We start from the raw sequence: 57671 nt of genomic DNA on the forward strand, positions 1-57671 counted from the left end.
GGCGCGTGCGGCCGCGCTCGGCGTCGGCTGGATCGACGCGCCGGTGTCGGGCGGCGTGCCCGGCGCGCAGGCCGGCACCCTCGCGGTAATGGCGGGCGGCGGCGCGGCCGACCTCGACGCGGTGCGGCCGCTGATCGATACCTACGCGTCGCGCATCACGCACATGGGCGACGCGGGCGCGGGCCAGACCGCGAAACTCTGCAACCAGGCGATCGTCACCGCGACGGTGACCGCGATCGCGGAAGCGGTCGGCCTCGCCCAGGCGAGCGGCATCGACGCTGCGCGTCTGGCCGACGCGCTGGCGGGCGGGTGGGCCGATTCGGTGCTGCTGCAGACCTTCGTGCCGCGCATGACGTCAGGCGGTCATCCGCCGATCGGCGCGCTGAGCACGTTCCAGAAGGACGTCGACGCGATCGCCGACGCCGCGCGCGACACCGGCGCGGTGATGCCCGTGTCGGCCACGGTGCAGCAGGTGCTCCGGCTGGGCGCCGCGCAGGGGCTCGCCGGTGCCGATTTCGCCGCGTTCATCGACATCGTCCGGCCCGGCAACGGGCGCGCGACGGCGCGGTGATCGCGCGGCGACGGTGAAGCGGGAAGTCTGAATGGCCGATGGGCCGCCCGGAGGCGGCCCATCGTGTCGGTGTCGGTTCAGCCGAGGGAGCGCGGTGTCGTATCGCCGGCGTTCTGGCGTCCGAGGCCGCCGCGCAGGCTCGCCTTCGTGCCTGCACCAAATTCGGGCAGGATGCGCGCCCGGGCGCGGCTCGCGAACACGAGGAAGCCGAAGCCGTTCGCCTCGTACCAGTACCCGCCGTTCTCGAGGCCGTCGAGCGGTTGCTCGAGTGCGTTGGCGATCGATTCGATGCAGCGCTTGCGCAGTTCGGCGATGGCCGGATAGGGCGGCTGAGCGCCGCGCACGCTGCACAGGAGCACGTCGAGGCCTGGCAGCACATGCGCATAGAGGACGGGCTCGTCCTGCGCACGGGCGCGGGCAATCTTGGTGTCGAGCTGCGCGAACGGTTTCGAGTGGCGCAATACCGCGAGGAACGACTCCTGGCCGTCCTGTTGCGCACGTCGACGTTTTTTCGGGAAGGACATAAACACTCGCCTCAAAAACAATTGCAAGAAATGCGGCACTTTCATGCGACCCACTCCCGGCTATGTACGCCGCATGTCGATCCTTTATAGCACACGAAAATGCTGCACTCGTGCGGTACGACGATCAATGTCTCCCGTCGACCCGCTTGCCACGATGATCGACACAGCCAGCGTCTTGGCGCCCGTACTGTCGTTTAGTCTCCATCATAGACCTGCTTTTCCCGCGCGTGCATTCGCGCGTCACAAAAAAGTGAGACAGGCCGCGCACGGCGCGCGCCCATGAAAAAGGCCCGCACTTGGCGGGCCCGGCGGATGCTGCGTTGCGCGGTGCTCAGCGTTGCTTGAGCGAATCGCGGATCTCGCGCAGCAGCACGGTGTCTTCCGGCGTCGCGGCCGGCGCGGCTTCTTCAGGCTTGCGCAGCTTGTTGATGAATTTCACCATCAGGAAGATGATGAACGCGAGGATCACGAAATTGATCGCCACGGTGATGAACGAGCCGTAGCCGAATGCGGCGACGCCCGCGGCCTGCAGGTCCTTGAACGAATCGGGATTACCCTTGAACGACGGAGGGATGGTGCCGAGCAGAACGAACTTGTTCGAGAAATCCAGACCGCCCGTCAGCACGCCGATGACCGGCATGATGAGGTCTTTCACGACCGAGTCGACGATCTTCGAGAATGCGCCACCGATGATCACGCCGACGGCGAGATCCATCACATTGCCTTTGACGGCGAACTCCTTGAATTCCTTGATTATGCTCATGAGCGGCTTTCTCCTGGTTGGGCGAGGGGAGGCGTGCCGCGACGCGCAGGGCTGCGAAGCGTCTGGCGGGTCGGAGGGGGATCGGAGGCACGCCGATGGCCGCATGATAGCGAACGTGCCCCATTGCCGGTAGCCCATCTTGAAATGATTAACAAATCACGGACGGGGCCGCCGCGAGCGGAAATGAAAGGAATCGCGGTGTGACGGGGCGGGCGCGGCGCGATGCGTCGACGCCCGCGTGTGCACGGCTCAGGTGTTGTCGTCGGTCCAGCCGTCGTCGTTGCTGCCGAGATCGACGCCGCCACCGCCGTTGCCGTCGCTCCAGTTCGAGCTGTCGCCGCGGCCGAAGTCGAAGCCCGGATCGTTGTTCTCCTGGCGCCGGCGCTGGTCGTCGACGATCACGTCGCGTTCGACCACGCGTTCGCGGCCGCCGGACATCGCCTCGCCGAGCAGCACGCCCGTCAGCAGCCCGCCCATTCCGCCGCCGAAGCCACCGCCTTGCTGGACCACGACGGGCGGCTGCTGTTGCGGATACGGCTGCTGCGGGTACGGTTGCTGCTGATATGGCTGGCCTTGCGTGCCGGTCATGCGATCGGCTTCCTGCGCATACACGGAGCCGCCGCCGTTCGCGGGCGCCGCGGGCTGCGCGCTCGGATCGGGGCGGCCCTCGACGCGCGCCTTCACGCTCGCATGGCGCTGTTCGAGTTCGTCGATGCGATACGGCGGCACCGGGTTCTTGCCGTTCGACAGCGTCTCGACGAGCGTGCGTGCATCGGTCTCGATGCCTTCGAGTTCGCCGGTGAGCGCGGCGGCGCCCGGTGCCGTCGACAGCTTCGCGTCGAGTTTCAGCGGACGGATGTCGTTCAGCACGTCGGTCGCGCGCTTCAATTGCGTGCGGCGTTCGTCGTCGGCGCGACTGTTGTCGGCGGAGCGCGCGCGCCGCAACGTCCAGCGCAGCACCAACGCGATGATCGCGACGATCAGCCCGAGGCCGATCCACATGCCGGTCGACGGACCGTGTTTCGCGACCGGCGCGGCGGGCGCGAGCGACGATTGCAACGAACCGGCCTGGGTGGCCGACGGTGCGTTGCCGCCGGTGCGCGCGGCGTCGGCGCGAATGCGCGATTCGGTCTGCGCGAAACGCGACGCGTCGGTGAAGCGCAGTTGCGGATCGAGCGACTTCGCCCGCTGCAGTTGCGCGAGCGCGTCGGACGCGCGGCCTTCGCGGTCCAGCACCTGGGCGTACAGGTAGCGCGCATGCGCATTGTTCGGATGCGCGTCGATGACTTGCGACAGTTGCGTGTCGGCTTGCTGCCAGTTGCGCTGCGCGATCGATTGCTCGACCTGCTGCAGCGACGGGACCGCAAACGCGGCGGACGACAGCAGCATCAGCGAAAGGCCGAGAGCGGCGAGAGATTTCTTCATGGTCGAACCGGGCGCGAGCGCCCGTCTCCTGACGATCGGTGCGCGCCGCGGGCCCGGCGGGCCGCGGCGCGGTTGCCGTTACTGCGCGGGCGTGTCGAGTTGCTTCTTCAGCGCGGCGAGGCGGTCCTCGACCGACGGGCCCTTGTTCAGCGCGGCGAGCTTGTCGTCGAGCGCCTTGCCGCTCGACGTGTCGGCCGAATTCAGGCGGGCGTCCGAGCGCGCGTTCTGCAGCGCGACCTTGTCCTCGAGCTTCTGGAAGTCCTCGGAGAGGTTCTTGCCGCCGATGCCGCCCAGCGCGCTGGCCGCGACGTCCTTCGCCTGCGCGATTTCCTGCTTGGCCTGCAGGATGTTCGAGCGCGCGTTCAGGTCGTTGCGGCGCTGACGCATGTCGGCGATCTGCCCCTTCAGCTTGTCGACCGACGGCTCGAGCGTCGTCAGTTCGGCCGCGAGCGCATCGCGCTCGGCTTCCGCGTTCGACTGCGCGGCGAGCGCCTCGCGTGCGAGCGCTTCGTCGCCGGCCTGCAGCGCGCGCTTCGCGCCGTCTTCGTACTTCTTCACCTTGTCGTCGGCCGCATCGCGCTTGCTGCGCTGGGTCGCGACTTGTGCCTCGATCTCGATCAGCGAATTCTCGGCACGGCCGATGCTGTCGTCGAGCTCCCGCACGATCTGCCGTGCGTCGCGCGACGGATCCTGTACCGAGTCGGCCGCATCGTTCAGCAGGCCTTTGATCGTGCGCGAAACAGAGTCGAAAAGCGACATGAAATCCTCCGTGGTTGAAAGGTGCCGCGTCAGCGGCAATGCCCGTCGCGAATCGGTTCCGACCCGCGTGAGCTGGCGGATATTACACCGCCGGCCCCTTAAATACGGCTTAAGTGCCGGAGTTCAAGCGCGAGGCGTGCGCGGATTTCCACCTTTCGCAGCTGAAAGAAACGGCGCGGCACGCACCGGGCTGCGAGTCCATGATAGGCGGAGCATGGCGCCAATACGTTCCGCAATTCACGCTTGTGCGGGAATTTTTACAAAAAATCGCCAAGCCGATCGGTCGATTTCATTAAAATGCGCTGTCACGTCGCGGGAACGGATCGCCGCGCGGCGGGGTCTGTCGACGTGACAGTTGCCACGATGCACCCACTCTGATTCATCCGCTTGCATTTCCGCATGCGTCCGAGGGCGCCACGCCGCCCGCCATTCCGACATGCCAATTATCAAACGACCGTCTTCTCCTTCCGATCGGAACAAACCTCACTACACGTTGCGCCGTTCGCCGTCGGGAGCCTATTACCCCGATGACGACGACCGCGGCGACGACCGGCGCGCGCAGCGTCGCGGCGGCGGGGGCGGCGATCGCCGTTCGTTCGGCTCGCGCGTCGCACTGTGGTTCGTCGGCCTGTTCGCGACGCTCGCGATCGTCGGTGCGCTGATCGTCGGCTACGCACTCGTCGTGATGGCGCCGCAACTGCCGTCGCTCGACGCGCTGACCAACTACCAGCCGAAGGTGCCGCTGCGCGTGTTTACTGCCGATCACGTGCTGATCGGCGAGTTCGGCGAGGAGCGCCGCAGCCTCGTGCGCTTCCAGGAAATTCCCGACGTGATGAAGAAGGCGGTGCTCGCGATCGAGGACTACCGCTTCTACGAGCACGGCGGCGTGGACTTCCTCGGCATCCTGCGCGCGGGCGTCGCCGACCTGATGCACGGCGGCGCGCGCCAGGGCGCGAGCACGATCACGATGCAGGTCGCGCGCAACTTCTTCCTGTCGAGCGAGAAGACGTATACGCGCAAGATCTACGAGATGCTGCTCGCGTACAAGATCGAAAAGGCCCTGACGAAGGACCAGATCCTCGAGCTGTACATGAACCAGATCTACCTGGGCCAGCGCTCGTACGGTTTCGCGGCCGCCGCGCGCGTGTATTTCGGCAAGGACCTGAAGGACATCACGCTCGCGGAAGCGGCGATGCTCGCAGGGCTGCCGAAGGCGCCGTCCGCGTATAACCCGGTCGTCAATCCGAAGCGCGCGAAGGTGCGTCAGGAGTACATCCTGAAGCGCATGCTCGAGATCGGCTACATCACGCAGCCGCAGTACGACCAGGCGGTGAAGGAAGAGATTCACGTGCGCACGCCAGGCAACCAGTACGCGGTGCACGGCGAATACGTCGCCGAGATGGTGCGGCAGATGATGTACCAGCAATACAAGGACGAAACCTATACGCGCGGGCTGACCGTCACGACGACGATCAACTCGGCCGATCAGGAAGCGGCGTACCAGGCCGTGCGTCGCGGCATTCTCGACTACGAGCGCCGCCACGGCTATCGCGGGCCGGAAGGCTCGATCAACCTGCCGGCGGCCGGCGACGATCGAGATGAGGCGATCGACGATGCGCTCGCCGATCACCCGGACAACGGCGACCTGCAGTCGGCGGTGGTGCTGGCCGCGTCGCCGAACGCGGTCGAGGTGCAGTTCGTCGGCGGCGCGACGACGACGATCGGCCCGGCCGGGCTGCGCTTCGTGTCGGCCGCGCTGAGCCCGCGCGCGAACGCGACGTTGCGGATCAAGCCGGGCTCGATCGTGCGCGTGCTGAAGGACGGCAAGGCGGGCTGGCAGGTCGTGCAGCTGCCGCAGGTCGAAGGCGCGCTCGTTGCGATCGCGCCGCAGGACGGTGCGATCCGCTCGCTCGTCGGCGGCTTCGACTTCAACAAGAGCAAGTTCAACCACGTGACGCAGGCGTGGCGCCAGCCGGGTTCGTCGTTCAAGCCGTTCATCTATTCGGCATCGCTCGACAAGGGCCTCGGACCGGCGACGATCATCAACGATGCGCCGTTGTACTTCCCGCCGAGCGTGCCGGGCGGCACCGCGTGGGAGCCGAAGGACGACGATCAGCCCGACGGCCCGATGTCGATGCGCACGGGCCTGCAGCGTTCGAAGAACCTGGTCTCGATCCGGATCCTCGCGTCGATCGGCACGCAGTACGCGCAGGAGTACGTGACGCAGCGCTTCGGCTTCGATCCGGCGAAGACGCCGCCGTACCTGCCGATGGCGCTGGGTGCCGGCCTCGTGACGCCGCTGCAGCTCGCGACCGGCTACGCGGTGTTCGCGAACGGCGGCTACAAGGTCGATCCGTACCTGATCGCCGAAGTCGACGACGCGCGCGGCCAGCCGCTGCAGAAGTCGCAGCCGGTGATCGCCGGCGGCACCGCGCCGCGCACGATCGAAGGCCGCAACGCATACGTGATGAACAGCCTGCTGCACACGGTCGCGACGGCCGGCACGGGCGCGGGCACCAACGCGCTCGGCCGAAGCGACCTGCAGGGCAAGACGGGTACGACGAACGATGCGAAGGACGGCTGGTTCGCCGGCTACCAGCAGTCGCTCGTCGCCGTCGCGTGGATGGGCTTCGACCAGCCGAAGAGCCTCGGCAGCCGCGAATTCGGCGCGCAGCTCGCGCTGCCGATCTGGGTGAACTACATGCGCACCGCGCTGAACGGCGTGCCCGAGCAGCAGATGCCGATGCCGGACGGACTGACCTCGATCGACGGCGAGCTTTACTACGCTGATCGCACGCCGGGCAACGGTTTCGTCGCGAGCGTGGACATCAATCCGGCCGCGAACGCGATCAGCGCGAACGACGCGCTCGGCTCGGCCGGCTCGGAGGGGCTCGCGCCGCCGCCCGTCACGCAGCAGGAGAAGCAGCAGATCATGGACATGTTCCAGAACAAGTAAGCGATACGCGGATGTCTCGCATGCGACGGGCGCCTTCGGGCGCCCGTTTTCTTTTGCGTGTCGCCGTGCGCCGGCCGATGAAGACGAATCAGAACGACGCGCAGGCCGGCACGAGCGTGATGCCGACGGACTCCTGCCGGAAGCGCTCGCGGTACGCTTGCCGGATCTCGGCAAGCCGCGCGTGCGTGTTGGCCGTATCGTCGGCGACGATGCGGACCACGAAACTCGCTTCGCGGATGATCCGGCCGGTGGCGCGGTCGCGCCATTGGCCGCGGGTGTCCCAGTAGGTGAAGCCGTCAGGAAAGCGCGGCGTGACGACGTCGGCGAGGAACGCCGCGCGTTCCGCATCGGTGACGGGGCCGCGTCCGGCGATATCGCGCCCGAACAGCAGGTCGGCCTGCAGCATCCGGTGCGCGTCCGGCGGCTGCACGCAGGCCGTGGGCGTGTCGACGACGGGCGAGGGCGGCGCCGCGCAACCGGCGAGCAGCGCGATGGCGGCGATGCCGATCGCGTGGTGCGCGCGACGCCGCCACGTCGCGGGACGAGCGTTCGAGGGCGGCATCTGCCTATTTCGCGTCCGGCGTGCTTCGCGCGCGTAAAACGCTGCGCGCTCAACCACTTGCGTGCATGTCCGGCGGGTTATCAACAGGGCTGTCAACATAAACTGGGGATAACCCGGGGTGCCGTGCACGGCGTCAGTGCTGCAGTTTCGCGTGCGCGAGATGCATGCCGAGCGTCGCGGGGTCGGTGTTCGTGCCCGACAGCAGTACGCCGACCCGCTTGCCCTGCAGCGTTTCGCGCAGCGGGCCGAGCAGCGCCGCGAGCGCGGCCGCGCACGCCGGTTCGACCGCCAGCTTCAGATGCGAGAACAGGAACAGCATCGCCGCGCGCAGCGCGTCGTCGGACACCGTGACGATGCGGTCGACGTGGCGCCGGCACAGCTGGTAGCTGTATTCCTCGGTGTGCGGCGCCATCAGCGAGTCGGCGATGGTCTGCATCGCACTCATCTTGATCGTGTGATTCGCCGCGAAGCTGCGGCTCATCGCGTCGGCGCCTTCCGGTTCGACGCCATACACGTGCACGCGCGGATTCGCGAGCCGCAGCGCGGTCGCCATGCCGGCCGCGAGCCCGCCGCCACCGATCGGCACGATCACCGCGTCGAGATCGGGCGTCTGCGTCGCCCATTCGTAGCCGAGCGTCGCGGTGCCGAGAATCGTGTGATAGCCGTTGAACGGATGGATGAAGAAGCGGCCTTCCTCGGCCTCGATCCGCCGCACGAGGTCGAATGCCTGCGACGCGCTGCCGGCGAGCACGACTTCCGCGCGGTACTGCTTGCACTGCGCGATGCGCGCCGGGCTCGCGGTGTGGAACATCACGACCTTCGCGCTGCTGCCGAGCCGCATCGCCGCGTACGCGACGGCTGCCGCATGATTGCCGGCCGACACACACGTGACGCCGGCGTTCTTGCGCGCTTCGTCGAGGGCCAGCAGGTGCGTGAACGCACCACGCACCTTGAAGCTGCCGCTCACCTGCAGCAGCTCGAACTTGAAGTTGACGTGCGTGCCCTCGAGGGACGGCAGGTCGGCGCGCTCGAACACGGGCGTGCGCGCGACCCACGGCGACAACGCGAAATGCTGCGCGGCGATTTCGTCGAGCGTCGGAATCGGCTCGCCGTCGATCGTCGTATGGGCGGTGCCCTGTTGTTCAGTCGACATGACGTGGCGGATGGCGGGGTGGGCCGGCCCGCGCACGCAGGCCGGCGTGGCGGGGGGGCAGTCAGTGTGCGTCGACCGACATGCTGCGGATGAACTTGCGCAGGAACTGCTCGCAGGCGGCGAGCTGCGTGAGTTCGACATACTCGTTCGGCTTGTGCGCCTGTTCGATGTTGCCGGGCCCGCACACGATGCTCGGGATGCCCGCGCGTTCGAACAGGCCGGCCTCGGTGCCGTATGCGACCTTGCGCTTGTCCTGGTCGGCCGTCAGCGCGCGCACGAGCTGCGTGATCGCGGCCTGTTCGGTCGCATCGAGCCCGGGTGCGGCGGCGATCTTCGAGAACTCGATCGCCGCGTTCGGATGCTCGCGACGCATCTGCGGCAGCAGCGTTTCCTGCGCATACGCTTCGATGCGCGTGAAGATCTGCTCGGGATCGAGCGTCGGCAGGTTGCGGAACTCGAAGTCGAACCGGCATTCGGCCGGCACCGTGTTGATCGCGTTGCCGCCCTGGATCGTGCTCGTTTGCGCGGTCGTGAACGGTACGTCGTACAGCTCGTCGAACGGGCCTTCGGCGCGGAAGCGCTCGGCGATGTCGCGGATGTGGCAGATGAGGCGCGCCGCGTATTCGATCGCGTTCAGGCCCTTCGGCGTCAGCGACGAGTGCGCCGCGTGGCCGCGCACGCAGCAGCGGTACGCGTTGATGCCCTTGTGCGCGATGATCGGCCGCATGCTGGTCGGCTCGCCGACGATGCAGCCGGACGGCTTCACGCCGCGCTTGACGAGATCGGCGATCAGAAGCGGTGCGCCCGCGCAGCCGATTTCCTCGTCATAGGACAGCGCGAAATGGATCGGCTTCGCGAGCTTCGTCGCCTGCATCTCCGGCAGCAGCGCGAGCGCCGCGCCGATGAAGCCCTTCATGTCGCACGTGCCGCGGCCATACAGGCGACCGTCGCGCAGCTCCGGCGCGAACGGGTTGCTGTCCCACTGCTGGCCGTCGACCGGCACGACGTCGGTGTGCCCCGACAGCACGATGCCGCCGTCGGTCGAGCCGTCGTGCGCGGGCACGGTCGCGAACAGGTTGGCCCAGCCTTCGCGCGGATCGTGCGTGAGCGTCGACACGATGCCTTTCGCGGCCAGTGCGTCGCGCACCGTTTCGATCAGCCCGAGGTTCGGCACGCGGCTCGTCGTGTCCATCGACACCAGCCGCTCGATCCAGGGCAGGCTGACGAGCGAAGCGTCGCCTTGCGGGGCGGCGGACGGCGCGGGCGCGTCGAGTGTGGACATGGCAAAACTCCGTCTGATGAATGGGAAAATCATACTCAAAAACGCGCGCGCCCGCCGTCGGGGGCCGCGATGCGGTGCAGCATCGCGGTCGTGCGGTCAGCGTGCCGCGCTCGCCGAGTCGGCGCGCGGCGCGAGCGCGCGCAGCGTCTCCTTGATCGTCGACACGCGAATCGCGAGGTCGGGCGAGCGCGTCTCGATGCGCAGCTTGTCCTGGCCCGCGAGCTTGATGTGCCGATGTTTCTGCACCATCTCGATGATCCGCATCGGATCGATCGGCGGGTTCGGCTCGAACTGCAGCCCGATCGCCGCCTCGCTCGCGTCGATCTTGACGATGCCGAGCGGCTTCGCGGCCAGCCGCAGCCGGTGCGTCTCGACGAGCGCGTGCGCCTGCGGCGGCAGCTTGCCGAAGCGGTCGATCAGCTCTTCCTGGATACCATCGATCGCGTCGCCGTGCTCGCAGTTCGCGAGACGCTTGTACAGCGACAGCCGCTCCTGCACGTCCGCGCAGTAATCGGCCGGCAGGATCGCGGGCGCATGCAGGTTGATTTCCGTCGTCGCGGCGAGCGGGGCGGTGAGGTCGGGCTCCTTGCCGTTCTTCAGCGCCTTCACCGCGTCATTCAGCATGTCGGTGTAAAGCTGGAAGCCGATCTCGTGGATCTCGCCCGACTGCTTGTCGCCGAGCACCTCGCCGGTGCCGCGGATCTCGAGATCGTGCATCGCGAGATAGAAGCCCGAACCGAGTTCCTCCATCTGCTGGATCGCCTCGAGCCGGCGCTGCGCCTGCTTGGTCAGCGACTGCGGGTCGTGGACCAGCAGGTACGCATACGCCTGGTGGTGCGAACGGCCGACCCGGCCGCGCAACTGGTGCAGCTGCGCGAGGCCGAACTTGTCCGAGCGATGCATGATGATCGTGTTCGCGCTCGGCACGTCGATGCCGGTCTCGATGATGGTCGTGCACAGCAGCACGTTCGCGCGCTGCGCGACGAAATCGCGCATCACGCGTTCGAGTTCGCGCTCGTGCATCTGGCCGTGCGCGATCACGATGCGCGCTTCGGGCACGAGTTCCTCGAGCATCGCCTTGCGGTTCTCGATCGTCTCGACCTCGTTGTGCAGGAAGTACACCTGGCCGCCGCGCTTCAGTTCGCGCAGCATCGCTTCGCGGATCACGCTTTCTTCCTCGCGTCGCACGAAGGTCTTGATCGCGAGCCGCTTTTGCGGCGCGGTCGCGATCACCGAGAAATCGCGCAGCCCCTCGAGCGCCATGCCGAGCGTGCGCGGGATCGGCGTCGCAGTCAGCGTCAGCACGTCGACCTCTGCGCGCAGCGCCTTCAGCGCTTCCTTCTGGCGCACGCCGAAGCGGTGTTCCTCGTCGATGATGACGAGGCCGAGGCGCTTGAACTGCACGTCCGACGACAGCAGCTTGTGCGTGCCGATCACGATGTCGACGCTGCCTTCGTTGATCTGCGCGATTGCCGCGTTCACTTCCTTCGCGGTCTTGAAACGCGACAGCTCGACGATGCGCACCGGCCAGTCCGCGAAACGGTCGGCGAAGGTCTGCGTGTGCTGCTCGGCGAGCAGCGTGGTCGGCGACAGCAGCGCGACCTGCTTGCCGCCCATCACCGCGATGAACGCGGCGCGCAGCGCGACCTCGGTCTTGCCGAAGCCGACGTCGCCGCACACGAGGCGGTCCATCGGCTTGCCGCTCGTCATGTCGCCGATCACGGCCGCGATCGCCGCGGCCTGGTCGGGCGTTTCCTCGAAGCCGAAGCTTTCCGCGAACTTCACGTAGTCGCGCGGCTCGAGCGCGAACGCATGGCCTTCGCGGGCCGCGCGCCGCGCATACAGGTTCAGCAGCTCGGCGGCCGTGTCGCGGATCTGCTGCGCGGCCTTGCGCTTCGCGCGCTCCCACTGGCCCGAGCCGAGCGCGTGCAGCGGCGCGCTGTCGGGATCGGCGCCGCTGTATCGCGATATCACGTGCAGTTGCGCGACCGGCACGTAGAGCTTGCTCTCGCCCGCGTATTCGAGATGCAGGAATTCGGTCTCGCCTTCGCCGAGATCCATCGACACGAGGCCCATGTAGCGGCCGATGCCGTGCTGCGCATGCACGACCGGATCGCCGACCTTCAGCTCCGACAGGTCGCGCACCATCGCATCGACGTTGCTCGCCTGTTCCTGGCGGCGGCGCCCGGCGCGGCGGCCGAGCGCACCGTACAGCTCGGTTTCGGTGACGATCGCGTAGCCTTCGCCCGGCACCGCGAAGCCGCTCGCGAGCGGCGCGACGCCGAGCGCGAAGGGCGCGTCGCTTTCGAGCCAGCCCGCGAAGTGGTCGTTCGACGCGGGGCGCAGGTGATGCTCGGCGAGCAGTTGCAGGATCGTTTCGCGGCGGCCGGCCGACTCGACCGTCAGCAGCACGCGCTTGCCCGACGATTCGACGAACGTGCGCAGCGCGGCGAGCGGATCGTCGGCATGGCGGTCGACGGTGAGCTCGGGCAGGCCCGTCGCCCAGCCGCCCGCCGGCTGCGCGGGCAGCACGACGCGCGCGAACGGCTTCGCGAACGCGAAGAAATCCTCGTCGGACAGGAACAGGCGCTGCGGCTCGAGGATCGGCCGCTCGCGATCGTGCGCGAGGAACGCATGACGCTGCTTCGTATCGGCCGTGAAGCGTCGGATCGACGCTTCGAGGTCGCCGGTGAACACGAGGTGCGCATCCTGCGGCAGGTAGTGGAACAGCGTGGCCGTCTCGTCGAAGAAGAGGGGCAGGTAATACTCGATCCCGGCCGACGGCACGCCGTTGCCGATGTCCTTGTAGATCGGCGCGCGGCTCGGGTCGCCTTCGAAGGTTTCGCGCCAGCGGCTGCGGAAGGCCGTGCGCGCGGCTTCGTCGAACGGAAACTCGCGGCCGGGCAGGAGGCGCACGTCGCGCACCGGATAGAGGCTGCGTTGCGTATCGGGATCGAACGCACGGATCGAGTCGACCTGGTCGTCGAACAGGTCGATCCGGTAGGGCAGCGGCGAGCCCATCGGGTACAGGTCGAGCAGCGAGCCGCGCACGCAGTATTCGCCGGGGCGCACGACCTGGCTCACGTGCTCGTAGCCGGCCAGCGTGAGCTGCGCCTTCAGTTTTGCCTCGTCGAGCCGCTCGCCCTGCGCGAACGCGAACGTATATGCGGCCATGAACGATGCGGGCGGCATCCGGTACAGCGCCGTGGTCGCGGGCACCAGCAGGATGTCGCAGCGGCCCTCGCCGAGGTCGTGCAGCGTCGCGAGGCGCTCGGAGACGAGATCCTGGTGCGGCGAGAACGTGTCGTACGGCAGCGTTTCCCAGTCCGGCAGCAGGCGCACGCGCGCGTCGGGCGAGAAATAGCGGAGTTCCTGCGACAGCCGCTGCGCGTCGACCGCGTTCGCGCAGATCACCGCGAGGAGCGGGACCGCGTCGCGGTTGTCGGCGAGATAGCGGGCGATGGCGAGTGCGTCGGCGGAGCCGTGCGCGCCGTCGAAGGCGAACCGCTGGCCCGGTTTGACGCGGGCGACGGGCGAGGCGAACGGGGTGGAAGCGTTGTCTGGCATAGGGACGGCAGGGGTGGCGGGCACGGGCGCATCGCGGTGCGCCGGTCGAGACGAAAGACCTATTATAAAATCCGCTTCTCGATTTCATCTTTCCGGCGTTTCCCCTTCGTGACTCCCCGACTTTTCGCCCTGATTCCTTGCGCCGGCACAGGCAGCCGTTCCGGCTCTGCCGTGCCGAAGCAATACCGCACGCTGGCCGGCCGCGCGCTCCTGCATTACACGCTCGCCGCGTTCGACGCGTGCAGCGAATTCGCGCAGACGCTCGTCGTCCTCGCACCCGACGACACGCACTTCGACGCGCGCCGCTTCGCGGGCCTGCGTTTCGCGGTGCGCCGCTGCGGCGGCGGCTCGCGGCAGGCGTCGGTGCTCAACGGGCTGCTCGAGCTGGCCGAATTCGGCGCAACCGACCAGGACTGGGTGCTGGTGCACGACGCCGCGCGCCCGGGCATCACGCCGGAGCTGATCCGCACGCTGGTCGCGACGCTGAAGGACGACCCGGTCGGCGGCATCGTCGCACTGCCGGTGGCCGATACGCTCAAGCGCGTGCCGGCCGGCGGCGACGCGATCGCGCGCACCGAATCGCGCGACGCGCTGTGGCAGGCGCAGACGCCGCAGATGTTCCGCATCGGCATGCTGCGCGACGCGATCCTGCGCGCGCAGCGCGAAGGGCACGACCTGACCGACGAGGCCAGCGCGATCGAATGGGCCGGGCACACGCCGCGCGTCGTGCAGGGCAGCCTGCGCAACTTCAAGGTCACATACCCGGAAGATTTCGCGCTTGCGGAAGCGATCCTCGCGCGCTCCACGAACGCTTCCTGACTTTCACCTCATCTCAACCGGACTACGCATGGATTTCAGAATCGGACAAGGCTACGACGTGCACCAGCTCGTCGCGGGGCGCCCCCTCATCATCGGCGGCGTGACGATTCCTTACGAGCGCGGCCTGCTCGGTCATTCGGACGCGGACGTGCTGCTGCACGCGATCACCGACGCGCTGTTCGGCGCGGCGGCGCTGGGCGACATCGGCCGCCATTTCTCCGACACCGACGCGGCGTTCAAGGGCGCGGACAGCCGCGTGCTGCTGCGCGAGTGCGTCGCCCGCGTGAAGGCGGCCGGTTTCGCGATCCAGAACGTCGACAGCACGGTGATCGCGCAGGCGCCGAAGCTCGCGCCGCACATCGACGGGATGCGAGCGAACATCGCGGCCGATCTCGGGCTGCCGCTCGAGCGCGTGAACGTGAAGGCGAAGACCAACGAGAAGCTCGGCTATCTCGGCCGTGGCGAGGGCATCGAGGCGCAGGCCGCCGCGTTGCTGGTGAAGCAGGGCGCGTGAGCGTCTGAAGCCGATCCGACGCGGCGCGCCGGTCGCGCCGCCGGAATGAAAAATGCCACGCGCTTGCGTGGCATTTTCGTTTTGCGGTGCGGTGCCGCGCGCATGGCCGCCGCAGTGCACCGCGCTGCCGCTTGCGCGACGGCTTATTCGCCTTCGGCGGCGATCACCTGTGCGGCGGCGTTGATCACCGACGCGATACGGCCGACGTCGCGCAGCTGCGTCGTCGTCATGCCTTGCTCGTTCTTCAGCAGCGCATAGTGCGACTTCACGCAGAAGTGGCACTTGCCGACGATCGATGCGGCGAGCGCGTACATCTCGAACCTGCGCTTGTCGACGCCGCCGTGCGACGCATACGCGCCCATCCGCAGCTCGGCGCGCTGCGTCTTCAGGTCGGCGTCGTCGGCCATCTCGACATACGGATACCAGGTGTTGTTCATCCCCATCAGCGCGGCCGCCGTCAGCACGGCGTTCGTCTCTTCGGGCGACAGCACGCCGGCTTCGCGGATCGTCTTCACGAGCACGGTGCTCTTCGCCGCGACCGCCGCCGCCAGCGCGACGCCGACTGCATCGGTGCCTTCGAGCGACGAGCGCGAGATCGTGCCGTCGAGGTTCAGGCGAATGTCCTTCGCGTAGTCGGGGATACGCGCCTTAATCGAGTCGATGAATTCCATTGATATCTCCTATGGGTTGGCCGTTAAAAAAGCCCGCAGGCAGGACGTGCGCCGCGGGCTTCGTGCATCGATGCGCTTACAGCGTTGCGCCGCCGACTGCACGGTTGCACGGGCACAGTTCGTCCGTTTGCAGGCCGTCCAGAATGCGCAGGACTTCTTCCGGGCTACGGCCGACGTTCAGGTTGTTCACCGAAACGTGCTGGATCGTGTTGTCCGGATCGACGATGAACGTCGCGCGCAGGGCCACGCCGGCTTCCTTGTCGCGCACGCCGAGTTGGTCGATCAGCTCGCCCTTGACGTCGCCGAACGAGTAGTGGTTCAGCTTGTTCAGGTCCTTGTGCTCACGGCGCCATGCGAGCTTCACGAATTCGTTGTCCGAGCTGCCGCCGAGCAGGACGGCGTCGCGCTCTTCGAACTGCTTCGTCAGCTTCGCGAACTCGACGATTTCCGTCGGGCACACGAACGTGAAATCCTTCGGATAGAAGTAGATGATCTTCCACTTGCCCGGGAACGACGCTTCGGTGACGGTCTCGAACGCCGACTGGCCGTTTTCCTCGTGATTGTTGAAGCCCGGCTTCGCGGCTACGACGGTGAATGCTTCGAGTTTATCGCCCACGGTTTTCATGCGGATACTCCTGTATGAGTTGGGAAGAAGACTGAGTCAAGCTACCTCGGTGCTGCAACGTTGGTGTGACAGCATGGGGAGGACTATAACACTATTAATAAAACGCTTCAATAGATTTTGACTAACGAATCCCATAGTTTTTTTCAACCGCGCCGATAGTGTGACGCGCAAGAAGCGTGCGCGAACGCGTCACGCCGTCGCACGCGCCTTGCCGGCGCCGGGAAATTCGAGGGTGACTTCGAGGCCCGCTTCGGGGCTGCGGTTGCGCAGGCGCAGCGCGCCGCGATAGCGGCCGACCAGGCGCAGCACGATCGCCATGCCGAGCCCCGTGCCGTCCGCCTTGGTGCGCGCCGTGTCGACACGGTAGAACGGCCGCATCACGAGCGGCAATTGGTCCTCGGGGATGCCGGGGCCCTCGTCGCTCACCGACAGCTCGACGCGCGCGTGCGTCACGCGCGTTTCGAGCGTGATGCGCGACACGCCGTCGTCGCGGCTCTGGCCGTATTTGCGCGCGTTCTCGACGAGGTTGCCGATCACGCGGCGCATGTCGGTCTCGTCGGCTTCGATCACGGCGGTCGCCGCGAGCCGCGTGCGGATCTCGACGCCGTCCTCGCCCGCCACGCGCGCGGCGACTTCCTGCGCGATCGACGACAGGTCGACGGGCTCGGGCTTGCGTTGCGACGGGCGCGCGTAATCGATGAAGGCCGCGATGATGCGGTCCATCTGCTCGATGTCGTCGACCATCGCGTCCTTGGTCGCCTGGTCGGACGGGCTCATCTCGGTTTCGAGGCGCAGCCGCGCGAGCGGCGTGCGCAGGTCGTGCGAGATGCCCGCGAGCATCAGCGCGCGGTCGGCCTCGAGCTGTTCGAGATCGCGCACCATCTGGTTGAAGCTGCGGTTGGTCTCGGCCGCGACGCCCATCCCGCGCTCGGGCAGCAGCTCGGGTGTCTGGCCCGAGCCGATCTGCCGCGCGGCGAGCGCCAGCCGCGAGAACGGCCGGTTCACGAGACTCGTGATGAACGCCGAGCCGAACAGCGACAGCGCGAGCGCGAACAGGCCCCAGCCGGCCCACTGCAGGCCGGTGACGCTGTCGAGCTGGTCGCGGTCGAGCGCGACCCAGTAGTCGTCGTCGTCGATCTTGAAACTGATCCACACGCCCGGGATGTCGTTGACCGACTGCGCGATCACGGTGTCGTCGCCGAGACGGCTGCGGATGTCGTGTTCGATCAGGCGGTTCAGCGATTCGTCGGGCTGCAGCTTGAACTTGTCGGTTTTTTCGCGCGGGTACACGCGCACGCCCTCGTTGCTCTCGAGATCCTGCAGCAGCGCGCGCCGCAAATCGGGATCGGAATAGAGCAGGGCGGTGCGCGTGAGCTTCACGATCGCGACGAGCTGGAGCGCGACGCGCTGCGCACGCGGCTCGCGCTCGATCACGCGAAAGCTCTGGAACCACGCGGCGAGACTGACCGAGATCAGCAGCGCGATCAGCAGGAAGGTGCGCCAGAACAGCCCGCCGAACGCGAGCTGCAGGAGGCGCCGGTCGATACGCATGGGACGGGCCGAGGACGGGCGAAACCGGAAAGGAGAAAGATCAGGCGGCGCCGTCCGGAATGAACACGTAGCCGAGGCCCCAGACGGTCTGGATGAAGCGCGGGCTGCCCGGATCCGGCTCGATCAGCTTGCGCAGGCGCGAGATCTGCACGTCGAGGCTGCGGTCGAACACTTCGTATTCACGGCCGCGCGCGAGCTCCATCAGCTTTTCGCGCGACAGCGGCTGGCGCGGATGACGCGCGAACACCTTCAGCACCGAGAATTCGCCGGTCGTCAGCGGAATTTCCTGGCCGGACTTCGTCAGCGTGCGCGTCGCGAGGTTCAGCGAGAACTCGCCGAACTCGAACACCTCGGTGGTTTCCGACGGCGCGCCCGGCAGCTCGGCCGGCGCCTGGCGGCGCAGCACCGCGTGAATGCGCGCGACGAGTTCGCGCGGATTGAACGGCTTCGGCAGGTAGTCGTCGGCGCCCATCTCGAGGCCGACGATGCGATCGACGTCCTCGCCCTTCGCGGTGAGCATGATGATCGGCGTGCGGTCGTTGCTGCCGCGCAGGCGGCGGCAGATCGACAGGCCGTCCTCGCCCGGCAGCATCAGGTCGAGCACGAGCAGGTCGAAGCGCTCGCGCACCCAGAGCTTGTTCATCGCGGTCGCGTTTTCCGCGACGTACACGTTGAAACCCTGCTCGCCGAGATAGCGGCGCAGCAGATCGCGCAGGCGCGGGTCGTCGTCGACGACGAGAATCTTGGAGGGGTTTTTCGTTTCCATGAGCGGCATCTTATCGCGAATGGGAAATTACGCACGGTCGCGTATTTTCGCGCGTTACAGTCCGTTACAAAATTTACCCGTAGTGTCGCGCGGAGTAAAGGCAGGCTATAGAGATTCCTTTACTCGAAGCCGAAATTCGGTAGATACTCCCCTGCACTCCATCTTTCATCTTTGTACGCCCGAATTCCGCAGGGTTTTTCAAGTACCAGAGGTAACCGGTTGCCGCGTGACGAAGGGAACAAATCGACCAAAGAAGCGAGGACGGTCATGCGATCTGCCCGGATTGCACTGATGCTGACGATCGCACTTGCCGGTCCATATGCGTCGAACTTCGCGTATGCGCAGCGCCCCGAGCAGGGCGCCTCGTCGCGCAAGCTGCCGCGCGGCAAAGCGCCGCAGCCCGACCGCGCCGCCGACATGGCGGTCCGTTCCGCCGTGCCTCCCGATCTCGAACAGCGCCGCCGCGACGGGCACATGACGCCCGAGGAGCGCCACCTGTTGCGCCAGCACATCGAGGACGCCGTTCGCGAGCTGTACAAGCGCTGATCCGCACGCGCCCACGCGCGGCGCGGAAAGATTCCGTAGCAATTTTTCCGTCAACTTTCGGATGCCTGCTGCCGTTGTACCGGCATCCGCACCGCCGGTGCGTTCCGGGAGTCCACGACGATGAAAGCGAACGCTGCCGCCCCGGCATCGCCCGCGATGCAGGCGCCGCTCGACGCCGACGATGCGCTGTTCTTTCTGAGCCGCACCGGTTTTTCTCCCACACCGGCCGAGGTCGCCCGCATCGTCGGGATGACGCGCGCGCAAGTCGTGGCCGACACGCTCGGCAACGTGCGTCGCGACCCTGTGACGCCCTGGCCCGACTGGCTCGCCGAGTTACCGCCGACCCGCGCGCAGCGACAGGCGCTGACGCCCGACATGCGGCGCGACGAGCAGGGCGAGCGCAATCGCCGCTACGATGCGTTGCGTGCGGCGTGGGTCAACGAGATGGTCGTGACGCCGTCGCCGCTCACCGAGCGCATGACGCTGTTCTGGCACGGGCATTTCACGTCCGGGCAGGACAAGGTCCCGTATCCGCAGACGATGGCCGCACAGAATGCGCTGTTTCGCCGCGAGGCGCTCGGCAACTTCGGCACGCTCCTGCATGCGGTCGCGAAGGATCCGGCGATGCTTCAGTATCTCGACGGCGCGAGCAACCGCAAGGGCCGTCCGAACGAGAACTTCGCGCGCGAGGTGATGGAGCTGTTTACGCTCGGCGAAGGGCATTACACGCAGCACGACGTCACCGAGGCCGCGCGCGCGATGACCGGCTGGAGCGTCGATCCCGATACGCTGCGCTTCGTGGTGCGGCCCGAATGGCACGACGCGGGCGACAAGACGATACTCGGCGAGACCGGTGCGTTCGACGGCGACGGCTTTCTCGACATCCTGTTGAAGCGGCCCGACACCGCACGCTTCATCGCCGGCAAGTTGTGGCGCGAGTTCGTATCCGATACGCCCGACGCCGGCGCGCTCGATGTCGTCGCCGAACGGTTTCGCGCGAGCGGCTACGACATACGCGCGGCGCTCGCCGCGCTCTGGTCGACCGACGAATTCTGGGATCCACGCAATCGCGGCGTGCTCGTGAAGTCGCCGGCCGAGTTCGTCGTCGGATCGGTGCGGTTGTTCGACGTCGCATACGGCGATCCTCAGATGCTCGCGAACACCGTGCGCACGCTCGGGCAGAACCTGTTCTATCCGCCGAACGTGAAGGGCTGGCCCGGTGGTGCGATGTGGATCAACAGCACGACGCTGCTTGCGCGCAAGCAGTTCGTCGAGCAACTATTCCGCGCGACCGAGACCGCCGGCATGCGGGCGCCGGCGCCCGCAATGGCGGCACCGTCGCCGAATAATGCGCACGCGATACCGGTTGCCGACGCCGCGTCGGTTGCCGGCATGCGCGGCGCGCCGGCCCGGCCCGCGCGCGGCGGCCTGCGATTCGACCTCGAACGCTGGCTTGCGCAGTATCGTGCACGGCCGCAGGCGATTGCCGGATTGTCGACCGAGCTTCAACTGCAGCACGCGGTGCTGCCGGTGTCGCCGGTCGCGGCCATCGATACGGACTCGACCGGCAGCGCGTATCTCGAGGCGTTGCTGATGGATCCGGCCTATCAACTGAAATGACCGAAACGACGATGAACAGGTGCGCTGCCGCGGTGGCCATGCCGCGCGGCGAACCGAAGGATGCACGATGAACCGACGTGATTTTCTGACGCTGACGGGCGCCGCGGCCGCGGCGGGCGTGTCGTTGTGGCAGCCGCCCGCGCAGGCGGCGACATCGATCGCCGCGGCGGGGCGGCAGCCGGCGGCCGGCTATGCGAACGTGCTGATCCTCGTCGAGCTGAAGGGCGGCAACGACGGCCTCAACACCGTGGTGCCGTATGCCGATCCGCTCTACTACCAGTTTCGCCGAAGCATCGGCATCAAGCGAGACCAGGTGCTGCAGCTCGATGCGCATACGGGGCTGCACCCGTCGCTCGCGCCGTTGATGCCGCTGTGGCGCGACGGGCAGGTCGCGGTCGTGCAGGGTGTCGGCTATCCGCAGCCGAACCTGTCGCATTTCCGCTCGATCGAGATCTGGGATACCGCGTCCCGCTCCGACCAGTACCTGCACGAAGGCTGGCTCACGCGCACGTTCGCGCAGGCGCCGGTGCCGGCGGGCTTCGCGGCCGACGGCGTCGTGCTCGGCAGCGCGGAGATGGGGCCGCTCGCGAACGGCGCGCGCGCGATCGCGCTCGTCAATCCGGCGCAGTTCATTCGCGCGGCGCGGTTGGCCGAACCGTCGTCGCTGCGCGAGCGGAACCCGGCGCTCGCGCACATCATCGACGTCGAGAACGACATCGTGAAGGCGGCCGACAGGCTGCGCCCGCGCGGCGGCATGCGCGAGTTCAGGACCGCCTTTCCGGCCGGTACGTTCGGTACGTCGGTGAAGACCGCGATGCAGGTGCTCGCGGCATGCGAGGCGTCGGGGCCCGGCGCGCAGGACGGCGTCGCGGTGTTGCGGCTCACGCTCAACGGTTTCGATACGCACCAGAACCAGCCGGGGCAGCAGGCTGCGCTGCTCAAGCAGTTCGCGGAAGGGATGAGTGCGATGCGCGGCGCGTTGATCGAACTCGGACGCTGGAACCAGACGCTCGTGATGACGTATGCGGAATTCGGGCGGCGCGTGCGCGAGAACCAGAGCAACGGCACCGATCACGGCACCGCCGCGCCGCATTTCGTGATGGGCGGGCGCGTGGCGGGCGGGTTGTACGGCGCGGCGCCGGCACTCGGGCATCTCGACGGCAACGGCAACCTGCCGGTCGCGGTCGATTTCCGCCAGCTGTATGCGACCGTGCTCGGGCCGTGGTGGGGGCTCGATGCGACGCACGTGCTGCAGCAGCGCTTCGATACGCTGCCGTTGCTGAAGGTGTGATGCCGGGGAGGGTGACGGCGCGGGTCAGCGGCGGCGCGCGGCGCGCCACGCGATCCACAGCTTGCGGATCGGTGTCAGGGCGATGCGCTGGTGCAGCACCTGGTAGCCGTCGCGCTCGATTTCGTCGAGCAGCGCGCCGGCCAGTGCAATCTGCGCGCGCAGCGTGCGTTGCGCGCGGCGCTCGGGTGCGGGGACCGCTGCGTCGGCGGCGGCCAGCGCTTCGCGTGCGCGGCCCGTCTGAAACTGCAGCAGCTCGGTGAAAGCCGGGCTGTAGCGGCGGTTCAGCAGGTCGGCAGCGGTCACGTTGTAGCGTTGCAGTTCGTCGATCGGCAGATAGATGCGGCCGTGCCGCGCGTCGTTGCCGAGTTCCTGCACGAATTGCGCGAGCATCAGCGCGCGGCCGGCATCCGCGGCCCACGGTTGCGGGTCGGCCGGATTCGCGGCACTTGCGCGCGCGACCAGCGACGCGAAGGTGCCGCCCACCTGCGCGATGTAGCGCTGCAGGTTCGCGAAATCCAGGTAACGCGCCTGTTCGAGATCCATCCCGTAACCGTTGACGAGTGTGCGCAGCGCGTCGGATTCGGCCCGGATCGCCGGGTGGTGTTGCGCGAGCGCCTTCGTGACCGGATGCGACGGTTCGCCGGCGGCGAGCGCCGCGAGTTCCTTGTGCCACCACGCGAGCTTCGTGTGTCCGACGGTCGGATCGCTGGTTTCCTTGACGGTTTCCTCGAGTTCGCGGCGCAGCGCGAACAGGGCCGTCAGCCGCGGTTCGGCGGCGAGCGGCGCCTGGCGCAGCGCGTAGTAGACGCTGGAGCCTGCGGGGGCGGCCTTTTGCTGACAGTAGTCGTCGAAGTTCACGGGTGGGATCGTGGCGGAGGCGGGTTCGGGGACGCGCGCCGGCGCATGGCCGGCACGTCGAGCGCGGCATTCTAGCACCGCTCTTCGACGGGCGCCGGTGGGGCGAGACAACGCTGCACAGATCGGGTAGAATCTCGCGCTCGCCTGATCGGGTGTGCCGGTTTTCGGTTCGGCATGAAGTCCCGGGCGCGTGGAGAACGCATCTTGCGTGCCACGCGATGAGGCGACAGAAATCCGCGTGAGTGGCGAAATTGGTAGACGCACCAGGTTTAGGTCCTGACGCCCGCAAGGGTGTGCCGGTTCGAGTCCGGCCTCACGCACCACGAAGTTGAACGTGCCCCGCCAAGGGCCGTTTCCGAGAAAGCGCTGCCGGTTGGCTGACCGGCAGCGCTTTTTTGTTGGTGTGGTTCCGCGGGGGAGTGCGCACGCTTTCGCAGGCACGGAAAACCGGCTGCGCATATGATGAACAACGCCATTCATTCACGTGGGTTGTTCGACCGGGGACCATCGATGACCAACCTCGCACGCATGCTGATTTCCCTTCTTCCTCTGACGCTGGCAATACCGGAGTATGCCGCCACGCCTGCCGACAACGTTGCATGGAGCGCACGGCCCGTGCAGGCGATCGCGCCGTCACCGGGGTGCATGGCCTACTCGGGGCGGCCCATCTCGAGCGGTGAGCCCACGACGACGGAAGCCGTGCTGAAATCGCTCGGCACGGTGCTGGTGGGTTCCGCGCTGAGCGCCATCCACGGCTATCAGGGGCCGGTCCCGAATCCGTGCGCACGCGCGGGCCTGTGAACGGTTCCAGGCCGAACGGGGAGGCTTGCTGCTCGCCGCAGATACCTGTACTGGACCTGAAAAAGAAGCGCCGCGCGTCCACCGACCGCGGCGCTTCGTCGTTTCGAGCGTGCCTAGTCCCAGAAACTCCGCACCGCGACCGCCACGATCACCGGCACCGAGAACACCAGCGGAATCGCGAAATACTGCGCTTCGCGATCGACGATCCAGCTATAGATCAACCACGCCGCGCCGATCGCGAACGTGACGAGCCCGACCAGCACGGCAGCGATATTCAGTGCGAGCTTCGAAGGCTGGCGGCGCGCTTTGTCGTTGGTGTCGGGATCGCGCGGAGACGATTTCATCTGAAGAGGGGGCCGGGCCTGGCAGGTGTAAAAGCACAGGAAACCCCATCCGCACCGATCGCGCAAGGGCCGGCCCCGCATCGTTGGTGAGCGCGCGTTACAAGCCGAACGACACGGCCAGTTCGTCGAGCAGTTCGCGCTGGAACGCGACGAACCGCTCGCCCGGCTGCTGCGCGATCGCGAGATCCAGCATCGGATCGGCGACATCGGTTCGGATACCGGCCAGTTCCTCGACGATCGCGAGTCCGCAGAACGGCACGTACGCTTCCGAATAGCCGCCCTCGTGGACGATCACGAGCCGCCCGCCGCAATGGCGTTGCGCCGCCTCCTTTACCGAGCGCGTCATGTACCGGTAACTGTCCGTATGCAATTGCATGCGCGCGAGCGGATCGACCGCGTTCGCATCGAGGCCGCTCGCGACGACAATCAGTTCCGGCCGGAACCGCTCCAGCGCCGGCAGCACGATCAGCTCGAACGCGTGGCGATATGCGTCGTCGCCGCTGCCCGCGAGCAACGGCACGTTCAGGTTCGCGCCGATGCCCGCACCTGCGCCGCGCTCATCGCCGCCGCTGTAGCCGGGCGGAAAGCAGCGGTCCTGATGCAGCGAGATCGTCAGCGTGTCCGGATCGTCGTAGTAGATCGACTGCGTGCCGTTGCCGTGATGCACGTCCCAGTCGATCACCGCGACGCGGTCGATGCCATGCTTCGCGCGTGCGGCCTCGATCGCGATCGGGATGTTCGCGAGCAGGCAGAAGCCCATCGGGCGATCGCGCAGGCAGTGATGGCCGGGCGGCCGCGACAGCGAAAACGCGTTCGCCGCGCGCTCGGCGACGACGGCGTCGACCGCCGCGATCGCAAGACCCGCGGACAGCGCGGCGATCTCGTAGCTACCCTTGCCGAACGGCGCGAGATCGCCGAGGTCGCCGCCGTTCGCATCGCTGAGCGCGCGGAACGCATCGAGATAGCTCGCCGGGTGGATGCGCAGCAGATCGCCGGTGGTGGCTGGCGCGGCACCGCGCATGTCGAGGTGGTTGGCCAGGCCCGACGCCTGCACGAGCGACAGGAGGCGGCGCTTCGAATCGGGCGATTCCGCGTAGCCGGTGCTCGACGGCGGCTGGACCCAGCCGCCGACCGGGAAGAACAGCGCGTGCGTGCCGCCGGTGTGCCAGAAGGTGCGTTCATCGGTGAAGAAGGCAGTGCGATTCATGGATAGGTCGACCTGTCACGGTTGGGAAGAAACGGAAGTCATGTACGTCCGCGCGCGCCGATCGATATGGCGCAGCGCGGCAAACGACGCGATCGCGACGGCCGTCGCGGCCGCGAACAGCGTGTGCATCGTGCCGCCGGCATCGAGCAACAGCCCGGCGAGGAGCGGGCCGGCCGCGAGGCCCGCGCCGATCACGAAATTGAGCGTCGCGACGAGCCGCCCGGACGTGTCGATCTGCGCGACGGTCGCGAGAATGAACGGCAGTACGAATGTCCACGCAAACTTGAACGCGAAGATCGCGGCGCCGTAGCCGCTCGCATGCGGCAGCGCGGCGAGTGCGACGAGCGACGCCGCGAGCAGCGCGTAACCGGCGGCCAGCATCGTGCGCCGCGCAAGCCGGCCGCCCGCGCACGATGCGAGCGCCGCGCCGGCTATCCCCATCACGCTCGCGATCGCGAGCACGTTGCCGGTCGATTGCGGGTCGAGTCCGGCTTCCGCCGCCGCGCGGCTCGCGAACGTCCACACGCTGCCGATCGCGAGATAGAAGCTCAGTACCGCGCCGATCGCGAGCGCGACGAAGAGCCGTGGTGCATCCGTCGCGGCGCCGCGCGCGGCCCGGGCCGACGCGGTCCGCGCACCGAGCGTCGCCGGAAAGCCGCGTGACAACGGCGCGGCAAGCAGCGCGAGCGCGGCGAGCGCGACGTACAGCGCGCGCAGCCCGAACGCGGCGAACACGTGCGGCAGCACGAACAGGCCTACCGCACCGGCGACCAACTGGCCGACGACCCACAGCCCGTACACGCGATCGCTGTTCTCGCTCGTGGCCGCGCTGGTCATGCAGAGCACCATCAACGAGCCGCCGCCGAGCGCGGTGACGGCTCGCAGCGCGAGCAGCGGGCCAAAGCCGGGCATCCACAACGCGGTCAGGAGATTGCCCGCGCCGAACAGTGCGATCGCGCACGCAGCGACGCGGCGCGCATCGACGCGGCCGAGCCACAGGTACGACGGCACGGTCGCGAGGCTGAACGCGCCGAGTTCGACGAAGAAGTAGGTGCCGATCTGCGACGCGGACAGCCCGAGCTGCGTCGCCAGTTGACCGGCGACGGCTGGCGCGACGAGCAGCAGCAGCGGCGTGATGGCCGCGAACACGACGAGCGCGACGAGCGTCGAGCGCGCGAAAGGCGCCGCGCGGCCGTCGGACGGCGGCGCGGCATCGGAGCAAAGGGTTTTCATGGCGGGATCTCGCTGGACGGAATCAGAACAGGTGATACATGCCGACCATCGCGCCGAACTGCGATGCGCCGGCGAGCGGTGTCGGGTCGTATTCGTAGACGGTCTGCGAACTCTGGCCGCTGTTGCGCGCATAACCGAGGTTCACGTAGGCGACGGTGCGTTTGGACAGCGCGTAGGTGGTGCTGGCGATGAAGAGCGTCGGGTGACCGATCGTCGGCGTGTGCGAATCGGTGTGGTAGACGCCCGCGTTCAGCCCGATTCCGCCCGATGTCAGATAACGGGCGCCGCCCCAGACGATCGTGCGCGCCGCTTCGAGGTCGCCGGTCAGGCGTTCGACGCCCGCGTAGACGGTGAGCGGCAGCGTCGCGAACGCGTAACGCGCGGCGAGCGTGCCGAGTTCGCGGCGGCGCGCGGACGCGTCCTCCGCGGCTGACGCGTCGCCGTGCGCCTGATGCAGCACCGCGCTGACCGACAGTCCGTTGCTGGCGTACTGACCGCCGAGCTCGAGCACGCGCCCGGCGCGCGTGTTGCCCGCGACGCCGGCGGTCGCGGCGAGGGCCTCGACATCGAAGCCGGCGAACGTCGGAGACTGGTACTTGATCGAGTGGTCGATGAAGTTCGCGTTCATCGGCACGAGCACGCCCTGGCCGCTGTACGACGCGTACCACAGCGGGTCGTAGAACAGCGTCTTGTCGAACAGCACGCTGAATTGCCGGCCGAGCGTCACGGTGCCGACGGGCCCCGCGATGCCGACATACGCGCCGCGGAAGAACGCGTAGCCCGGCACGGTCGAGGTGCCGTCGTTGATGTTGAGGCCTTGTTCGAGCTTGAACAGCGCGCTCCAGCCGCCGCCAAGATCCTCGGTGCCCTTCAGCCCGACCTGCGACGGCAGGATGCCGTAGTTCTGCAACTGCACGGCCGCGTGCCGTCCGTCGGCATGCGTCAGGTACTGCACGCCGGCGTCGAGCGCGCCGTACAGCGTGAGGGTCGATTGCGCGTGCGCGGCGAGGCTGCACGCGGCGAGCGCCGCGGCGGTCGCCGTGCGGATGAAGCGGAATGTCGTCACGTGGGGTTCTCCATACCGTCCTGCATCGTTTGTCGTTGGTGTTGTCGCGACGCAGTGTCGGCAGCGGGAAAACCGCTGAACAGTCGTGCAGATGAACGGTGAGGAAAACCCGCGGTGCACGGGATGGACGTACCGCGACACCGCAGCGCGGCGTGCTGCGCAGCAGCAACGGGCGGCGCACCGTTCAAATGGATGGGGTTGCCGCGTGTTCTGGCGGCGGGGCCCGCCAAAAATGCCGGTCGCTATAATCGGCCGGTCTGCATTGCGCGCATCAGCGGCCCGATCGGGCAGGGGAGCGGAAGGTGAGGATCACCACGGATATCAGGCAGGATCCCGATGCGCTGCGCGATGTGCCGGCCGCGATCGTGCTCGACGAATCCGCATGGCCGCCGCTGCCGTCGCGCCGCGCCGATTTCGACGGCGTGACGCGCGGCGATGCGGCGCGACGCGAACTCGGCCTGATGCTGCTCGACCTGTACGCGCTCGCCGCGCAGTCGAGCATCGGCGAATTCGAGTGCCGCTTCTTTTCGCTGCTGCAGGGGCTCATCCCGTTCGATGCCGCATGGACCGGCGTCGCGACGCACGTGCCGACCGGCCCGGTGATGCACAACAGTTTCCTGTACCGTCTTCCGCACGCGTTCTTCAGCGACTGGAAACGCGTGCGCGACTGCGATCCGCTCGCGCAGCGCACGCTGCTCGGCGCGCATGGTCGCGCGGTGCGCTTGTCGGTCGTCGAGCCCGGGTTCGACGCGCGGTTTCGCGACTGGTGCGTGAAGTACGGGCTGGCGCAACTGATGTGCGTGTGTACGCTCGATCGCCGCTTCGGGCTGACGACGTTCATGTCGATCTACCGCCAGGGCCTGAACCGTCCGTTCAGCGACGACGACGCGAGCCGCTTCGAGGAAGTGATTCCGCATCTGGCGGCCGCGCTGACGATCAACCGCGCGGCACAGCTCACGCGCGAGCGTGCCGATGCGGTGGCGCCGGCGGCTCGCGCGCTGTGCGACAACTTCGGCGTGCTGCATCACGCTGACCACGGCTTCGACGACGTGCTGCGGACTGAATGGCCGGCGTGGACGGGCCCGCGCGTGCCGGAGCCGCTGGTCGCGCATGTGCGGCGCCAGTCGGGCCAGCCGTACATCGGCGACGCGCTGCGCATCCAGTGCGTGCCCGTCGCGGGACTGTTCCAGATCGAGGCGCGGCCGCGCTCGCTGCTCGATCGGCTGAGCCCGCGCGAGCTGGCGGCGATCCGCTATTACGGTGCCGGCCGTTCGCACAAGGAGGTCGCGCAGCAGATGGCGATTTCGCCGACGACCGTGCGTCACTATCTGCGCTGCGCGTACCGCAAGCTCGGCATGCACGACAAGAGCCAGATCGCCGGCGTGCTCGGCGCGACGGGCGGCTCGGCCGACGACGAGCCTGTGGAGGCGGGCATCGCACCGCGCTGAATCGCTCATGCGAACACGGCGACGAAGATGCTTGCGTGAATGGTTGTATCCGCAACCATCTGGCGCTATGCTCGTCAGCTCCCGGTAGACGGATTTCCATCATGAACGACACGAATTCAGGGGCGGTGCGCGCGGCGGTGGTCGGTGTCGGCGCGATCGGCGGGTTGCTCGCGGCCGCGCTGTCGCGGGCCGGCATGACGGTGAGCGCATTCGCGCGCGGCGCGACACTCGATGCCCTGAACGCGCACGGCGTGCGCGTGATCGACGAAGCGGGCACCGAGTCGTCGGTCCCGGTGCGTGCGAGCGACGACGCGGCCGCGCTCGGCGTGCAGGACTACGTGGTGATCGCGCTCAAAGCGCAGGCATTGCCGGCGCTGGCCGCGCGCATCGCGCCGCTGGTCGGGCCCGGCACGGTGATCGTCGCCGCGATGAACGGGCTGCCGTGGTGGTTCACGCACGGGTTCGCGGGCCCGCTCGACGGCGTGCCGCTCGATGCGGTCGATCCGGCGGGGGCGGTTTCGGCGGCGCTGCCGCCCGCGCAGGCGATTGGCTGCGTTGTGCACCTCTCGTCGAGCACCGACGCGCCCGGGATCGTGCGCCGCGGTCGCGGCAACCGTCTGATCATTGGCTCGCCCGATCCGCGGCTCGATGCGTCGACCGCGCGATTCGCGGCGGCGCTCGCCGCGGGCGGCTTCGACGTCGAGTCGACCGCGGCGATCCGCACCGAAATCTGGGCAAAGCTGTGGGGCAACATGAACATGAACCCGTTGAGCGCGCTGACGGGTTCGACCGCCTCGCAACTGCTTGACGATCCGTTCACGCACGACCTCGCGTTGCGGATGATGGAGGAGGCGGCCGCGATCGGCGCGAAGCTCGGTCTCGATACGGGAATGAGCGGGCCAGAGCGGATTGCCGTGACGCGCAAGCTCGGTGCGTTCAGGACATCGATGCTGCAGGATTTCGAGGCCGGGCGAGCACTGGAAATCGGGCCGATCCTCGGCGTGTTTCCGGAACTGGGACGCAAGCTCGACGTGCCGACGCCGTATTGCGACGCGGTGCTGGGATTGCTGCGTCAGCGTGCGGCAAACAGCGGGCTATAACGGAGGCGAATGGCCGCGCCGATGGCCGGCACGAGAAGAAGGATGAAGAAGTGCCGGGCAGTCGTCCGGTAGCCACGGCAAGGGAAGCCGGGCACGCTGCCCTTGGGCTTGCCCTTGCGCGACTCGGGTGGTCCGAAGGCACCCGTATTGCGATTCAGTCGTCGCGTTCGACCGCGTTCGCGACGACCTTGTCGAGCAGTCGCTCGAACGTCTGGCGCTCGCTGTCGGACAGGCAAGCGAGCAAGCCGTCATTCCACTTGCGCACGATCGGCATGATCTTGCGATGCAGCGCGCGGCCGTCGGCGGTCAGCGCGATCAGCACGATCCGGCCGTCTTCCTCGCTCGCGCTGCGCTGGAGCAGCCCCTGGCGCAGCAGCGCTTCCGCCGCGCGGCTCGCCTGGCTCTTGTCGAGGTTGGTGTGGCGAGCGAGATCCATGATCGAAAACGGACCGAAGGCGCCGACGGCGGCGATCACCCGCGCCTCGGGCAGCGAGATGTCCAGCTTGTGCCGGTACACGTCGGCGATCCCGCGGTCGGATCGCTTCGTGAGCGCATGGAGGCGATAGGTCAGAAACTGATCGAGCCCGGCTTGGCGGCCTTTCATGTCGAATCCTGAAGAAAAAGGGCGGGCCCGATTGTTCCTGTATCGCGCGCTCGGGTCAACGGTCAGTGTGCGCCGTACTTCAGCCGTGTCAACTGTTCGGCTTCGTTCGTGAGCAGGTTCGCCGCGTCGCGGATCGCGACGTCGAGTGTGATCGGGCCGGGCGCGGGCGAGAAGCAGCCGGAAAAGTGTTCGGACAGGCGCGGCAGCGCGGCCGGGTCGACCGCGCCCGACAGCAGCGACGCGGGCACGCCCGCGACCCGCGCATGACGGCAGGCGATGAACGGTGCCTTGCCGTGCAGCGTCTGCACGTCGGAGCGGCCTTCGCCGGTGATCAGCCAGTCGGCGCCGGCGAGCGCGGCATCGAGCCCGATCTGCCGCGCGACGACTTCCGCGCCGGCTTCGAATTGTGCGCCCAGCATGTGGAGTGCGAATCCGAGGCCGCCCGCGGCGCCGGCGCCGGGCAGGTCACGGCCTCGCCGGTCGAGCGCGGCCTCGAGCAGGTCGGCGAAACGGCCGAGCGCGGCGTCGAGGGTCGCAACCTGCTCGGGCGTCACGCCCTTTTGCGGACCGAACACCGCAGTCGCGCCGTGCGCGCCCGTCAGTGGGTTGTCGACGTCGGACATGCCGATGAATTCAGTTTCCTTCAGGCGCGGATCGAGCCCCGACGCGTCGATCCGCGCGATATCGGCGAGCCGCGCCGGGACGGGTTCGACCGGCTGGCCGGCCGCGTCGAAGCATTGCAGGCCGAGGCCCGCGAGCAACCCGGCGCCCGCGTCGTTGGTGCTGCTGCCGCCGAGCGCGACGAAGAAGCGGCGCACACCCTCGTCGAGCAGCGTGCGGATCGCTTCGCCCATGCCGCGCGTGCTGCGCGCGTCGACGGGCACGCTCATGCCGACCGCGTCGGTGATCCCGACGATCTCGGCCGTCTCGACGATCGCGGTGCGCGCGTCGATCACGCCGACCGCCGCGTCGCGTGCCGCGAGCGATGCGCCGGCCACCCGCACCGTGCGCCGCGTGCCGCCGCTCGCCAGCATCGCGTCGAGCGTGCCTTCGCCGCCGTCGGCCATCGGGCAGCAGCGCACGACCGCGTCGGGACGGGCACGGCGGATGCCGGTGGCGATTGCGTCCGCGACCTGCTCGGCGGAAAGCGAGCCTTTGAACGAATCGGGCGCGATGACGACGACAGGCGCGGACGGGTGTTGCGGCATGGTGTCTCCGGAAGGCGTGATTGGTGTGAAGAATGGCGGCCGCGATCGCGGCGCATCCTCATTCGGAGCTTACAGGATGGCGGGCCCGCGGTGGATACGCCGTTCGGCATAGCGGCGATCCGCGCGCATTGCCGTGCGCGGGAGCGGGCGGCATGGCCAGTCGGCCTCGTTGTCGTACCGATCTGGCGGTACGAGGAAAATTGTTTGCTAGAATAGTCGATTCTTCCGGCCAAAGCCGTGCTCCGAGCCGCTTGCGCTAGCCATCCGGCGCGTGCAGGGATGGCGTGGCGCTCCGGCGCGGCGTGTGCATGCGATGCACCTCACGCCGCAGGCAGGCACGGCAAGGAAAACCCGATTCGCTCGAATAATTTTAGGACGATTGAAGCCATGGCTAACGTTGTTGAGAACCTCGGCAAGCTTGAACGCCGCGTGACGATTTCCCTGCCGAAGGACACCGTGCAGAAGGAAATCGACGCCCGTATCCAGAAACTCGCGAAGAACGTTCGCATGCCGGGTTTCCGCCCGGGCAAGGTGCCGCTCAAGATGGTCGCCCAGCAGTACTCGGGTCAGGTCGAGGCGGAAGTGCTGAGCGACAAGATCGGCCAGGAATTCTTCACGATCAGCCGCGCGGAAAACCTGCGCGTCGCAGGCCAGCCGAGCTTCGAGCCGAAGCAGGAGCAGGCTGAGGACGCATACGCGTTCGACGCGACGTTCGAGGTTTACCCGGAAGTGAAGATCGGCGATCTGGCGACGGCTGAAGTCGAGCGCTCGACGACGTCGATCGGCGACGCCGAAATCGACCGCACGCTGGAAATCCTGCGCAAGCAGCGCGTGCACTACCACGCTCGCGGCGAAGCCGGCGAGCATGGCGACGGCGGTGCGGACACCGCAGCGAAGAACGGCGACCGCGTGACGGTCGACTTCGTCGGCAAGATCGACGACGTCGCGTTCCAGGGCGGCACGGCCGAAGACTTCCCGTTCGTGCTCGGCGAAGGCCGCATGCTGCCGGAATTCGAAACGGCGGCGCTGGGCCTGAAGGCTGGCGAACAGCGTACGTTCGACCTGAAGTTCCCGGACGATTACCACGGCAAGGACGTGGCGGGCAAGACGGCGCAATTCACGGTTACGATGAAGAAGATCGAGTGGCCGCACATGCCGGAAATCGACGGCGAATTCGCGAAGTCGCTCGGCATCGAAGACGGCGACCTGACGAAGATGCGCGCCGAAATCAAGGAAAACCTCGAGCGCGAAGCGAAGCGTCGCACGCAAGCCATCGTCAAGAACCAGGTGATGGACGCGCTGCTGAAGATTTCCGAACTCGACGTGCCGAAGGCGCTGATCGAGCAGGACCAGCAACGTCTCGTCGAAATGGCTCGCCAAGATCTGGCGCAGCGCGGCGTGCCGAACGCGAAGGACGCACCGATCCCGGCCGAGATGTTCGCCGAGCAGGCAGAGCGTCGCGTGAAGCTGGGCCTCGTGCTGGCCGAGCTCGTGAAGTCGAACAGCCTCGAAGCGAAGCCGGAGCAGATCCGCGCGGAAGTTGACGAGTTCGCGAAGAGCTACGAAGACCCGAAGGAAGTGGTCCGCTGGTATTATTCGAACCAGCAGCGCCTCGCCGAGATGGAAGCGTTCGTCGTTGAAAGCAACGTCGTCGACTTCGTGCTGGGCAAGGCAAAGGTGACGGACAAGGAAGTGAGCTTCGAGGCACTCGCGAGCGCATCGGCGCAAGCGTAAGTGTCGCTCTAGCGGCGTGCCGGCTGTCGGAGCGACGGCCCGCACGCCGTTTTTACGTCAAGCGCACGGTTGCCATTAATATGGCGATTGAGCGGGCGGCTTCCCTCCGTTCAATTTTCCATTCGAACAAGGTTCATTGAATGATCACTCGCGCTGAATTGCTGGACATGCTTGCTTCGAACGCGCCGCAGGGTTTCGAGGCGCAAGCGCTGGGGCTGGTGCCGATCGTCGTCGAAACGAGCGGCCGCGGCGAGCGTTCGTACGATATCTATTCGCGTCTCCTGAAGGAGCGCCTGGTGTTCATGGTCGGTGAAGTGAACGACCAGACCGCCAACCTCGTGGTCGCGCAACTGCTGTTCCTCGAGAGCGAGAATCCCGACAAGGACATCAGCCTCTACATCAACAGCCCGGGCGGTTCGGTGTCGGCCGGCATGGCGATCTACGACACGATGCAGTTCATCAAGCCGGACGTGTCGACCCTCTGCATGGGTCTCGCGGCCAGCATGGGCGCGTTCCTGCTCGCGTCGGGCGCGAAGGGCAAGCGTTTCGCGCTGCCGAACTCGCGCGTGATGATTCACCAGCCGCTCGGCGGCGCGCGCGGCCAGGCGTCCGACATCGAGATCCAGGCACGCGAAATCCTCTACCTGAAGGAACGGCTGAACAACCTGCTCGCGCAGCATACGGGTCAGGACGTCGAGCGCATCGCCCGCGACACCGACCGTGATAACTTCATGTCGAGCGAAGATGCGAAGGCGTACGGGCTGATCGATCAGGTGCTGCTGAAGCGCCCGTGAGCTTAAGTGGGGTGCCGCCCCGATTCGCGCGGTGCCCCTGCAACGTCCGAGTGCTCTGAGCATCTGCGGCAAGCGCATCCAGCCGGCTCCGGTCGCGCCCTAGGCGCGGCGTCCGGAGCATTCGGCGTATCATGTCATTTACCTGTCCGGAGGCTCTACATTCATGGCGGACAAAAAAGGTTCGAACAGCGAGAAGCTGTTGTATTGCTCGTTTTGCGGGAAGAGCCAGCATGAGGTGAAGAAACTCATCGCGGGCCCGTCGGTATTCATCTGCGATGAGTGCATCGACCTCTGCAACGAGATCATTCGAGACGAGGCGGCTGCCGCCGGCGTCGAGGCCAGCCTGTCCCGGTCGGATCTGCCGAGCCCGCAGGAAATTCGCGACATCCTCGATCAGTATGTGATCGGCCAGGAGCGCGCGAAGAAGATCCTCGCCGTGGCCGTGTACAACCACTACAAGCGCCTCAAGCACCTCGACAAGAAGGACGACGTCGAGCTGTCGAAGAGCAACATCCTGCTGATCGGCCCGACGGGCTCCGGCAAGACGCTGCTCGCGCAGACGCTCGCGCGGTTGCTGAACGTGCCGTTCGTGATCGCCGATGCGACGACGCTGACCGAAGCCGGCTACGTCGGCGAGGACGTCGAGAACATCATCCAGAAGCTGTTGCAGAACTGCAACTACGAGGTCGACAAGGCGCAGCGCGGGATCGTCTACATCGACGAAATCGACAAGATCAGCCGCAAGTCGGACAACCCGTCGATCACGCGCGACGTGTCGGGCGAGGGCGTCCAGCAGGCACTGCTGAAGCTCGTCGAGGGCACGATGGCGTCGGTGCCGCCGCAGGGCGGCCGCAAGCATCCGAACCAGGATTTCATTCAGGTCGACACGACCAACATCCTGTTCATCTGCGGCGGTGCGTTCGACGGTCTCGAGAAGGTGATCACCGATCGTACCGAAAAGACGGGCATCGGCTTCGGCGCGACGGTCAAGAGCAAGCAGGAACGCGATGCGGGCGAAGTGCTGCGCGAAACGGAACCGGAAGATCTGATCAAATTCGGTCTGATCCCCGAATTGATCGGCCGTCTGCCGGTGGTCGCGACGCTCGGCAAGCTCGATGAAGCCGCGCTGATGAAGATTCTCGTCGAGCCGAAGAACGCGCTCGTCAAGCAGTATCACAAGCTGTTCGCGATGGAGCGCGTCGAGCTGGAAATCCGGCCGGGCGCGCTGCAGGCAGTCGCCCGCAAGGCGATCCGCCGCAAGACCGGCGCGCGCGGTTTGCGTTCGATCATCGAACAGGCATTGCTCGACGTGATGTACGAACTGCCGGCGATGAAAGGGGTCAGCAAGGTCATCATCGACGAGAACGTCATCGATGGCGACGGCAAACCCCTGCTGATCTATGAGGACACGCCGAAGGTGGCGGGTTCGAACTGACCGGCTTGCCGACGATGTTCTGCGAAAAAGGCCGTTCATGAGTCCGTGGGCGGCTTTTTTTCGTTTATCTTGTGGGTAACTCTGACTCGACACGCGGTGGTTACTTTCTTACCGAATATTTCCCGCACTTGAAGGCTTGCAATTCGTTGTGGCGGCCTCAATTACCGAACAATTGATTCCACTCATGGGGAAATGAAATGTCAGGCACCCAACTTCTCCCGCCGGAACGCATCACGCTCCCGCTGCTGCCGCTGCGGGATGTCGTCGTTTTCCCGCACATGGTGATTCCGCTCTTCGTGGGCCGGCCGAAATCGATCAAGGCCCTCGAAGCAGCGATGGAAGGCGGCAAGCACATCATGCTCGTCGCCCAGAAAACCGCGGCCAAGGACGAACCGACCGAAAAGGACATGTACGAGGTCGGTTGTATCGCCAACATCCTGCAGATGCTGAAGCTGCCGGACGGCACCGTGAAGGTGCTCGTCGAGGGCCTGCAGCGTGCGAAGGCGTTGTCGATCGAAGAGCAGGAGACGCAGTTCTCCTGTGAAGTAATGCCGCTTGAGCCCGATCACGCCGACAGCGCGGAAACGGAAGCGCTGCGCCGTGCGATCGTGTCGCAGTTCGACCAGTACGTGAAGCTGAACAAGAAGATCCCGCCGGAGATTCTCACGTCGCTGTCGGGCATCGACGAAGCCGGTCGCCTCGCGGACATGATCGCCGAGCGTCTGCCGCTGAAGCTCGACCAGAAGCAGCACATCCTCGAGATGTTCCCGGTCATCGAGCGCCTCGAGCACCTGCTCGCGCAGCTCGAAGCCGAGATCGACATCCTGCAGGTCGAAAAGCGCATCCGCGGGCGCGTGAAGCGCCAGATGGAAAAGAGCCAGCGCGAGTACTACCTGAACGAGCAGGTCAAGGCGATCCAGAAGGAACTGGGCGAAGGCGAAGAGGGTGCGGACCTCGAGGAACTCGAGAAGCGCATCAACGCCGCGCGCATGCCGAAGGAAGCGAAGAAGAAGGCCGATGCCGAGCTCAAGAAGCTGAAGCTGATGTCGCCGATGTCGGCGGAAGCGACCGTCGTGCGCAACTACATCGACACGCTGATCGGCCTGCCGTGGCGCAAGAAGAGCAAGGTCAACAACGATCTGTCGAACGCGGAGCAGGTGCTCGACGAGGATCACTTCGGCCTCGAGAAGGTGAAGGAACGTATCCTCGAGTACCTCGCGGTGCAACAGCGCGTGGACAAGGTGAAGGCGCCGATCCTGTGCCTCGTCGGGCCCCCGGGCGTCGGCAAGACCTCGCTCGGCCAGTCGATCGCTCGCGCGACGAACCGCAAGTTCGTCCGGATGGCGCTCGGCGGCGTGCGTGACGAAGCCGAGATCCGCGGTCACCGCCGCACGTACATCGGCTCGATGCCGGGCAAGATCCTGCAAAGCCTGGCGAAGGTCGGCGTGCGCAATCCGCTCTTCCTGCTCGACGAAGTCGACAAGATGGGCATGGATTTCCGCGGCGATCCGTCGTCGGCGCTGCTCGAAGTGCTCGATCCGGAACAGAACCACACGTTCGCCGACCACTACATCGAAGTCGACTTCGACCTTTCTGACGTGATGTTCGTCGCGACGTCGAACTCGCTGAACATCCCGCCGCCGCTGCTCGACCGGATGGAAGTGATTCGTCTGTCGGGTTACACGGAAGACGAGAAGGTCAGCATCGCGCAGCGCTACCTGCTGCCGAAGCAGAAGAAGAACAACGGTCTGAAGGACGGCGAGATCGAGGTCACCGAGCAGGCGATCCGCGACATCATCCGCTACTACACGCGCGAAGCCGGTGTGCGTTCGCTCGAGCGGGAAGTGTCGAAGATCTGCCGCAAGGTCGTGAAGATGTTGTTGCTGAAGAAGGCATCGGGCGCGATCAAGGTCGATGGCGAGAACCTCGATACGTTCCTCGGCGTGCGCAAGTACGACTTCGGCCTCGCGGCGAAGGAAAACCAGGTCGGTCAGGTGACGGGCCTCGCGTGGACGGAAGTCGGCGGCGACCTGCTGACGATCGAAGCCGCGGTGATGCCGGGCAAGGGCAACGTGATCCGCACGGGTTCGCTCGGCGACGTGATGAAGGAGTCGGTCGAGGCCGCACGTTCGGTCGTGCGCTCGCGTTCGCGCCGTCTGGGTATTAAGGACGAGGCGTTCGAGAAGCAGGACATCCACATCCACGTGCCGGAAGGCGCGACGCCGAAGGACGGTCCGTCCGCCGGCGGTGCGATGACGACCGCGCTGGTGTCGGTGCTCACGGGGATCCCCGTGCGTGCCGATGTCGCGATGACGGGCGAGATCACGCTGCGTGGCGAAGTGCTGCCGATCGGCGGGCTGAAGGAAAAGCTGCTGGCTGCGCATCGCGGCGGCATCAAGCTCGTGCTGATCCCGGAAGAGAACGTGAAGGATCTCGCGGACATTCCGGACAACGTGAAGAACGCGATCGAGATCGTGCCGGTCCGCTGGATCGACAAGGTGCTCGAGCTCGCGCTCGAACGTACGCCGACCCCGCTGCCGCCAGAAGAAGAGGCGAAGGCTGCGGCACCGGTCGGCGAGGCGGCGAAGGATGCCGGCTCGACGGAAGTCGTCAAGCACTGAAAACCTGAACGCCGTCTCTGACGGTTGTTCACGAAACCCGCGGCATGTCCGCGGGTTTTTTTATGTGCTTCGACATCGCGGGTTGAGCGGCGCGTTAAAATTTTTCGCGCGCGGGCTTGGCAAAATGATCGGGGATGAATTAAACTTGCGGGCTCGCTGGTTGTTGATGCCGAAACGTAGATCGCAGCCAGAACGAATCGGAAACGGGTGCTTAGCTCAGCTGGTAGAGCGGCGCCCTTACAAGGCGTAGGTCGGGGGTTCGAACCCCTCAGCACCCACCAGTTTCCTGATTCAGCCAGACCAAGGAGCGGTAGTTCAGTCGGTTAGAATACCGGCCTGTCACGCCGGGGGTCGCGGGTTCGAGTCCCGTCCGCTCCGCCAGAAAATGAAAAAGCCCGCCTCGTGCGGGCTTTTTCATTTGCGTCGTCGGTTGCGCCCGTTCGTTGCGCACCTGCTTTTCTCCCGTGCCATCCCGTATGTTGTAATATCGGACGTTTTGTCCAATTTTCCCGTCACGCATGCTCGATTTCTTCCGTAATCACCAGCGCCTGATGATGGCGCTCCTGCTCCTGATCGTGTTGCCGGGGCTGGGTTTCGTCGGGATCCAAGGTTTCCGCGGCTTCTTCGACGACAGCGCGAACGTCGCGGCGATCAACGGGCACAAGATCACGCGGGTCGAATTCGACGGCGCGTTCCGCCAGCAGATCGACCAGGCGCGCCAGGCGCTCGGCGGGCAGTTCGACATCAAGGCATTCGACACGCCCGAACATCGCAAGCAAGTGCTCGACGGCCTGATCCAGCAACGCGTGCTGGCCGACGAGACGCAGCGCCTGCACCTGACCGCATCCGACAATGCGGTGCGCGACGCGCTGATGAGCGACCCGATGATCGCGTCGCTGAAGAAACCCGACGGTACGATCGACGTCCAGCGCTACGCGCAACTGTTGTCGTTCCAGGGGATGACGCCCGAGCAGTACCAGGAACGCGTGCGCTACAGCCTCGCGCTGCAGCAGATTCCGGCGAGCATCGTGGCGAGCGCATTCACGCCGAAGGGGCCGGCGCAACGGCTGTCGGAACTGGCTGCGCAGCAGCGAGAAGTGCAGGCGCTCGTGCTGAAGACGAGCGACTACGCGACGAAGGTGCAGCCGACCGACGCACAGCTCACCGCATACTACGACGCGCACAAGCAGGGCTTCGCGACGCCGGAAACCGCGACGATCCAGTATCTCGTCTATTCGCCGGCTGCTGCCGCCGCGAGCGCGCAGCCGACCGATGCCGACATCAAGAAGTTCTACGACGACAACCCGACGCACTTCCGCTCGGAAGCGCAGGTGCGCGTGAGCCACATCTTCATCGCCGCGGCGAGCGACGCAAGTGCAGCCGACAAGGCGGCCGCGAAGGCGAAGGCCGAGCAGCTGCTGGCCGACGTGAAGGCGCATCCGGACCAGTTCGCGCAGATCGCGCAGAAGAGCTCGCAGGACGCGCCGTCGGCGGCGAAGGGCGGCGATCTGGGCTTCATCACGCGTGGCTCGACAGCGGGCGGCAAGGCGTTCGACGATGCCGCGTTCGCGCTGAAGCAGGGCGACGTGAGCGGTATCGTGCAATCGGATCTCGGGTTCCACATCCTGAAGGCGACGGAAGTGAAGCCGTCGGTGGTCAAGCCGTTCGCGGACGTGAAGGACCAGATCGCAGTCGACCTGAAGCAGCAATACGCGGCGAAGGCGTTCTCGGACAACGCGGAAGGCTTTACGTCGACCGTCTATGAAAAGGCGAAGACGCTGCAGCCGGCCGCTGACAAGTACAAGCTGACGATCCAGACGGCCACCGTCACGCCGACGCCGAATCCGCAACTGCCGCCGACGAGCCCGCTGAACAATCCGAAGTTCCTCGCTGCGGTGTTTGCGAACGACTCGGTGAAGAGCCAGAACAACACGCAGGCGATCGACGTGGGCAACAACACGCTGATCTCGGCGCGCGTGACCGACTACAAGCCGGCGGCCGTGCCGGCACTCGATACGATCAAGGACGTGGTGCGTCAGAAGGTCATCGCCGAGCAGGCCGCGGAACTCGCGAAGAAGGACGGCGCGGCGAAGCTGGCCGAGCTGCAGAAGTCGAAGTCGGTCGATGGCTTCACGGCCGCGCAGAAGGTGTCGCGCACGCAGTCGCAGGGCTTGACGCCGGCGGCGCTGAGCGCCGTTTACAAGGTCGATGCGAAGACGCTGCCGGCATACGTCGGTGTCGATCTCGGCGCGGACGGCTACGCGATCTATCGCGTGAACGCGGTGATCCCGGGCACGGCCGTCGATCCGCAGCAGCTCGCGGCCGCGCAGCAGCAGATGGCGCAGGTCGAAGCGCAAAGCGAAGGCGAAGCGTATCTCGCCGCGCTGCGTGACCGCTCGAAGGTGAAGCTGTACGGCACCACGCAGAGCCAGTCGCAGGATGGCGGCAACTAAGTCACAGCCAAGCGACAACCAAGCGAAGCGCCGTTCCCGGTTTCGCGTGCAGCAACACAAAGCCCCGCTCGAAGCGGGGCTTTTTGCTTTCCGGCGATGGCGCGCCGCGAGGTCAGCCGCGCGGCTTGCCGAGCAGCGGCTTCAGCGCCGGCCAGACGTTGTCGAGCAGGATGCCCTGTGCCTGCTGCGCGGGATGCATCTGGTCCGACTGGAACATCTCCGGCTTGTTCTCGATGCCGGCCAGCAGGAACGGCACGAGCGGTACGCCGAGTTCCTTCGACAGGCGCGTGTAGACCGCATGGAATTTCTGCGTGTAATCGGGCCCGTAGTTGGGCGGCACGTACATGCCGACCAGCACGACCTTCGCGCGCGCTTGCCGCGCATCGGCGATGATGTCGCGCAGGTTCTGTTCGGTCGTCGCGAGCGGCACGCCGCGCAGCGCGTCGTTCGAGCCGAGTTCGACGACGACGATCGACGGCTTGAGCCGTTGCAGCACCGCAGGCAGTCGCGCGCGGCCGCCGCTCGTGGTGTCGCCGCTGACGCTTGCGTTCGCGACGCTATAATCGATTCGCTCGGTCGCGAGCCGTTGCCGCAGCAACGCAACCCAGCCGGTGTCGCGTGGCAACCCGTATTCGGCCGACAGGCTGTCGCCGAGCACGACGAGCGCGGGCTGGCCCGATGTCGAGGCCGCCGCCGTCGCGGCGCGTGCGGGCACGTTTGCTGCGAGCAGGGTACCCAGCAGCGCGGCGAACGCCGCGCGTCTTTTCCAGCGGAATGTCGTGTCCATGTTCAAGATTACCGATCCGATCATCGAAGTCCATGACGTGTGCAAGCGGGTCGCCGACGCAACGGGCGAGCTGACGATCCTCGACGGCATCACGTTCGCCGTGCGGCCCGGCAGCAGCCTCGCGATCGTCGGCGCATCGGGGTCGGGCAAATCGACGCTGCTCGGCCTGCTTGCGGGATTGGACAGCGCGACGAGCGGCACGGTTCGCCTGCTCGGCCGCGCGCTCGACCAGCTCGACGAGGACGAGCGCGCCGCGCTGCGCAACGGCGCGGTCGGATTCGTGTTCCAGTCGTTTCAGTTGATGCCGCACCTGACGGCACTCGAGAACGTGATGCTTCCGCTCGAGCTGCAAGGCGGCATCAACGCGCGCGACGCCGCCGATCGGGCACGCGCGTTGCTTGTGCAGGTCGGTCTCGGCGAGCGCACCGCGCATTATCCGAAGCTGCTGTCGGGTGGCGAGCAACAGCGCGTCGCGCTTGCGCGCGCGTTCGTCACGCATCCCGCAATCCTGTTCGCCGACGAACCGACCGGCAGTCTCGATGCAGCCACCGGCCACGCCGTCATCGACCTGATGTTCAAACTGAACCGCACGCACGGCGCGACGCTCGTGCTCGTCACGCACGATGCCGAACTCGCGCGGCGCTGCGCGACGACGATCACCATCGACGCCGGCCGCATCGTCGCGCCGCACGCGGCATAGCGCGAGACCGAATTTCTTGCCGGCCGCGCAGGGTGCATCACCCGGTGCGGCCGGCGTGCGTTCGACGCTGTAGCGTCAGCGCTTGAGCGCCGCACGCGCGCGCTCGATCAGCGCGGTCGTCGACGAATCGTGCTTCGCGGGATCGACCGCTTCGGCCGACAGGTCGGCTTCGACGACCTTGCCGAGAATCTTGCCGAGCTCGACGCCCCACTGGTCGAACGGATTGATGTCCCATACCGTTGCCTGCACCAGCACCTTGTGCTCGTAGAGCGCGATCAGCGCGCCAAGCGCGCGCGGCGTCAGCGCATCCACCAGCAGCGTCGTCGTCGGGCGGTTGCCGGGAAAGGTCAGGTGCGGCGCAAGCGCTTCCTTGCCGGGGCCGGCGACCTTGCGCGCTTCGTCGAGCGTGCGGCCGAGCATCAGCGCTTCACTCTGCGCGAAGCAGTTCGCGAGCAGCTTCGGATGATGGCTCGCGAGCGGATGCTCGGGCGTCAGCACCGCGATGAAGTCGATCGGCACGATCGTCGGGCCCTGGTGCAGCATCTGGAAAAACGCGTGCTGGCCGTTGGTGCCCGGCTCGCCCCACGTGACGGCCGACGTCGGGTAGTCGACGAACGTGCCGTCCAGGCGAGCGGACTTGCCGTTGCTTTCCATCTCGAGCTGCTGCAGGTACGACGGCAGGTAGTGCAGCGCTTCCGAATACGGCGCGACGAGATAGCTCTGCGAGCCGAAGAAGTTGCGATACCAGATGCCGATCAGGCCGAGCAGCACCGGCAGGTTGCGCTCGAGCGGCGCTTCGCGGAAATGGCGATCCATGTCGTTCGCGCCGGCGAGGAGTTCGTCGAACTGCTCGGGCCCGATCGCGATCATGATCGACAGGCCGACCGCCGACCACAGCGAATAGCGGCCGCCGACCCAGTCCCACATTTCGAACACGTTGTCGGCGGAGATGCCGAACTTCACGACTTCGGCCGGGTTCGCCGACACGCCGACGAAGTGCTTCGCCAGCGCATCTTCCGGGCAGCCGCGCGCGACGAACCAGTCGCGCAGCGAGCGTGCGTTCGTCATCGTCTCGAGCGTCGTGAAGGTCTTCGACACGATGATCGCGAGCGTTTCCTCCGGGTCGACCTGTTCGAGCACGCGCGCGAGATCGGCGCCGTCGACGTTCGATACGAAATGAGTCGAAATGTCGGGCGTCGCGACATGGTGCAGCGCATGCGTGACCATCTTCGGTCCGAGATCCGAGCCGCCGATGCCGATGTTGATCACGTGGCGGATGCGCTTGCCGGTGTAGCCGGTCCACGCGCCGCTGCGCACGGCGCGTGCGAAGGTCGCCATCTTCGCGCGCTCGGCGCTGACCTGCGCATGGAACGGCGCGTGCGGGTCGGTCGCGCGCAATGCCGTGTGCAGCGCGGCGCGGCCTTCGGTCGGGTTGACGATCTCGCCGGCGAACATCGCGTCGCGGCGCGCCTCGACGCCCGCTTCGCGGGCCAGCTGCACGAGCAGGCGCAGCGTGTCGTCGTTGATGCGGTTCTTCGAGAAGTCGGCCGCAAGGCCGCCGCCGGGGATCGTGAAGCGTTCGGCGCGGGTCGGCGCGCGGTCGTTTTCCGGCGCGAACCAGTCGCGCAGCCGCGCGTGGCGGATTTGTTCGAAGTGGTATTGAAGGGCAGTCCAGGCGGGGAGCGAATTCAGCGTCATGGCGGTTCGAGTGAAGCGTGAATCGGGAGGAATGCCGCGCCGGCGCATCGGGATCGGAACGCCGGCGGACGAGCGGGCCCGCCGTGCGGCGGGGCACCCAGTATAGCGGCGTTATATGTCGGCGCGCGCCGACGGGTAAAAAAGGCGATTGATCAGCGTGCGCACCATCGGCGCGAGTTCGCCCGCGGTGAGGCCGGCCGGCCCCGTGCCGTTCGCGGTCAGCGTGTCGGCCGCGAGGCCGTGCAGGTATACGCCCGCAAGCGCGGCTTCGTACGGCGCGACGCGCTGCGCGAGCAACGCGCCGATCAGGCCGCCGAGCACGTCGCCGGTGCCGCCGGTGGCGAGCGCAGCATTGCCGGTCGGATTGATCGTCAGGCGGCCGTCGGGCGCCGCAATCACCGTGCCCGAACCCTTCAGCACGACGATGCTCGCGTAGCGCGCGGCCAGCGTCTGCGCCGCGGCCAGCCGGTCGTGCTGCACCGTCGCGGTATCGCTGCCGAGCAGCCGCGCTGCCTCGAGCGGATGCGGGGTCAGCACGCACGCGTTGCCCCGGGCGCCGCGGGCGGCGACGGCGGCGGCGAGGTCGGCGTGCGTCGCGACGAGGTTCAGCGCGTCGGCGTCGAGCAGCGTCGTGGCGTCGTGCGCGAGCACGTCGCGCACGAGGGCGACCGCGGCCTCGCGCGCGCCGAGGCCACAGCCTGCCGCGATCGCGGACATCGCATTGAGCTCGAGGCTGTCCGCGGGATGCAGCATCAGTTCGGGAAACGGCGGGTCGTATGGCGGCGCGCCGGCGCCGAGAAAGCCGACATGCACCTTGCCGGCGCCGGCGAACAGCGCGGCACGCGCGGCGAGGATCGGCGCGCCGCACATGCCGGTGTCGCCGCCGAGCACCGCCAGGCTGCCGAACGTACCCTTGTGCGAAGCGAACGAGCGGGCGGGCAGCGCGGCGGCGAACAGTGCCGGTGCATTCAGCACGACGGCTGGCGCGGCGGGCGGTGCGACGTCAAGCGACGCGATGTCGATCTCGCCGGCGAGGTCGCGGCCGTCGCCGGTATAAAGCCCCGGCTTCGCGCCGATGAAGGTGAGCGTGTGCGTCGCGGTGACGGCCACGCCCGCGCCGACGATCCGGCCCGTGTCGCTGTCGAGCCCGCTCGGTACGTCGAGCGCGAGCACGCGGCCGCCGCTTCGGGCATGTGCGGCGATGCGCGCGGCCTGGGCGGCGAACGGTCCGTCGAGTGCGCGCGCGAGGCCGATGCCGAACAGCCCATCGACGACCCACGCGTAATCGTCGAGTGAGGCGGGCGGTTCGGTCGACAGCGGCACGCCGGCCGCGCGCGCGAGGCCGAGCGCCCATTGCGCATCGTCGGGCTTGACCGGCACCGGCATCCAGGCCTGCGTCGCGACGCCGAGCTGCTGCAGTTGTGCGGCGGCTACCAGCGCGTCGCCGCCGTTGTTGCCGGGGCCGACCGCGAACCAGACCGGGCGGTCGTCTCCGGCCACCCGTTCGGACAGCCAGCGCGCGGCGGCGGCGCCCGCGCGGCCCATCAGCGTGTGCGGCGGCAGTTCGGCGGTCGCGGCGGCCTCGGCCGCGCGCAGGTCGGCGACGCGCAGCAGCGCGAGCGGGGCGGAGTCGGGAAGCGGGCGGGGATTCGTCATCGCGGGGTCATGGCGGCGGGAGGAGGCCGCGCCGGGACGGGCCCGTGGCGGTCAGGTCGTGAAGCGCGCGGGACTCAGCGCGGCGAGCGTGTCGGCGGGCCACTGCTGCGTGTCGCCGCTCAGACAGTCTGTCACCACTTTAGCAGACCCGCACGCGAGGCCCCAACCGGCCGGGCCATGCCCGAAATTGACGAACACGCGCGGATGCGGGGTCGGACCGACGACCGGCAGGCCGTCCGGTGACAGCAGCTGCGTGCCTTGCCACGACAGCGCGGCGGAAATCTTCGCGGCGCCCGGCACCCAGTCGTGGACGGCCTGGCCGAGCAGCGCGAGCGCGGCCTCGGACAGCGGCTCGGGGAGCGGCTTCGCGGTGTCGGCGAGGCTCTGCAGCACGGCGCCGCCGCCGATGCGCAGCCGCTGGTGGGTGCGCGTGATCGAAATCCGCTTGATCGAATCGACGACGCTCAGGTGCGGCGCATGTTCTTCGTACGCGACCGGGGCGGTCAGCGTATGCGTGCGCACCGGATGCAGCGGCAGCCGCCAGCCGAGCCGCTCCAGCAGCGGCAGGCTGCCGGCGCCCGCGGCGACCACGATCGCGTCGGCCGACATCACGTCGACCTCGTGCGCCTTCGTCGCGTGCCGGCCGCCGGCCGGCGCGAGCTCGACCGCGGCCCGGCCGGTGTCGACGCGGATCGCGGCGACCTCCGCGCCGAAGCGGAACTGCACGCCGTGCTCGTCGAGCGTCTGCTTGATCAGTTTCGCGAACAGCGGGCAATTTCCGGTGCGCTCGCTCTCGAGCAGCACGCCGCCGGCAAAGCCGGGCTCGGCCGGCACCGAAGGCTCGAGCGCCGCGCATTCGTCGGCCGTGAGCACCCGGTACGGTTGGTCGAGCGCACGCAGCAGGTCGAGTGCCGGTTGCAGCGCTTCCCAGTCGCGCGGGTCGCGCACGACGTGCAGGATCCCGGGTTTCTGCTCGAATTCGATCTGGAGGCGCGCCTCGATGTCGGCGAGCGACTCGCGCGACGCGTCGATCAGCGGGCGCAGCCGCGCATACTGCGCGGCGAATGCGTCAGGCTCGCGCAGCGCGGCGAGCTGCTTGACGAAGCGGCGCACGCCGCCGTTGAAGCCCGGCTTGTAGACGATGCCGGCGTCACGCGGCTGGCGCTGGCGCATGAAGGTCGGCCCGAACCAGACGTCGAGCGGGCTCGGCAGCAGCGTGCCGCCGTCGCCGTAGGTCGCGCCCTGCGCGACGGTCGCGTGGCGTTCGACCACGCACACACGATGGCCGGCCGCGCGCAGCTGGTAGGCGGTGGCGACGCCGCTGATTCCGCCGCCGATGACGATGACATCCATGGATTGCTTCGATGACGGGCGGCATGCATGCCGCCCGGTGAGGATTCGCTGACGGGCTCCCGGCCCGGTGAACCGGGAATGATAGCGCCAAAATCGCGCGAACCGGCGTCGCGCGACCTCGTCCGATTCCGCCATCGCGTGGTCGCCGGCCGCCGCGGCCGTGCGTGCCGGTCCGGCGGCCGGCTGTGCGCCGCGGATGCCGCCGCACCGTTGCGGTGCGTGACGGGTGCCGATCAGCCGGTCTGGGACGGCCGACTTCCGGGTATAATTACGGCCTTCCTTTCGCCCCACGTCGCCACCTCGCGCGACTCATCGACGTCAGTCCAGCCCATGGCTCACTTCTCGTGTTTTCCCGGCGCTTCGGCCCTCTCCGATTTCCGTCAAACCCGTCTGCTCGACACGCTCAGGCAAATCGACGCCAACATCGTCGCGGTGCGCGGCCAGTTCCTGCACTTCGTCAATGCGGCCGAGCCGCTGTCGGCCGACGACAGCGCACGCATCGACGCGCTGATGCACTACGGCGCGCCGTTCGAGCCGGCGGCCGAGAAGGGCACGGCCGAGACGTTCGTCGTGCTGCCGCGCTTCGGCACCGTTTCGCCGTGGGCGAGCAAGGCGACCGACATCGCGCAGCACTGCGGCCTCACGCAGGTGCGCCGCATCGAACGCGGCGTCGAATTCACGGTCACGCTGAAGTCGGGCCTGCTCGGCGGCAAGAAGGCGCTGTCCGACGACGCGCGCGCAGCCGTCGCGGCCGCGCTGCATGACCGGATGACCGAAAGCGTGGTCGCCGCGCGCGACGACGCGAAGCACCTGTTCGACGAGTTGCCGGCCAAGCCGCTCGCGACCGTCGACGTGCTGGGTGTCGGCCGCGCCGCGCTCGAGCGCGCGAACGTCGAGCTGGGCCTCGCGCTCGCCGACGACGAGATCGACTACCTGGTCGACGCGTTCCGCAAGCTCGAACGCAACCCGACCGACGTCGAACTGATGATGTTCGCGCAGGCGAACAGCGAGCATTGCCGCCACAAGATCTTCAACGCGCAGTGGACGATCGACGGCGAAGCGCAGGACATGTCGCTGTTCGCGATGATCCGCAACACGGAGAAGCTGAGCCCGCAAGGCACGATCGTCGCGTATTCGGACAACTCGTCGATCATGGTCGGCGCCGAAGCCGAGCGCTGGTTCCCGCGCAACGCGGGCGCGGCCGGCGAGCCGGGCGAACGCTACGGTCGTCACACCGAGCTCACTCACACGCTGATGAAGGTCGAGACGCACAACCACCCGACGGCGATCTCGCCGTTCCCGGGCGCGGCGACCGGCGCGGGCGGCGAGATCCGCGACGAAGGCGCGACGGGCCGCGGTGCGCGTCCGAAGGCCGGCCTCACGGGCTTCACCGTGTCGAACCTCGATCTGCCGGACGCACGCCAGTCGTGGGAAAACGCACGCGACGCGGCGCAGCCGGTCGGCGAGCGCAACCCGAACGATGCGCACGGCCCATACGGCCGCCCGGACCGCATCGCGTCGCCGCTGCAGATCATGATCGACGGCCCGCTCGGCGGCGCCGCGTTCAACAACGAATTCGGCCGTCCGAACCTCGGCGGCTACTTCCGCGTGTACGAGCAGAACGTCGGCGGTCAGGTGCGCGGCTATCACAAGCCGATCATGATCGCGGGCGGCCTCGGCAACATCGCGGATCAACACACGCACAAGCACGACGTGCCGGCAGGTTCGCTGCTGATCCAGATCGGCGGCCCTGGCATGCGGATCGGCATGGGCGGCGGCGCGGCGAGCTCGATGGCGACCGGCGCGAACACGGCCGAACTCGACTTCGACTCGGTGCAGCGCGGCAACCCGGAAATCGAGCGGCGCGCGCAGGAAGTGATCAACGGCTGCTGGCAGCTCGGCGCGGAAAACCCGATCCTGAGCATCCACGACGTCGGCGCGGGCGGCCTGTCGAACGCGTTCCCCGAAATCGTCGACGGCGCGGGCAAGGGCGCGCGCTTCGAACTGCGCAAGGTCGCGCTCGAGGAATCGGGCCTGTCGCCGCGTGAAATCTGGTCGAACGAGGCGCAGGAGCGCTACGTGCTGGCGATTGCGCCGGCCGACCTGCCGCGCTTCGAGGCGATCTGCGCACGCGAGCGCTGCCCGTTCGCGGTGGTCGGCGTCGCGACCGACGAACGCCAACTGAAGCTCGTCGACGACGAAGCAACGGGCATCGAGGAATTCCCGGTCGACATGCCGATGGAAGTGCTGCTCGGCAAGCCGCCGCGCATGCACCGCGACGTCGCGCGCGTCGCGACCGAGCGCGCGCCGGTCGAGGTGACGGGCATCGCGTTGTCGGAAGTCGCGGTCGACGTGCTGAAGCACCCGACGGTCGGCAGCAAGTCGTTCCTGATCACGATCGGCGACCGTTCGGTCGGCGGCACGTCGGTGCGCGACCAGATGGTCGGCCCGTGGCAGGTGCCGGTGGCCGACTGCGCGGTGACCGCGCTCGACTACGCGGGCTTCAAGGGCGAGGCGATGACGATGGCCGAGCGCACGCCGCTCGCGGTGATCGACGCGCCGGCATCGGGCCGCATGGCCGTCGGCGAGGCGATCACGAACATCGCGAGCGCGCCGATCGCGTCGCTCGACAAGCTGAAGCTGTCGGCGAACTGGATGGCCGCGTGCGGCACGGCCGGCGAGGACGCCGCGCTGTTCGACACGGTCAAGGCGATCGGCATGGAGCTGTGCCCGGCGCTCGGCATCGGCATCCCGGTCGGCAAGGATTCGCTGTCGATGAAGACCAAGTGGGACGAGCAGGGCGTCGCGAAGGAAGTGGTGTCGCCGGTGTCGCTGATCATCTCCGCGTTCGCACCGGTCGAGGACGTGCGCCGTCACCTGACGCCGCAACTGCGCCGCATCGCCGACGCGGGCGACAGCGTGCTGATCGCGATCGATCTCGGCCGCGGCAAGAACCGGATGGGCGGCAGCATCTTCGCGCAGGTCACGCAGCAGGTCGGCGATACGACGCCGGACGTCGACGATCCGGAAGACCTGAAGCGCTTCTTCAACGCGATCCAGTCGCTCAACGCGCAAGACAAGCTGCTCGCGTACCACGACCGCTCGGACGGCGGCCTGTGGGCGACGGTGTGCGAAATGGCGTTCGCGGGTCACGCGGGCGTGTCGCTGAACGTCGACATGCTGACGCTCGACCCGAATCACGAATCGGACTACGGCGACGCGAAGGACTGGGCAAAGCAGACGAGCGGCCGTCGCGAGGATCGCACGCTGCGCGCGTTGTTCTCGGAAGAACTCGGCGCCGTCGTGCAGGTGCGCGCGGCCGATCGCGACGCGGTGCTCGGCGCGCTGCGCGAGTTCGGTCTGTCGGCGTGCTCGCACGTGATCGGCACGGTCAACGATCGCGACGTGATCGAGGTGTACCGCGACGCGAAGAAGGTGTTCGACGCGCCGCGCGCTGAACTCCATCGCGCGTGGAGCGAAGTGAGCTGGCGCATCGCGCGCCTGCGCGACAACCCCGCTTGCGCGGATGCCGAATACGACGCGCTGCTGGACGCGGCCGACCCGGGCATCTCGCCGGTGCTGAGCTTCGATCCGGCCGACGACATCGCAGCACCCTTCATCGCGACGGGCGCCCGCCCGCGTGTCGCGATCCTGCGCGAGCAGGGCGTGAACTCGCATCTCGAGACGGCCTATGCGTTCGACCGCGCGGGCTTCGATGCGCACGACGTGCACATGAGCGACCTGCTGGCCGGCCGCGCGACGCTCGCCGATTTCGCGGGCGCGGTGGCATGCGGCGGCTTCTCGTACGGCGACGTGCTGGGTGCGGGCGAAGGCTGGGCGAAGACGATCCGCTTCAACGCGAATCTCGCCGACATGTTCTCGGCCTTCTTCGCGCGTCCCGACACGTTCGCGCTCGGCATCTGCAACGGTTGCCAGATGCTGTCGAGCCTCGCGTCGATGATTCCGGGCGCGGAGGCATGGCCGAAGTTCACGCGCAACAAGTCGGAGCAGTTCGAGGCGCGCTTCTCGTTCGTCGAAGTGGAGAAGTCGCCGTCGATCTTCTTCGCGGGGATGGAAGGCTCGCGGATTCCGGTGGCGGTCGCACACGGCGAAGGCTATGCGGACTTCTCGCAGCAGGGCGACATCGATCGCGTCGCGGTCGCGATGCGCTACGTCGACCACCGTGGCGAGGCGACCGAGCGTTATCCGTTCAACCCGAACGGCTCGCCGGCCGGCATCACGTCGGTCACGACGGCCGACGGCCGCTTCTCGGTGCTGATGCCGCACATGGAGCGCGTGCACCGCACGGTCACGATGAGCTGGCATCCGGAAGGCTGGGGCGAAGCGAGCCCGTGGATGCGCGTGTTCCGTAACGCACGCCGCTGGATCGGCTGATGTTCGATCCGCACGCACCGGTCGAGATCGTCACGCTGCGCGACGAACGCGCGAGCGATGTCGATGCGATCGGTCGCGTGATCGTGACCGCGTTCGCGGACGAGCCGCAGCACGGTCAGTTCGAACGGCAGATCGTCGATGCGCTGCGCGCGGAGGGTGTGCTCAGCGTGTCGCTCGTCGCGGAGCGCGACGAGCGCGTGATCGGTCACGTCGCGTTTTCGCCGGTGTCGATCGACGGCGAGCCGGCTGGCAGCCAGCAATGGTACGGGCTCGCACCGCTCGCGGTGCTGCCCGAATGCCAGCGGCAAAGCATCGGCGCGGGGCTCGTGCGCACGGGGCTCGACGCGTTGCGCCGGCTCGGTGCGCGCGGCTGCGTCGTGCTCGGCGATCCCGCGTATTACGCGCGCTTCGACTTCGTGCAGTCCGGCGATCTGGTGTTCCCGGATGCGCCGCCCGAGTATTTTCTCGCGCTGGCGTTCGAAGAAGCCGCGCCGCGGCCGTCGGGTGAAGTCCGCTACCACGATGTGTTTTATCCGGCATAGCGGCTCGCCGCGCTGCGCGAACGTTATCCCGCAGTCCTGAAAAGCCGCCTCGAAGCGGCTTTTTCTTTGCGCGGCCGCCGCGAGGGCTGGCCGACCACAGGCATGCGTGAAAAAGAAAAGGCCGCTCCGGGGAGCGGCCTTTGCGTGGGCGATCGTCGCCGACGTTACTGGATCTTCGCCTGCTGGCGCAGGCCTTCCTCGAACGCCTGCAGCTTCTGCTGCACGAGCTGTTGCGCGATCTGCGCCTTCACCTGGTCGAACGGCGGCGGGGCGATGTCGCGGACGTCGTCGACACGGATGATGTGCCAGCCGAACTGCGTCTTCACCGGCGCGTCGGTCATCTGGCCTTTCTGGAGCTTCTGCGCGGCGGCCGCGAATTCCGGCACGTACGCCTTCGGATCGGACCAGTCGAGGTCGCCGCCGTTCTTGCCCGAGCCCGGATCCTTCGAGTACTGCTTGGCCAGATCCTCGAACTTCGCGCCGGCCTTGATCTTCGCGATCAGATCCTTCGCCTGCTGCTCGCTGTCGACGAGGATGTGGTGCAGGTGATACTCGCGGTTGCCGCCGGCGCCCTTCACGAGATCGTCGTAGCGCGCCTTCACTTCCGCATCGGTCGGCTGGTTCTTCTTCAGGAAGCTCTCGATCATCGAGCGCAGCACGACGGTCTGTTGCGCGACGGCGACCTGCGCCTTCACGTCCGGACGGTTCGGAATGCCTTCGCGGATCGCTTCCTGCATCAGGATTTCGCGGTTCACGAGTTCCTGGCGCACGGCTTGTTGCAGCTGCGGGCTGTCGGTCTGGCCTTGCTGGACGAGCTGCGCGACCATCGCATCGGCGCGCGACTTCGGAATCGGCGTGCCGTTGACGACGGCGATGTTCTGGGCGAATGCCGGTGCCGCTGCGAATGCAGCCGCCGCGACCCACAGGCGGGGGGATTTCAGGATCATCGGGAATTCCTGTTGAGACTAGATTGAAGATTCGTTGAATTCTTCGGGCGTATAAGCCACGATCGCGAGCGCGTGAATGCCGCGCTGCATCGCATCAGCGAGCGCATCATACACCAGCCGGTGCCGCGCGACGCGCGGCTTGCCCGCGAAGGCGGCCGACACGATCGTCACCGTGTAGTGGCCGCCGGCGGCCGCGCCGGCGTGGCCCGCGTGCTGCGCGCTGTCGTCGCGCACCGCGAGCGACAGCGGCGCGAGCGCTGCGCTCAGGCGCGCTTCGATCAGCGCGATGCGTTCGTCGGGAGAGGCGGCGAGAAAGGCGTCGGTCATGTCATTCGTCCTTCAGGTACTTCGTGAGCCACAGGCTCTGCAGGATGATGAACACGACCATCGCGCCCGTCGTGCCGAACAGCTTGAAGTTCACCCACTGCGATTCGGTGAAGTTGTGCACCACGTACAGGTTCGCGACGCCGAGCACCGCGAAGAACAGCGCCCACGCGACGTTCAGCTTGTCCCACACGGGGTGCGGCAGCGTGAGCTGCTTGCCCATCATCTTCTCGATCAGGTTGTTGCCGAACGCATAGCGTGCGGCGAGCAGCCCGATCGCAAACAGCCAGTACAGCACAGTCGGTTTCCATTGAATGAATTTCTCGTCATGCAGGACGAGAGTGGCGCCACCGAAGACGACGATCACGCCGAGACTGACCCACAGCATCGTGTCGACTTTCCGGTGTCGGAAGGCCACCCACGCGACCTGGGCCAGTGTCGCGACGATCGCGACGGCGGTGGCGGTGAAGATGCCCCAAACCTTGAAGGCGGCGAAAAACAGGATGATGGGAAACAGATCGAACAGGAATTTCATGGCGCTCGCAGCTGCGTGAAAGGCCGCATCGCGCGGCCTTTCACCGTTGTGGGGACCCGCCAGGCGCCACCGTCCGGGATCGGGGCAGCCGGGCAGGCTGTCCGACCGATCCGTCCGGTGCCGCTCATTCGTTTTCGGGTCGGGACTCGAAGTTTAACGCAGCCGAATTGATGCAGTACCGCAAACCGGTCTTGTCGCGCGGTCCGTCCTCGAACACGTGGCCGAGATGCGCGCCGCAATGATTGCAGCGGACCTCGACGCGCACCATGCCGTGCGAGCGGTCGATCTTCTCGTCGATCACCTCGCCGTTGAGCGGCTTGAAGTAGCTGGGCCAGCCGCAGCCCGAATGGAACTTGGCGCCGGATTCGAACAGTGGCGTGCTGCAGACGACGCATTTGTAGATGCCGGCGTCCTCGGTGTCGGTGTATTCGCCGGTGAAGGCGCGCTCGGTCGCCGCATGCTGCGTGACCTCGTACTGCATCGGCGTGAGCCGGCGGCGCAGTTCGGCGTCGTCCTTCTGGTACGGGAAGGTCTTGTCGTCGGAATCGTGTGACATGTGGGTGTTCTCCTGATCGGTCGGTCGGGTCGTGCGGGTCACGACGAGCAGCTCACTTCGAGCGACCCGGCCCAGTCGGGCGGCAATGCCGCATACGTTTCGTGTTCCGGTTGTTCGTCGAATGGCCGGCGCAGCACCTGCGCGAGTCGCTCGACTTCGGAAAAATCCTTTTCCTTCGCGCGTCGGATCGCGACTTCGGCCAAATGGTTGCGCAGCACGTATTTCGGATTCACGCGATTCATCGCGGCCGTGCGGGCCGCGTCGTCGCGCGTTTCCTCGGACAGCCGTGCGCGATAGAGGTTCGCCCACGCGTCGAATGCGTCGCGATCGATGAACAGATCGCGCACCGGCGCGTCGCGGCTCGCGTCGTGCTTCGACAGCTGCGCGAGCCGGCGGAACGTCAACGTGAAGTCCGCATGGCTCGCGTGCATCGTTTCGAGCAGCTTGTTCGCGAGCTCGGCGTCGTTCTCGCGCTCGAGCTCGAGGCCGAGCTTCGCGCGCATCGCGCGTTCGAGCGCGGGGCCGAAGCGTTCGGGAAACTTCGCGAGCACGGCCTGCGCGTCGTCGACCGCGCGCTCGGCGCGCGCATCGTCGTCGGCGATCCCGTGCTGCAGCCCGATCAGCGGCAGCAGCGCCTGCGCGAGGCAGTAGCAGTTCCAGTGCGCGATGCGCGGCTGCATCCGGTACGCGTAGCGGCCGCTCGTGTCGGAGTGGTTGCAGATGTGGTTCGCGTCGAACGCGTCGACGAAGCCGAATGGGCCGTAGTCGATCGTCACGCCGAGGATCGACATGTTGTCGGTGTTCATCACGCCGTGGCAGAAGCCGACCGCCTGCCACTGCGCGACGAGGTCGGCCGTGCGCAGCATTGCGGCTTCGAGCAGCGCGAGGTACGGATCGTCGGCGTCGCGGCATGCGGGATAGAAGCGGTCGATCACGTGATCGGCGAGCTGGCGCAGCAGGTCCGGGCGATCGTTCGAGAAGAAATGCTCGAAGTGGCCGAAGCGCACGAAGCTCTCCGAAACACGCGTGACGACAGCCGACGTCTCGATCTCCTCGCGCACCACCGGCTGGTCGGAGCCGATCACCGTGAGCGCGCGGGTGGTCGGGATGCCGAGGTGATGCATGGCTTCAGAGCACAGGAATTCGCGGATCGACGAGCGCAGCACCGCGCGGCCGTCGCCCATCCGCGAATACGGCGTGCGGCCGCCGCCCTTGATCTGCAGTTCGTAGCGCTGGCCGTCCGCGCCGGGGAGTTCGCCGATCGTCAGCGCGCGGCCGTCGCCGAGCTGGCCGGCCCACACGCCGAACTGGTGACCGGAATACACCGACGCATACGGCATCGCGCTCGCCGGCCAGTCGCGCGTCGGGTTGCCGGCGAACAGCTCGGCGAACCCGGGCTGCTGGCCGAGCGACACCGGCAGCCCGAGCAGGTTCGCGACTTCGTCGGAAAAGCCGACGACGTACGGCGCGGGCAGCGGCGCGGCCGGCAGCCGCGTATGAAACGCGTCGCCGAGCGTGACGAACGCGCCGGTGGCCGGTGCGCCGAGCGTCGCGGCGAGGTCGGGGAGAGTGTCAGCCGTATCGGCTGCGCTTCGGGAAAACGACATGTTGAGCGCCTCTGGGTAAGCCGATATTGTAAGGCGGCGCCGCGCCGCCCGCATGGCGGCCCGCGCGCCTTGCGTCAGGCCTGTCCGGGCCGTGGACAGGCTGCAAGCTGGCGCACCGTTTCGAGGCTGGTCACCGATTCGCGTCCTTCCGGGAGAACAAGACGATGGGTAAGCCGTTGCTGGGCCAGATGATGGACATGCCGTTGCTGGTGTCGTCGCTGATCGCGCACGCCGCGCGTCATGCGGGCGACACGGAGATCGTGTCGAGGCGCGTGGAAGGCGACCTGCATCGCTACACGTACCGCGACTGCGAGCAGCGCGCGAAACGGCTCGCGCAGGCGCTCGCGCGGCTCGGCGTCGAATCGGGCGACCGCGTCGGCACGCTGGCCTGGAACGGCTACCGGCATCTGGAGGCGTATTACGGGATCGGCGGGATGGGTGCCGTGTGCCATACGATCAACCCGCGTCTCTTTCCCGAGCAGATCGCCTACATCGTCAATCACGCGGAAGACCGCTACGTCTGCTTCGACATCAATTTCGCGCCGCTCATCGACGTGATCGCGCCGCAATGTCCGCACGTGAAAGGCTGGATCGCGATGACCGACGCCGCGCATCTGCCGTCCGGCGCGACGCCGTTCCTCTGCTACGAAACGCTCGTCGACGCCGAGGACGGCCGCTACGACTGGCCGCGTCTCGACGAATTGCAGGCGTCCGGCCTGTGCTACACGTCGGGCACGACCGGCAACCCGAAGGGCGTGCTGTATTCGCATCGCTCGACGGTGCTGCACGCATACGGCGCCGCGCTGCCCGACGCGATGAACCTGTCGGCGCTCGACGCCGTGCTGCCCGTCGTGCCGATGTTCCACGTGAACGCGTGGGGGCTGCCGTATGCGGTGCCGCTCACGGGCGGCAAGCTCGTGCTGCCCGGCAAGGATCTCGACGGCAAGTCGCTGTACGAACTGATGGAGGCTGAACGCGTGACGTTTTCCGCGGGCGTGCCAACCGTGTGGCTCGGGCTGCTGAACTACATGCGCGAGGCCGGCGTGCGTTTCTCGACGCTGAACCGCACGGTGATCGGCGGCTCCGCGTGCCCGCCCGCGATGCTGCGCACGTTCGAGGACGAATACGGCGTGCGCGTGATCCACGCGTGGGGGATGACCGAGCTGTCGCCGCTCGGCACGCTCGCGACGCTGAACTGGGCGCAGTCGCAGCGGCCGCTCGACGCGCAGCGCCGGTTGCTGGAAAAGCAGGGTCGCGTGATCTGCGGTGTCGACATGCGGATCGTCGGCGACGACGGCAACGAATTGCCGTGGGACGGCGTCGCGTTCGGCGAACTGCAGGTGCGCGGGCCCTGGGTGATCGATCGCTACTTCGGGAGCGATACGTCGCCGCTGTCGGACGGCTGGTTCCCGACCGGCGACGTCGCGACGATCGACCCCGACGGCTTCCTGCAGATCACCGACCGCAGCAAGGACGTGATCAAGTCCGGCGGCGAATGGATCAGCTCGATCGACATCGAGAACGTCGCGATCGCGCACCCGGGTGTCGCCGAAGCCGCCTGCATCGCGTGCGCGCACCCGAAATGGACCGAGCGTCCGCTGCTCGTCGTGGTGCCGCGCGAAGGGGCGAACCTGACGCGCGACGCGCTGCTCGCGTTTTACGAGGGCAAGGTCGCGAAGTGGTGGGTGCCCGACGACGTC

The 57671-nt window shown here is 67.3% G+C and carries 47 protein-coding genes and 3 tRNA genes (2 of these 50 running past the window's edge); 22 read left to right on the forward strand and 28 right to left on the reverse strand.

What is annotated here, in order from left to right; translation table 11 throughout:
* Positions 1-571: the 3' portion of an NAD(P)-dependent oxidoreductase gene (locus HWX22_RS08375; RefSeq protein ID WP_175915380.1), read on the forward strand. The gene continues 323 nt to the left of window position 1, outside the view; 571 of the gene's 894 nt are visible here — the last part of the coding sequence; its start codon lies off the left edge, out of view; its stop codon occupies positions 569-571.
* A 77-nt stretch (positions 572-648) separates the two neighbouring features.
* Here HWX22_RS08375 and HWX22_RS08380 read toward each other — a convergent pair whose 3' ends face one another.
* The 4 genes from HWX22_RS08380 to HWX22_RS08395 all read right to left on the reverse strand — a co-directional run bounded on the left by HWX22_RS08380 (position 649) and on the right by HWX22_RS08395 (position 4042).
* Positions 649-1095 (reverse strand): hypothetical protein, encoded by a 447-nt coding sequence (locus tag HWX22_RS08380; RefSeq protein WP_027784713.1) that lies wholly within the window; start codon positions 1093-1095, stop codon positions 649-651.
* Positions 1096-1426: 331 nt separating this feature from the next.
* Complete coding sequence (gene mscL / locus HWX22_RS08385) at positions 1427-1858, reverse strand: large conductance mechanosensitive channel protein MscL (protein ID WP_034207569.1); 432 nt, start codon at positions 1856-1858, stop codon at positions 1427-1429.
* Positions 1859-2107: 249 nt separating this feature from the next.
* A complete protein-coding gene (locus HWX22_RS08390; RefSeq protein WP_059817686.1) occupies positions 2108-3283 on the reverse strand; it encodes a tetratricopeptide repeat protein in 1176 nt (391 codons plus the stop codon).
* A gap of 78 nt (positions 3284-3361) precedes the next feature.
* Positions 3362-4042, reverse strand: coding sequence for a PspA/IM30 family protein (locus HWX22_RS08395; RefSeq protein WP_044843730.1), 681 nt, complete (start codon positions 4040-4042; stop codon positions 3362-3364).
* A gap of 436 nt (positions 4043-4478) precedes the next feature.
* On the opposite strand from HWX22_RS08395, the gene HWX22_RS08400 reads away from it, so the two are divergent.
* On the forward strand, positions 4479-6998 hold the full coding sequence (locus HWX22_RS08400) for a penicillin-binding protein 1A (protein ID WP_175915381.1): 2520 nt from the start codon (positions 4479-4481) through the stop codon (positions 6996-6998).
* 88 nt (positions 6999-7086) lie between these two features.
* On the opposite strand, the gene HWX22_RS08405 is transcribed toward HWX22_RS08400, so the two are convergent.
* The 4 genes from HWX22_RS08405 to mfd all read right to left on the reverse strand — a co-directional run bounded on the left by HWX22_RS08405 (position 7087) and on the right by mfd (position 13562).
* Entirely contained in the window at positions 7087-7560 is a 474-nt protein-coding gene (locus HWX22_RS08405) for a DUF3574 domain-containing protein (protein ID WP_244135201.1), read from the reverse strand.
* A 133-nt stretch (positions 7561-7693) separates the two neighbouring features.
* Positions 7694-8713 (reverse strand): threonine/serine dehydratase, encoded by a 1020-nt coding sequence (locus HWX22_RS08410; RefSeq protein WP_059817680.1) that lies wholly within the window; start codon positions 8711-8713, stop codon positions 7694-7696.
* A 61-nt stretch (positions 8714-8774) separates the two neighbouring features.
* Positions 8775-9995, reverse strand: coding sequence for an acetylornithine deacetylase (argE, locus tag HWX22_RS08415; RefSeq protein WP_175915382.1), 1221 nt, complete (start codon positions 9993-9995; stop codon positions 8775-8777).
* Positions 9996-10091: 96 nt separating this feature from the next.
* Positions 10092-13562 carry a transcription-repair coupling factor gene (mfd, locus tag HWX22_RS08420; protein WP_175915383.1) on the reverse strand — a complete coding sequence of 1157 codons (3471 nt, stop codon included), beginning with the start codon at positions 13560-13562 and terminating at the stop codon, positions 10092-10094.
* A gap of 108 nt (positions 13563-13670) precedes the next feature.
* On the opposite strand from mfd, the gene ispD reads away from it, so the two are divergent.
* Positions 13671-14381, forward strand: coding sequence for a 2-C-methyl-D-erythritol 4-phosphate cytidylyltransferase (gene ispD / locus HWX22_RS08425; protein ID WP_059693491.1), 711 nt, complete (start codon positions 13671-13673; stop codon positions 14379-14381).
* A 28-nt stretch (positions 14382-14409) separates the two neighbouring features.
* Positions 14410-14895, forward strand: coding sequence for a 2-C-methyl-D-erythritol 2,4-cyclodiphosphate synthase (ispF, locus tag HWX22_RS08430; RefSeq protein WP_059817673.1), 486 nt, complete (start codon positions 14410-14412; stop codon positions 14893-14895).
* A gap of 143 nt (positions 14896-15038) precedes the next feature.
* On the opposite strand, the gene HWX22_RS08435 is transcribed toward ispF, so the two are convergent.
* The 4 genes from HWX22_RS08435 to ompR form a co-directional block, all read right to left on the reverse strand.
* Entirely contained in the window at positions 15039-15566 is a 528-nt protein-coding gene (locus HWX22_RS08435; RefSeq protein WP_044843722.1) for a carboxymuconolactone decarboxylase family protein, read from the reverse strand.
* Positions 15567-15642: 76 nt separating this feature from the next.
* Positions 15643-16191, reverse strand: a complete 549-nt coding sequence (locus HWX22_RS08440; RefSeq protein WP_031399305.1) for a peroxiredoxin — start codon at positions 16189-16191, stop codon at positions 15643-15645.
* A 189-nt stretch (positions 16192-16380) separates the two neighbouring features.
* A complete protein-coding gene (locus HWX22_RS08445) occupies positions 16381-17742 on the reverse strand; it encodes an ATP-binding protein (RefSeq protein ID WP_059693488.1) in 1362 nt (453 codons plus the stop codon).
* A gap of 40 nt (positions 17743-17782) precedes the next feature.
* Positions 17783-18508 carry a two-component system response regulator OmpR gene (gene ompR / locus HWX22_RS08450; protein ID WP_004199523.1) on the reverse strand — a complete coding sequence of 242 codons (726 nt, stop codon included), beginning with the start codon at positions 18506-18508 and terminating at the stop codon, positions 17783-17785.
* 267 nt (positions 18509-18775) lie between these two features.
* Between ompR and HWX22_RS08455 the strand changes: the two genes are divergently transcribed.
* From HWX22_RS08455 to HWX22_RS08465, 3 genes are all read left to right on the forward strand, one after another.
* Entirely contained in the window at positions 18776-19054 is a 279-nt protein-coding gene (locus HWX22_RS08455) for a hypothetical protein (protein WP_059529638.1), read from the forward strand.
* Positions 19055-19174: 120 nt separating this feature from the next.
* A complete protein-coding gene (locus HWX22_RS08460) occupies positions 19175-20674 on the forward strand; it encodes a DUF1800 domain-containing protein (RefSeq protein WP_175915384.1) in 1500 nt (499 codons plus the stop codon).
* A gap of 67 nt (positions 20675-20741) precedes the next feature.
* The gene (locus HWX22_RS08465) at positions 20742-21965 is read left to right on the forward strand and encodes a DUF1501 domain-containing protein (protein ID WP_175915385.1); all 1224 of its coding nucleotides are present in this window, start codon (positions 20742-20744) and stop codon (positions 21963-21965) included.
* 24 nt (positions 21966-21989) lie between these two features.
* Here HWX22_RS08465 and hpnD read toward each other — a convergent pair whose 3' ends face one another.
* A complete protein-coding gene (hpnD, locus tag HWX22_RS08470) occupies positions 21990-22823 on the reverse strand; it encodes a presqualene diphosphate synthase HpnD (protein WP_175915386.1) in 834 nt (277 codons plus the stop codon).
* Between the two features lie 236 nt (positions 22824-23059).
* On the opposite strand from hpnD, the gene HWX22_RS08475 reads away from it, so the two are divergent.
* Positions 23060-23146, forward strand: a tRNA-Leu gene (locus HWX22_RS08475).
* 187 nt (positions 23147-23333) lie between these two features.
* Positions 23334-23624 carry a hypothetical protein gene (locus tag HWX22_RS08480; RefSeq protein WP_175915387.1) on the forward strand — a complete coding sequence of 97 codons (291 nt, stop codon included), beginning with the start codon at positions 23334-23336 and terminating at the stop codon, positions 23622-23624.
* Between the two features lie 113 nt (positions 23625-23737).
* Here the strand turns inward: HWX22_RS08480 and HWX22_RS08485 are convergent, their stop codons facing one another.
* The 4 genes from HWX22_RS08485 to HWX22_RS08500 form a co-directional block, all read right to left on the reverse strand.
* A complete protein-coding gene (locus HWX22_RS08485) occupies positions 23738-23968 on the reverse strand; it encodes a hypothetical protein (protein ID WP_059529650.1) in 231 nt (76 codons plus the stop codon).
* A 97-nt stretch (positions 23969-24065) separates the two neighbouring features.
* Positions 24066-25175, reverse strand: coding sequence for a class II histone deacetylase (locus tag HWX22_RS08490; protein WP_175915388.1), 1110 nt, complete (start codon positions 25173-25175; stop codon positions 24066-24068).
* A 15-nt stretch (positions 25176-25190) separates the two neighbouring features.
* Positions 25191-26408, reverse strand: a complete 1218-nt coding sequence (locus HWX22_RS08495; RefSeq protein WP_175915389.1) for an MFS transporter — start codon at positions 26406-26408, stop codon at positions 25191-25193.
* Between the two features lie 22 nt (positions 26409-26430).
* The gene (locus HWX22_RS08500; protein ID WP_175915390.1) at positions 26431-27474 is read right to left on the reverse strand and encodes a porin; all 1044 of its coding nucleotides are present in this window, start codon (positions 27472-27474) and stop codon (positions 26431-26433) included.
* A 302-nt stretch (positions 27475-27776) separates the two neighbouring features.
* On the opposite strand from HWX22_RS08500, the gene HWX22_RS08505 reads away from it, so the two are divergent.
* Positions 27777-28922 carry a LuxR C-terminal-related transcriptional regulator gene (locus HWX22_RS08505; protein WP_175915391.1) on the forward strand — a complete coding sequence of 382 codons (1146 nt, stop codon included), beginning with the start codon at positions 27777-27779 and terminating at the stop codon, positions 28920-28922.
* 101 nt (positions 28923-29023) lie between these two features.
* Positions 29024-30022, forward strand: a complete 999-nt coding sequence (locus HWX22_RS08510) for a 2-dehydropantoate 2-reductase (RefSeq protein ID WP_175915392.1) — start codon at positions 29024-29026, stop codon at positions 30020-30022.
* 154 nt (positions 30023-30176) lie between these two features.
* Here HWX22_RS08510 and HWX22_RS08515 read toward each other — a convergent pair whose 3' ends face one another.
* Together HWX22_RS08515 and HWX22_RS08520 are read right to left on the reverse strand one after the other, a co-directional pair.
* Positions 30177-30626, reverse strand: a complete 450-nt coding sequence (locus tag HWX22_RS08515; protein ID WP_059693366.1) for a MarR family transcriptional regulator — start codon at positions 30624-30626, stop codon at positions 30177-30179.
* A 62-nt stretch (positions 30627-30688) separates the two neighbouring features.
* Entirely contained in the window at positions 30689-31834 is a 1146-nt protein-coding gene (locus tag HWX22_RS08520) for a glycerate kinase (protein ID WP_175915393.1), read from the reverse strand.
* 387 nt (positions 31835-32221) lie between these two features.
* Between HWX22_RS08520 and tig the strand changes: the two genes are divergently transcribed.
* From tig to HWX22_RS08555, 7 genes are all read left to right on the forward strand, one after another.
* Entirely contained in the window at positions 32222-33568 is a 1347-nt protein-coding gene (tig, locus tag HWX22_RS08525; protein WP_059817653.1) for a trigger factor, read from the forward strand.
* Positions 33569-33708: 140 nt separating this feature from the next.
* On the forward strand, positions 33709-34362 hold the full coding sequence (clpP, locus tag HWX22_RS08530; RefSeq protein ID WP_006496351.1) for an ATP-dependent Clp endopeptidase proteolytic subunit ClpP: 654 nt from the start codon (positions 33709-33711) through the stop codon (positions 34360-34362).
* Positions 34363-34525: 163 nt separating this feature from the next.
* On the forward strand, positions 34526-35797 hold the full coding sequence (gene clpX / locus HWX22_RS08535; protein WP_006754177.1) for an ATP-dependent Clp protease ATP-binding subunit ClpX: 1272 nt from the start codon (positions 34526-34528) through the stop codon (positions 35795-35797).
* A gap of 197 nt (positions 35798-35994) precedes the next feature.
* Positions 35995-38418: an endopeptidase La gene (gene lon / locus HWX22_RS08540; RefSeq protein WP_044843675.1), complete on the forward strand. Its 2424-nt coding sequence runs from the start codon at positions 35995-35997 to the stop codon at positions 38416-38418.
* A 205-nt stretch (positions 38419-38623) separates the two neighbouring features.
* Positions 38624-38699, forward strand: a tRNA-Val gene (locus tag HWX22_RS08545).
* Positions 38700-38722: 23 nt separating this feature from the next.
* Positions 38723-38799 (forward strand) — tRNA-Asp (locus HWX22_RS08550).
* A 137-nt stretch (positions 38800-38936) separates the two neighbouring features.
* Positions 38937-40871: a SurA N-terminal domain-containing protein gene (locus tag HWX22_RS08555; protein WP_175915394.1), complete on the forward strand. Its 1935-nt coding sequence runs from the start codon at positions 38937-38939 to the stop codon at positions 40869-40871.
* A gap of 112 nt (positions 40872-40983) precedes the next feature.
* On the opposite strand, the gene HWX22_RS08560 is transcribed toward HWX22_RS08555, so the two are convergent.
* Positions 40984-41658, reverse strand: a complete 675-nt coding sequence (locus HWX22_RS08560; RefSeq protein WP_059693358.1) for an arylesterase — start codon at positions 41656-41658, stop codon at positions 40984-40986.
* Here HWX22_RS08560 and HWX22_RS08565 point away from each other — a divergent pair.
* A complete protein-coding gene (locus tag HWX22_RS08565; protein WP_059529693.1) occupies positions 41657-42358 on the forward strand; it encodes an ABC transporter ATP-binding protein in 702 nt (233 codons plus the stop codon). The genes HWX22_RS08560 and HWX22_RS08565 overlap by 2 nt on opposite strands.
* A gap of 75 nt (positions 42359-42433) precedes the next feature.
* Here the strand turns inward: HWX22_RS08565 and pgi are convergent, their stop codons facing one another.
* The 3 genes from pgi to HWX22_RS08580 form a co-directional block, all read right to left on the reverse strand.
* Positions 42434-44056 (reverse strand): glucose-6-phosphate isomerase, encoded by a 1623-nt coding sequence (pgi, locus tag HWX22_RS08570; protein ID WP_175915395.1) that lies wholly within the window; start codon positions 44054-44056, stop codon positions 42434-42436.
* 111 nt (positions 44057-44167) lie between these two features.
* Positions 44168-45712 carry an NAD(P)H-hydrate dehydratase gene (locus HWX22_RS08575; protein WP_175915396.1) on the reverse strand — a complete coding sequence of 515 codons (1545 nt, stop codon included), beginning with the start codon at positions 45710-45712 and terminating at the stop codon, positions 44168-44170.
* A 51-nt stretch (positions 45713-45763) separates the two neighbouring features.
* Positions 45764-47065: an FAD-dependent oxidoreductase gene (locus HWX22_RS08580; RefSeq protein WP_175915397.1), complete on the reverse strand. Its 1302-nt coding sequence runs from the start codon at positions 47063-47065 to the stop codon at positions 45764-45766.
* A gap of 330 nt (positions 47066-47395) precedes the next feature.
* On the opposite strand from HWX22_RS08580, the gene purL reads away from it, so the two are divergent.
* Together purL and HWX22_RS08590 are read left to right on the forward strand one after the other, a co-directional pair.
* Positions 47396-51460, forward strand: coding sequence for a phosphoribosylformylglycinamidine synthase (purL, locus tag HWX22_RS08585; RefSeq protein WP_059817643.1), 4065 nt, complete (start codon positions 47396-47398; stop codon positions 51458-51460).
* A complete protein-coding gene (locus HWX22_RS08590; protein WP_175908894.1) occupies positions 51460-52002 on the forward strand; it encodes an N-acetyltransferase in 543 nt (180 codons plus the stop codon). The genes purL and HWX22_RS08590 overlap by 1 nt, the downstream gene beginning before the upstream one ends.
* Before the next feature lie 164 nt (positions 52003-52166).
* Here the strand turns inward: HWX22_RS08590 and HWX22_RS08595 are convergent, their stop codons facing one another.
* The 5 genes from HWX22_RS08595 to HWX22_RS08615 all read right to left on the reverse strand — a co-directional run bounded on the left by HWX22_RS08595 (position 52167) and on the right by HWX22_RS08615 (position 55971).
* On the reverse strand, positions 52167-52949 hold the full coding sequence (locus HWX22_RS08595) for a peptidylprolyl isomerase (RefSeq protein ID WP_059529712.1): 783 nt from the start codon (positions 52947-52949) through the stop codon (positions 52167-52169).
* An 18-nt stretch (positions 52950-52967) separates the two neighbouring features.
* A complete protein-coding gene (locus HWX22_RS08600) occupies positions 52968-53276 on the reverse strand; it encodes a BolA family protein (RefSeq protein WP_059529714.1) in 309 nt (102 codons plus the stop codon).
* Between the two features lies 1 nt (position 53277).
* Positions 53278-53808, reverse strand: coding sequence for a septation protein A (locus HWX22_RS08605; RefSeq protein WP_011352350.1), 531 nt, complete (start codon positions 53806-53808; stop codon positions 53278-53280).
* Between the two features lie 124 nt (positions 53809-53932).
* Positions 53933-54364 (reverse strand): peptide-methionine (R)-S-oxide reductase MsrB, encoded by a 432-nt coding sequence (gene msrB, locus HWX22_RS08610; protein ID WP_059529717.1) that lies wholly within the window; start codon positions 54362-54364, stop codon positions 53933-53935.
* A 38-nt stretch (positions 54365-54402) separates the two neighbouring features.
* On the reverse strand, positions 54403-55971 hold the full coding sequence (locus HWX22_RS08615; RefSeq protein WP_175915398.1) for a protein adenylyltransferase SelO: 1569 nt from the start codon (positions 55969-55971) through the stop codon (positions 54403-54405).
* Between the two features lie 164 nt (positions 55972-56135).
* Here HWX22_RS08615 and HWX22_RS08620 point away from each other — a divergent pair, with 164 nt between their 5' ends.
* Positions 56136-57671: the 5' portion of a 3-(methylthio)propionyl-CoA ligase gene (locus HWX22_RS08620; RefSeq protein WP_175908896.1), read on the forward strand. The gene runs 108 nt beyond the window's last position; only the first 1536 of its 1644 coding nucleotides appear in the window; the start codon lies at positions 56136-56138; the stop codon falls past the right edge of the window.

This window comes from Burkholderia sp. BCC1638 (assembly GCF_902833195.1).
GTDB lineage: Bacteria > Pseudomonadota > Gammaproteobacteria > Burkholderiales > Burkholderiaceae > Burkholderia > Burkholderia diffusa.

Coding starts and splice junctions, on each gene's coding strand:
- HWX22_RS08380 (WP_027784713.1), bottom strand. CDS start 1,095: ATGTCCTTCCCGAAAAAACGTCGACGTGCGCAACAGGACGGCCAGGAG.
- mscL (WP_034207569.1), bottom strand. CDS start 1,858: ATGAGCATAATCAAGGAATTCAAGGAGTTCGCCGTCAAAGGCAATGTG.
- HWX22_RS08390 (WP_059817686.1), bottom strand. CDS start 3,283: ATGAAGAAATCTCTCGCCGCTCTCGGCCTTTCGCTGATGCTGCTGTCG.
- HWX22_RS08395 (WP_044843730.1), bottom strand. CDS start 4,042: ATGTCGCTTTTCGACTCTGTTTCGCGCACGATCAAAGGCCTGCTGAAC.
- HWX22_RS08400 (WP_175915381.1), top strand. CDS start 4,479: ATGCCAATTATCAAACGACCGTCTTCTCCTTCCGATCGGAACAAACCT.
- HWX22_RS08405 (WP_244135201.1), bottom strand. CDS start 7,560: ATGCCGCCCTCGAACGCTCGTCCCGCGACGTGGCGGCGTCGCGCGCAC.
- HWX22_RS08410 (WP_059817680.1), bottom strand. CDS start 8,713: ATGTCGACTGAACAACAGGGCACCGCCCATACGACGATCGACGGCGAG.
- argE (WP_175915382.1), bottom strand. CDS start 9,995: ATGTCCACACTCGACGCGCCCGCGCCGTCCGCCGCCCCGCAAGGCGAC.
- mfd (WP_175915383.1), bottom strand. CDS start 13,562: ATGCCAGACAACGCTTCCACCCCGTTCGCCTCGCCCGTCGCCCGCGTC.
- ispF (WP_059817673.1), top strand. CDS start 14,410: ATGGATTTCAGAATCGGACAAGGCTACGACGTGCACCAGCTCGTCGCG.
- HWX22_RS08435 (WP_044843722.1), bottom strand. CDS start 15,566: ATGGAATTCATCGACTCGATTAAGGCGCGTATCCCCGACTACGCGAAG.
- HWX22_RS08440 (WP_031399305.1), bottom strand. CDS start 16,191: ATGAAAACCGTGGGCGATAAACTCGAAGCATTCACCGTCGTAGCCGCG.
- HWX22_RS08445 (WP_059693488.1), bottom strand. CDS start 17,742: ATGCGTATCGACCGGCGCCTCCTGCAGCTCGCGTTCGGCGGGCTGTTC.
- ompR (WP_004199523.1), bottom strand. CDS start 18,508: ATGGAAACGAAAAACCCCTCCAAGATTCTCGTCGTCGACGACGACCCG.
- HWX22_RS08455 (WP_059529638.1), top strand. CDS start 18,776: ATGCGATCTGCCCGGATTGCACTGATGCTGACGATCGCACTTGCCGGT.
- HWX22_RS08460 (WP_175915384.1), top strand. CDS start 19,175: ATGAAAGCGAACGCTGCCGCCCCGGCATCGCCCGCGATGCAGGCGCCG.
- HWX22_RS08465 (WP_175915385.1), top strand. CDS start 20,742: ATGAACCGACGTGATTTTCTGACGCTGACGGGCGCCGCGGCCGCGGCG.
- HWX22_RS08480 (WP_175915387.1), top strand. CDS start 23,334: ATGACCAACCTCGCACGCATGCTGATTTCCCTTCTTCCTCTGACGCTG.
- HWX22_RS08485 (WP_059529650.1), bottom strand. CDS start 23,968: ATGAAATCGTCTCCGCGCGATCCCGACACCAACGACAAAGCGCGCCGC.
- HWX22_RS08490 (WP_175915388.1), bottom strand. CDS start 25,175: ATGAATCGCACTGCCTTCTTCACCGATGAACGCACCTTCTGGCACACC.
- HWX22_RS08495 (WP_175915389.1), bottom strand. CDS start 26,408: ATGAAAACCCTTTGCTCCGATGCCGCGCCGCCGTCCGACGGCCGCGCG.
- HWX22_RS08510 (WP_175915392.1), top strand. CDS start 29,024: ATGAACGACACGAATTCAGGGGCGGTGCGCGCGGCGGTGGTCGGTGTC.
- HWX22_RS08515 (WP_059693366.1), bottom strand. CDS start 30,626: ATGAAAGGCCGCCAAGCCGGGCTCGATCAGTTTCTGACCTATCGCCTC.
- HWX22_RS08520 (WP_175915393.1), bottom strand. CDS start 31,834: ATGCCGCAACACCCGTCCGCGCCTGTCGTCGTCATCGCGCCCGATTCG.
- tig (WP_059817653.1), top strand. CDS start 32,222: ATGGCTAACGTTGTTGAGAACCTCGGCAAGCTTGAACGCCGCGTGACG.
- clpP (WP_006496351.1), top strand. CDS start 33,709: ATGATCACTCGCGCTGAATTGCTGGACATGCTTGCTTCGAACGCGCCG.
- clpX (WP_006754177.1), top strand. CDS start 34,526: ATGGCGGACAAAAAAGGTTCGAACAGCGAGAAGCTGTTGTATTGCTCG.
- lon (WP_044843675.1), top strand. CDS start 35,995: ATGTCAGGCACCCAACTTCTCCCGCCGGAACGCATCACGCTCCCGCTG.
- HWX22_RS08555 (WP_175915394.1), top strand. CDS start 38,937: ATGCTCGATTTCTTCCGTAATCACCAGCGCCTGATGATGGCGCTCCTG.
- HWX22_RS08565 (WP_059529693.1), top strand. CDS start 41,657: ATGTTCAAGATTACCGATCCGATCATCGAAGTCCATGACGTGTGCAAG.
- HWX22_RS08560 (WP_059693358.1), bottom strand. CDS start 41,658: ATGGACACGACATTCCGCTGGAAAAGACGCGCGGCGTTCGCCGCGCTG.
- pgi (WP_175915395.1), bottom strand. CDS start 44,056: ATGACGCTGAATTCGCTCCCCGCCTGGACTGCCCTTCAATACCACTTC.
- HWX22_RS08575 (WP_175915396.1), bottom strand. CDS start 45,712: ATGACGAATCCCCGCCCGCTTCCCGACTCCGCCCCGCTCGCGCTGCTG.
- HWX22_RS08580 (WP_175915397.1), bottom strand. CDS start 47,065: ATGGATGTCATCGTCATCGGCGGCGGAATCAGCGGCGTCGCCACCGCC.
- purL (WP_059817643.1), top strand. CDS start 47,396: ATGGCTCACTTCTCGTGTTTTCCCGGCGCTTCGGCCCTCTCCGATTTC.
- HWX22_RS08590 (WP_175908894.1), top strand. CDS start 51,460: ATGTTCGATCCGCACGCACCGGTCGAGATCGTCACGCTGCGCGACGAA.
- HWX22_RS08595 (WP_059529712.1), bottom strand. CDS start 52,949: ATGATCCTGAAATCCCCCCGCCTGTGGGTCGCGGCGGCTGCATTCGCA.
- HWX22_RS08600 (WP_059529714.1), bottom strand. CDS start 53,276: ATGACCGACGCCTTTCTCGCCGCCTCTCCCGACGAACGCATCGCGCTG.
- HWX22_RS08605 (WP_011352350.1), bottom strand. CDS start 53,808: ATGAAATTCCTGTTCGATCTGTTTCCCATCATCCTGTTTTTCGCCGCC.
- msrB (WP_059529717.1), bottom strand. CDS start 54,364: ATGTCACACGATTCCGACGACAAGACCTTCCCGTACCAGAAGGACGAC.
- HWX22_RS08615 (WP_175915398.1), bottom strand. CDS start 55,971: ATGTCGTTTTCCCGAAGCGCAGCCGATACGGCTGACACTCTCCCCGAC.